A 55,055-nucleotide genomic window follows, 5' to 3' on the forward strand; every position below is an offset into this window, starting at 1 on the left:
AGCATGTTCCTCGAATCTGCGGTCCTGTAAGAGCTGCTTTATGATAGCCTCGCCATCGTATTCAAATTGCATTTTTGATGAGCCAAGTGGTTTCTTTAGTTCCACTTCGTAATACTTGTATATTGCTAATGAACTGGAAATAATGGGTAAGGCCTGTACTTCGATGCTATCGTTGTGAATTGTTAAACTAGAACTTTTATGGAAGAAAATCTTGATATGATTTTGAAAAAGTGGTTTTTGTAAAACTACTTTCCCGATACTAAATGTTGGATATTCGTCTACGATGAATTGAAAACAATTTTTCACCATTGTCTCAACTGCTTTGTGTATATCTATTTTTTCTATGGCTGGACTTGACCCCTTCTCCCAAAAAATGATTTCATCCTGGGTATAGGAGATCAACTTTTCTCCAAAATAGGCGGTAGCTATGTTATAGATTGCACATTCGTAATCGAGAGTTTCAGCGTTTAGACTTTCCAGCCAGTTAGTGTAAACTGGTGTACCATTTTCAAGTTTCAAGGTCGTAAATAGAAATTCTGAACCTGTACTTATTATTGGCACTTTAGGTTTTTCCACGAAATAATAAGTTGATGCGAAATCATGACCCACATAGCTGATCCACTTTGGTTCCGTAGGGTCTTTAATATCATAAACCGATCTGCTCACCATATAATGGTCAATAAATTCTACGTGCATACTTTCGGGCGTAGAATCTTCTTGTATCATCGATAAACAAACAGGATTTTTTTTGTCTGAAATGTCAACCAAAAATAAGAAACCTGAACCAGCTCCGACAACAAGCAGGTTATGGCGCACTAGCAAATGGTAGCTATTTCTGATATACAATGAATCGGAGACCACTGCTGCGTCTGGTTTATTTAATTCAAAGATCTCCAGATATTCATTATTGCTGGCAAATAAATATCCATCTGAAATCGTAAAGGTTTCGTATTTCGCTTTAGATTTTTTGTTTTTGTAAACAATATTATCTAACTCAATTGATTTTTCTGATATCTTATACCTTGTAATCCCATTTTCCGCATCTGCCATGTACACAATACCATCTAAGTATAGGCACGATCTTACTTTACTGGTTTCCGGGAGGGATATTTGCTGAACTATTTCCACCAAATTATCAGAGGAAATTTTTGCCAGGACCAGTTCGTAGCCATTTTCCTCACGAACAGCAACAAACGACTCCGCACTGAGTGGATAGACCCACACGTTATCCTTAAACTCGATTTTATGGTTTACATAATAGCTATGATCGTATGTAGATTTCTCTCTTGTAACCTTCTTCTTTTGGGATGTGTCCAGCGAATGGTTTTCTACATGTTTGTCGAATGCGATTTTTAGTTCGTTTTTTTGCTGTAACTCCTCATATGCTTGCATGATGTAATCAACATGCTTTAGTTCCTGCTCCAAAATTGCTTTCTCAAATGTATCACGGGTAGGTACCGATTGCAGGTGTAGCAAGGCTTTTTCTCTCTCGTTCAGAAGCGAATAAACTTTGGTGCAAACAACAGATACTAAATAAGTATCGCTGCGATTGTTGGCATTTAATTGTGGTGTGATTTTTTCTTCAATGCTTTTTAATGCATCAACGTCCAGAGGTTTGCGAAGCAACCATAGAGTGTCTAGTAGCTCAAGGGTAATTTGTTCAGATTTAGAGTCAATACTGGAGTGAAGTATACCATATTTTTCTTTTTGATGAAGAAACAACATCGCACAAAGGCATTTGATCTTTTCATAATTGGCGAGTTTTAACGCATTTTCATAGATATCCAGGGACTCTTGAAATCGCCCGGAATAAAAAAGTTTACTTGCCAGGAAACGTGATGCACGTTCAGATTGATCACTGGTTTTTGGGATTTGTTGAAGATAATATCTATAAGCAGCTTCTCCAAAGTTGTAAATTTTTTCGAAGTGTACGGGGTAAATCTCCAGGTTATATTCCAAAACTTTATCAAGCCACTCTTGAAATTGTTCATTCTCAGTTATCGGGTGAGGAATATTTTTAGGACTGAATATTTTATCTGGAAATTTGCTGAGAAATTGCCCGAGGGCTTGTAAAAAATCCTCATCAGATTTATCCCCTTTTTCAACTTTGGTGATGCCAGGTGCCAGCGTCCAGTTATGGAACTCATCATTTAGCCTGAAATGTATTTTTTTATCCTCAAAATAAACAAAGGCTATATCAGAAATGTCATAGCTGTAAACTTCTGATTTCTCACTATACTTTTCTAGTTGTGTGCCCTCTACACAAAATAGCCGGATGCCGCTTTCAAGAAAACGTAAGTAGTGATCAGAGTTCGTGTAATTAGGCAAACCAAGTTCTACTTTATAGAAATCACCTTTTCCACCCTCTGGGTTGTTGAAGGCATGCAGCAATAAATCATCCTCCAGATTGTAGGTTAATTTGTGTGTGAAAAAGCCAACAATATTCTTAAAGTCGGCATGTGAAAAAGAAATGGCAACATTTGATAGAGCAGTTTCAATCTGGGAAAGAAGCTCTTCCCTCAAGCAAACTAAAAATGCTAAATAAGCTTCCTCAAGAATTTCCAGGTGCTTGAAATCAATAGCAGGAGGCGTTAAGAGATATTTTTTGTCAATCCCTTTCGCGATTTCTATATAAGATGTGTCCAGGTCAAGCTGCCTTTCCAATGCTTCATCTGCTACATCCAGCCATTTCGAGATGTTGATTTCACCAATAATAGGAGTGTCATCTTCATAAAAATAATCCCTCCATTCGTCTAAGATGTATACCCGCAATTTTTCATAGGAACTATCCGGCGAGAGTATAAGCATTCGCAACGAGTCAGGATTTATACTTCCCGAAAGAATAGCTTCCTGAATAATATGCTTTAGTTCACTTTCTATTTCTGATTCAAGATTTAGCTGCATTTTTTTTGAATTATATGTTTTTTAATTTAATTTAATAGAAAATAAAAGCGTGGCGGACGCTAAAACCCTCTATTGACCATTTCTTTTCTAATACATTACTAAAAAGAAGAAAGATGTTTAATTTATGATCGCAATATTTTTATTTTATCATTCTATCAGTAGTTTGCTAAAAAATTTAATTTCTTATACTCCTCGCTAATTGAACTTTCTTTATTATCAGGACAATCAATGAGTATCTTATCTCTGTTAAAAAGTTTTATACCGCCATTTGGGTAAAAATGAAGCTGTAACGTTTTTGTTTGTTTTACTCTGACCTTTAAATTATTTACCAAATATTTTTCCTCTTCAACACTAAGTTTCTCAAATAGAAAAGGAATTTCTACCGTATAATATTTACCCTCTGCAAACGAAAACCAGGATAGTAACAGCAAATTTGCATTCAGGGGAATCTGCACCAACTCTCTAAATCCTTTTTTGTCATAATATTCTCTGTTTTTTGTTTTCAGTGCAAGAAATTCTTTTTGGGAGTAGTACTTTATATTATTTTTGATTTTTATATCCGAAGACTTTCTATTTAGGGTATTTACAAACTGAATGTTATCTATGGATACAAACAATTTTAAATCAAAATCGATTGTCAGGATAACGTTTACAAAATCAATTTCCTGTGAACTTTTTACATAGTAGTAATAACTTAATCTCTGAATATAATACAACAGCGGTAACCCAAACAAAATCAGGAGCCAGGAATAAAAATGAAATATATTGAATTCATTATTTTTCTGATATACAACCAATAAATAAAATCCAAAATTGGCGATCAGTAAAACAACTAATATGATTAAGAAAGAAACAAACCGGAATAAAACCGAACTAAATCTTAAATCATCCATATTGTTATTTAAGATTGTTATGAATCTTTTTAAGCCTTTATAAAAATAAGTGGCAACAAAAGCAAGAATGATATTAAAAATAACTGTTGCTTTTGTTCCTAAAAAATACAAAATCGGATAGGAAATATAGGAAGCTATCCCCAGGGGTAAAATAATATAACTCAGTAATGCCTCAAAATTAAAACAAACAGGCTCTACTTTTTTATATCGTTTATATGTTTTCATATGATGATATCATTCAATTTGAAACCAAATTTATAGCAATTGGTTTTCTCAGACATCACTATTTGTAATGATTTTTCTACGAATAATGCAGCCCGCCGCTTTTTAAAATAGCCGCTACTATTGCTGATTCATAACCAATTTCTTTTGCTTTGCGTGCAAACTTTACGGCACTTTTGGGATCTTTTAGCTTACAATGCATTTCTGCCCTATTCGATAAATATATTCCTTCTTTTTTATTGGTAAGAATGGCTTTGTCAAAAAAAGAGGCCGCCTCCTCAAAACGAAGTTCCTGATCTAAAATGCAGCCGTAGCTGTTATAAATATGAGCCAGGGCTGCCGGTTCATGTTGGGTTTTAGCAATAAAATAATCTTTTTTGGCATAACACGCTTCAAAACCTTCTTTGTACCATACCAGTCTAGCTTCTAGAAAATAGGCAAAACCAAACCTCGGATCTATTGCTTTAATTTTGTCGCATTTTTCCTGAGCCAGATCATATTGTTTACTGGCAACCAAATCCCACGCTTCTTTATACAAGGTTCTTTTTTGTTCATCTTCATTTCTATCCAGAAGATGGTCTGTCATGTCTTGGTGGCGATCCTTTTTAATTTTAATTTTCCAATCATTAAATACCACTGTTTTATCATTGGATGCAATACTGAATTTTAAACTTGTTTCTGGCGAGTTTTCAAAAATAAGATCAAACACAACAGGAATTTCTTCATTTCCTTCAGTTATTTCTAATATGGCGTGATAGAGTTTTTGATAATCGATGAATAAGATCAGCCAATCGCATAAATGATGTCCTCTGTACACAATTTCAATTTTTCGCGGCAAAAATCTTAATGCTGCAGTTTCAATCTCGTTTATTTCTATTTTGTATTTATGAAATAAAACATCATATATTTCCAGATAATTTTCCCCTTTAAGCCCCGTAACATTGAAACTCCAGGGAATCTGCTTGTTATTTATTAAAAAACGTTCCTCTATTCCGTTAGAAGCTCTTATTTTTTGAATTAAATCCGAAAATGCTTTTGGATCTTTGTAATATTCATGCGAATCGCGGTGGAACTCTATTTTTTTATTCCGTTCTTCATCACTAATAGCAGCCGGAGCACTCTCGGGAAGATCAATTAATATCGTATCCTCATTGAAAAGCCGAATTCCTCCATTGACATGAATGTGTAACTTTAACGGTTTGGTTTTCTTACCTCTCAGAACTGCCGATACATTGGTAGGATATTTTTCCTGTTCAATAACCAGTTTTTCAAAAGGAAATGGCACTTCTATATCATAACATTTGTCTTCTATAACGGAATACCAGGACATAAAAAGCACATCTGCTCCAAAAGGCATCTGAACCCTGCCGCTAAAAACATTTTTTTCTAAATAATTTTCAATGGACATATCATTTCTCAATTTGAACAATTCCTCTTCCGAATAAAAAGTGAGAGGCTTTTCTAATTTAATATCTGACATGGTACGATTTGAGGTGTTTACAAACTGTACGTGATCAATAACCGTAAGTAATTCCCTGTCATGATGCACAGTCAGATATACCTTAAGATAAGTTACTGCCATAGACCGTTCCCTAAAATAATAGCGGCTATATTGAAAAACATAATATAAAATTGGAGCTCCAAATAAAATAGCTAACCATATTTGGAAGTAATGCTCATTAAAAACACCCGTATCTTGATAGACTACCAGCGCATAAACTCCGTAATTCACAAATAATAATAAAGCGGAAGTAAGTATAGTGCTAATTAATAAGCTAAAAGGTACTTTTGAGTATGAACTACCTAAAGCATAAATATAAAGGTTAGCACAAAAAGAAATAAATACATTAAACAGAATAGCGACTGTAGTATTAAAAAAATAAAGCAAACAATAGGTAATAGCAGAAGCGATTAGTATAGGTATAATTAGAAAAGCTAATTCTGTACTAAAATAAACTTCTTCTGTTTTTTTATAAAAGCTGCAATTTTTTTTCATTTTTAATTATTTAATTTCAGTAAGAACATCTAAATCTTCAATCAAATTAGGTTTTGTCGGCGGATCCCAAGATCCCTGGATTTCAGGCTTTGCTATACCTGTTTTTTTGTTTACTACATATTTTCCGAAAGAATACTGATTTTGTAAGTCTATAAAATAATCTTCTTCTCCCTCATAAATTATATTTTCGGAATCAGAAAAAAATCCACCGAAATTTTTATTTACAAATTCAATTGCCTTTTTGTCTTCTTTGGTTTCAATATAAAATTCAGTTTTAAAAGTATCATCAAATGGTAAAATTTCATTGGTATTTAAATTCACTGTTATATCGTATGAAGAACGTTTTTCAGGATCAGTACCTAACGGAACATATCGTATAATTCTTTTAAATTCGACCAGTGTATTTTTACTGTCACCTAATACCGAAATTGCATAATCATCAAAATTCAAAACCAATAGAGGGTGCTTTTTTTTAAGTGCAGCAATTGCCATTTGAATAATTTCTTTTTTTGTTTTTTGCGAAATTTCATCTTCGTCAGAAAGTTTTATTGTTTCTTCCCGATCATAAATTGATTCCAGTACAGGTTTGACTCGATTCACTGAATAGGAACCTTCTATTACACCTGATTTTAAGCCTGTTTTTTTATTGATAAAAAACTTACTGAAAGAAGTTTTACTAGTATTGCTTATCCAGTAATGATCTTCATTTTCAGTAATGGTAATATCAAAATCGGACTGCCTGGGGAAATTCGCTTTTTCTTTTATGAAATTCAGCTTCTTTTTATCCTCTTCTGAAGGAATATAAAATGTAAAATTATATCCCGATTCGAATGGCAGAATTTGCTTTGTAACCAGGTTTACGGATATGTCATAATATTGATATGGCTCAGTATTTAGCGGAATAAAGCGGATGTATCTTCTAAATTTTACTAGTATTTCTTTACTGTTTCCCCAAGCTGTACCTTCAAATTCATCGAAATTGATTATTAAGGAGGGTTGTTTCTCTTTCAGGATTTTTATTGCAATTTCTATAAGTTCCTGTTTGCTCTTCGATTTCAAATATTCCATATTATATGTTTTTGTATGTTGGGCAAATGAAATACAGGTATTAAAAATCAAAATCAGCTTTAGGAAGAAATCAATTTTCATTCTGTTGCTTTTCCCAAAAAAAGTATCGTATTTTGACATTTATCCTTCTTTGATCACTTCTAAAAATTCCTCATCCTCCCAATATTTTTCAAAATCCGTGTCATCCAAAAATTGCTGTTTTGTTTTTCCTAATTTAATCGCTTCCTTAATGTACAGCAACAAGTCATCCCTTCTGCCAAAATGAGCAAGTCCACAGGCTAAATTAAAAGCAAGCAGGACTTCGGTTATTTTTTTTAACTGCTGAACTTCATTAAAAAGCAAATTAAAATAAGGTTCATCATTTAATTTTATGGACGCAATAATGTTGTAAAATAAAACGCTTTCTTCTGTTGTTTCTTTAACTTTAGGATACAAAGCTTCAAAAATCTGTTTCACTTTTTCATATTTTCCAGAATCTACCAATCCATAAGTATTAATCCTCAAATCGACATAACTGATTTTTCCTTTCATTTTTAAAGCGACTGCTTTTACGGTTTCGAGCGTCCAGCTGATAGCTTCATAATCCCAAGGGAATTTTGCATCTTTAAAAAAATAATAATTTAATAAACTGGTTATTTGTATATTATAAATTTGGTCAAAACTCATATTACAATGTTTTGCCATAAAATTTTCATATATCTCAAGTTCTGGCAAGGGGGAATTTGACTCTGATAATTGTTTAATAATACGTCTTACTGTATTTGTCACATCATAAGTATCAAGATTATTTTCCTCTAATTGGGCTTTCAGAAAATCAATAATTTTTTCAGGCGTTTTTTTATTTTTATGATACTGAAAAATAAGAACATCTGGTAAATCGTTTTCTTTTACCATGAAATTCAGTAAAGTTATCAGACTTGATTCAGGCAAAACTGTTTCTTGGGCAGCGCGTATAATCTTCTCAAAATCATCCTCATTAATATCTTCCGATGTTTTTTGGTTTATAAATTGGTCAATAACAGCAGGGAAATTGTCTTCGTTTAAATTTTCTAACAACGTAAGCCATTCTTCCTGTTCTTTGCCTTCCTCTTTTTTTGCTAAAATCAAATTTTTAAGTTCAGGCGAAGCGACATCTTTTATTTGTTGCAATAATGCATCAAAATATTTTTTCCCAAAATAAGTCCTTGCTTCCTTTTCATATTCAAAAAAAACATTCAATAGTTTTTCTTGTAATTTTATGTCTGTTGTATTTTTAAACGCTGGAACAAATAGCTCATCCATAGCATCTCCACCTTCGCTATTTAGCATATCAGTCGATGCTTTTTTGAGAAGTTTGTAAAGCGCTTCAGAAGTAAATTGCGCAAATAACGTATCAATCAACTGATCATGGACAGTACAACTCCAATAGCGGTGTCCTGCATCATAATATTTACAGGCTTTATTGAATTTCTTAATGATTTTAAGTTGCGTATCTATATTTTTTCGATTTATCACTTCTTCCAAAACAAGTAACGCTGCATTATAATTATCATCCCCAACGGATTTAAAAGTCATTCCAAAAATAGTAACAAGTGATTTTTCAGAAAGGCTTTTAATATGTTTTTGAATAGCACTGTCTAAAACTTCAATATCCGTAATTTCTTCTTCCTCGGCTTCATCATCAAAGTAACCAGCCAAAGGATTGTTCTCATCACTATAATTGGCATCTACATGTTTGGATAAATGAAAAATGCTTTCTTCAAATTGCAGAAGATCGTCTGTATCAATCTGATTAAGAATTACATTAATTGGAAGTAATTTATTAAATTTCTCCCTTTTTTTCCAATTTTTAATTATTTCTTCATCCGCTTTCAGTTCTTTAATCCCTGTGTGATTATAAAGTGGAGAAAAATCTTTGATGTAACTGCATCCTCTTATATTTAAATTTTCTAATAATTCTAAAGAAGAAATTATACTGATTGATTTATTATAATTTGATGAAATACTGAGTTTTTTTAATGGTAATCCTTTTAATCCTTCTAAATCTTTTAAATCATAGCTAGTTTCCAGATCCAGTTCTTCCAGCATTGAAAAATTTGAAAAACCATCACAATTCTTTAAAGCCGAATATTGTAAATTCAGTTTCTTTAATTTTTTTAGGGGTAAAATAGGTGTAATATCAAAAACGCCGCAAACACCTAAATTTAAATCTTCCAGGTTTTCCAGTTTTCCTATAACATCGGGTATCGGTTTTAAATATATTTTTTTTGCCTTAAAGTAACCAGAAACATCCATACTAGCTCCGTTTAAGGCACTATTTAGATTCAGTTTCTTTAGTTTTTTTAAATTACTTAAAGTATCAGGTAATTTCGTTAGAGGCTGCTGAACTTCTAAAATTTCTAAATTTTCTAATTGGGCTATCTCTTCAGGAAAAGTATCCATACTAAGGCCTCTTAGATTTAATTCTTTCAGCTGTTTTAAATTGCTAAAAGAATTGGGCAGGTCGTTTAATCCGCAGGAAACCAGATGCATCGATTCTAAAGAGGTTAAATTTCCTATTTCATCTGGTAAATTTTGATTTTCTGAATGACTGCCCCAAACCTCCATTCGCTTTAAATTCGGAAAAAGTGCGACAATATTTCTTGTATCGGCTTCTGTATTTTTTACAACAATATTCAATTTTTCCAAATGGTGCATTGGCTGCATTTTAGTAAAATCACAATAACTCCAAAGCGTTAATTTTTTAATATGAACAAACTTTTCAAGATTATCGGGCGTTTCATATAGTTGTTCCCTGGATTTTCCTGAAAAGTACAATTCAGTAATATTCGGATAGTCATTTATAGCAAGTGGAATTTCTATTTTATCGGTATAATTATCAAATCTGATTTCTGTAATTTCATTCAAATTGGGAAGTTCAGAAAAATTAAATTTTTCCTGGGCTAAATCTATGGTTAATTCGTTTTGTTTCATTTTTATAATTAATTGTTATCAGTTTCATAGACATTGTCATCAATAGCAAATTTTTGCTTGGCACGTTGTACAAAAACATTGTCATTTTCTGCGCCAAGTGCCCTTTGTGTTGGGGTTAAGTTTCCGTTTAGCCAGATCATTCTTTCTGTTTGATCTACAGGAATAAAATCTGATTCAAGCCTTTGAATCGCTTCGTTGTAGATTTCCCATATTACAGGATCTTTTTCTTCTTTTTGCTTTTCAACAAGTAGTGGCAGTGCCTCTTTACAACCTAAATCGGTTAAAGCAAAAACAGCGAATATGAGATTTTCATTCTCGTTATTTTGTAAATAAAGAAGCGGTTCCTTTGTATTTTTTTCCAAAAACCATTTAGTGTACAACGTTTGATGTACAAAAACACTGTCTTCATAATGTTTTCCTGTTTCTGTAATTGCCTTATGCAGTACAGCAGTATAAAATACCGTTTGAAAATACGTTAACTGGATAGCAATAAAGCCGGAAGCCTGATTCATTGAATAACTTCTTTTCTCATCACTGCTGAACGTGTAAATTTCAAAAACTATATCAGCAAATTGTTCCCTGTCTTCTTCCTTAAAAGAGGAGATTGCCTGTGCTAATTCCAATAATGTCTCTGCATCAGGATCTGCATTTGCTTGTTTGCCGTATTCAATTTTTTCTTTGGCATACACTTTAGCATATTCAAAAGCCGTTTTAAAAAACACATCTACTTCTTTCTTAAACTTTGGATTGTAATACGCTTCAACCAATGCGTAAAAAGATTGGCTGTTTACATATAGTTGTTGGTCAAATAGAAAATCCCCACCTTTCAAAAAATCAGTGGCATATCCTAAAACTTTTTGAAATGCTTCTTCATCATCAAGAGCAATCATTACATCATAGCGCCTGTCCAGATAATAATCTGCAATTTCTATAATTTCTGTACACAGACTTCTGCTTCTGGAAATATTGTATGCTTCTAAAGCCTGATTAAAGTAGGTGTCTATTAGCTCATTAATAAATGATGACAAATGACCCCAATATTCTACATCTGGGAAATTACGACTGAAGTAAGTTCTGATTTTATCTATGATTAATTTATACTCTTGGGGATGCTCTTTTGCAAAATCTGTTACCTCCCGATTAATTATTGTTTTAAAATTTTCCATTTTAATGTTGTTGTGCTTTTAAAATTTTAGTTCTTTCAATGTTTCTAATTTCAATGCCTCCTTTTGGGATATTATTTTAGAATCTTCATATTGGATGTAGTTGTAATAACCTGATTCTTTTGCTTTTTCTATTAAAAATCCTGTAATGGCGCTGCCTTTTTCATCTCTATATAATGGTATAGTTGTTATACGTTTGTCTAATCCAATAATCAGAGAATAATCATTATTTCCTGCATTAGAAAAGTAAGGCAATAACTGGCTGTACATCCTTTCAAAAATGCTGCTGATTATATTGGGATTATTGCCATAAGCTTCTTCATATAATTCTTTATTAGATTCCTGAGAAGTATATTGTCCCACAATAATTTTATCATTTGTTAAAAAATAAAACAGCAATCCGGGAGATGTTTTTGTAATTTTAGATAGGTCTGTATAACTAAAGTCGTATTTTAATATTAGTTGGTTTTCAACCTCGAACAGAATACTTCCATTTTCCGGGTTTTTAAACTCGACTGTAATGCTCCTGTATTTATTATCAATAACAGGATCTTCAACGTTTGGCATGACTTCTTTATAAATTTTATAACCGTTTGGTAAAAACTTAAGCTTGATAAGCTCTGCATAATGCATCGCCATAATCCAGATATCAACATCTGTAATTTTTCCATCTTTATAATATTCAGACGCTACAAGATGCGAACTTCCTAACTTAGTCTCATCACTATGAACCAATCCATCCTGAGGTTTGTTGTCTTTAAAGGTTGTCTTAGTAAATTTTAAATTAAATTCCTGTCCTTCAGAACTTATCAAGTCCAGCAATGAGCAAGTATATTGAAAGGTGAAAGTTCCCTTTTCGTAATAATCTATAATTGGAATTTCTAATTCATTTTTATAAACAAAGTAACCATCAAAAGGATTTCCGCCTTTGTACTTCCCAACTAATGGCCTGATTCCTTCTACAGAATAGCGGTAGTGTGTTGCCCAAATTAGTTTTCCTTCCTTATACAAATGCCTGTAGTCAACAATACCATCATAAGATGTGTGAATTAATTCGCCTTCGCGTTGCCCTGCACTATTTAATTTTTCCTGATCATACTTGTATTCCGTTTCCATATTTTTATTTTGAGAGTTGATAATTGTGCTGTTAAAAAGCAAAAAGAGTAAAAGGAGCTTTTTCATTTTAAAAAAGAGTTAAAACAATTACTTTTTATATGGAGTGACCAGACATTTCCATTATCCCGGTTGCGAAGATGACTGGCATTTCCAAAAATTATGATTTCCTTCAAATCTTCGAGTCGTTCACTTTGAGGGTCTATTTTTTTTATATCCAGATAGCAATTATAAAATTCCGGTGTATCCTGAATGGTTAATTTTAAACCTGTTTTACTAAAATTGATATACTGTTATGTCTTGCTGCCAGCTTCCTTCTGAAAAATGATTATAAAACAAACACAAACCACTTCCTTCTCCAATAATTAGGGTTTCTACTATCAGTAGACAATTATTATCCATGCCCGGGATTATAGTGTAGATTTTATAAATCTCCGGAAAATTGAATAGTAGGTCTTTAAAAGATTGAATAGTCCCGCCTGCTGTTATTCTGCCAAATAAAGGTTCTGATAAACTTCTGTCAGAATTGGTGTGATCTGCTCCGGAAAACCAAACACCATCCTGAATTGTTTCTCCATTTTGAGTTTTAAAAAACGGAACAATTGTATGAATTGGCTGTAAACTTTCAGAACCAATGTGACCAAGACCCTGATTCCACATTAATTGATCATCATTATTATATTTTGAAATACCAAAATCCTCTAACACATAATAATTTTCCGGATTTAGATCTGAATCAGGAATAGAATGCCTGATTGAGTTTTGATAGGAATTATATAAGTCATCCTCAATAAAACCAGAACTTTCAATCGTTATTTTTCTTTGCCATGGTTCCGGAAAGTAATCATCATGGCCTCCACAAGGAACACATTTATACCAGCTTCCTTTAATTAAAAGAGAACCATCATTATCCGCTTGTATTGTGCTTATTTCAGTAGCATATCCGGTATCAAATTTCTTAGACATTACAATTGTCTTATCTTTAAATAAGGCTAATGCAGCTCCTGAATACAAGCTCGAAAATTTACTTCCTAAGAGATAGGAGCCATCATTAAGACTATAAATACAATTCCATTTTAAGTTTTTTGATAATCTGTATTTGTTGATAATCTGTAGTTTATCAAATACAACAATCTGTTGGAATAGGGATTTATATTCTTCGGTATCCCAAATAGTTAAAAGAGCAGCATATTCATTGTCGAAAGAACTAATTCCTGTAATTTCTACATGATGGATGTCCTTAAATTTTTCTTTTAAATTTATTGACCTGATTGATATGTTTAATTTCTTAATCAATTCTAATTAATGATGATTTTTCGTTTGGCAATTGTTTTTCCACTCTCCAGAACTATAAAATAAACGCCTTTTGATAGCTGCGTTAAATCCATTACATGGTCTTCTCCATTCGTCAAAATCACAAATGTTTTTTGCAATCTTCCTGAATTATCATAAACAGTTATTTTGTCTAAAACTGCATTTTTAATATTTACAAAACCTTTTACACTATTTGGGTTAATAAGGATGTTAGCAAACAGACAATCATCTTTTGAATGTAAACCGATTTCCTTATAATCTGCTGTTATGTCTTTATTAAACTTTAAAGTTGTCTCTGTTATAGTTGTATATTGACCATAATTGGATACACAGAAACAAAGAAATAAAGGGAGTAAAAGATTTTTCATTAAGTAAATTATAAATTAGTTGCAATCCGTTGGGTGTAATTGTTTTTTGGTGATGTTTTTTTAATAAATACCAAATGAGTTAGTTATATTAAAGTTTTATCATAACAATTTCTAATTTCCTAAGAAAAACAGATTACTAACTTTAATATGTCTGAGCAAATTTAATTTTTACCAAAACGAAAGGAATCACTATAAATAATGATTTTATATCTAATCTGACAGATACGTGGCATCAGACACAATATTATATACAGAAAATGGGCTATCTAAATAATTATTAGGTAGCCCATTTTACAGTATAAACCTGAATGTTTAATTTTTAATCAATTTCGATGCATACGTATTTTTATCGCTTATCACTTTTACAAAATAAAGTCCCTGAGCTAAGCCTGATACATTGATTTTTTCAATAGCATTTTGAGATAAGAAAGATTGCGTTTTAACAACCTTACCTGCTGAATCTGAAATTACCACTTCTGAAATTAGCTCGTTCAAAACTGCAACAGTCAATTCATTGGCTACAGGATTTGGATACAGTTCAACATTACTTTGTATTTCTGCCTTGACATCATTTGTAGTTGACGAATCTATTTTTTCCTGTGATAATCCATTTAGGATAGCATCAATAATTGCTGCCTTTTGTTGTTCTGTAATGCTACCGGTATTTGCATTTTTCGCTGTGGTATTAAAAGTTAATTGGTAGGTAAAATCACTATCATAACAATCACATTCCGGTGTGTACATTCCAATTATATACAATTTGTTATTTACAAAAGTATAACCCGGAAAAGTAGTGGTAAGATCCCAGGCTGTAGCCGATGAAGTTCCTGCAAATGGAGGCAGGTTACTTCCGGTATTATTTCCGTGGGCAAAAGTACTCCAGTCAATCACAATAGAAGGATATGAAGTTACTTCAGCTACATACCAATGGTATTTTCGACAATCTCCTTTAATACTGTCATCTGTTGTCGCTATACTATTAACCGATGCAATAATTGCATTATTCGTTCCATTATGCTGCACGGTAATGGCCAGCCCCGGATCGCTTAAAGCACCTACATAAATATCATCAATTGCCAGGTCATTTCCATCACCATTTCCTGTTTCGTCAAGATAAATTCGAACGGTTTCGCTGGCTCCTGTTGCTGTAAAAACTACATCTATATTTTGCCAGGCACAAGCATTAGTTGTAGGCATATTTACTGTAAACACAGCTGAGCTGCTAGTTCCCGCTTCTATTCTAACTTGTGGGAGAATATCAAAAGTACATTGTTTCATATTCTTGAAATTGGCACAAAAACGATAGTTCACTCCTCTTCTTAATCCTGTTATTGTTTGCTCCCAAACCACAGAAGAACCGGATTGTTGTGTTTTTCCGTTAACTGTCAAATATTTAGTATTTGAAGCATACGCTACTGGATCTGCACAATACGAATGATCTGTTACTGTTGCCCCAAAAGCTGCTGCGGAATTAGTAACATTGTATTGTCCGGGATAAGTAGATGCATCTAAAGTATAAGTACTGGAGAAACCTGTATTTCCAGCCTCAAAATTACCATTAACGACCAAATTTTCTGAATCACAGCAATAGGAACCTAAATTATTGACACAAAAACAGATGTCATTATTAAAACCTGGCGTTTGCCCGTATTGTATCCCCAAAACAGGATTTGCAGAATACTGAACAACTGTTTGTACATTTCCGTTTAGGTCAGTTAAATTAAAAGTCAGTTTTGCCACTACATCATAACAAGTACCCGGCATTTGATTTGGAAAATCAGTTGAGGCTACATCAACAGTATAATTGGAACCTGCAACTGTGGTAGCGGCTATGGTATTCAATAATGTTCCGTTTTGGTAAATCTCAAAACTAATCTGAACATTGGTAGCCTGAGCAGGAACAGTAAATGTCCCATTAAAAGTCTGCTTCGGCTCAATACAATCCCGTCCTTTTAAATCTAAATCAATAACTCCCTCTGAAGTATTTTTACAAGTCGTACACGTATCATCAATATAGGTATATCCATTATGGGCACCCGCGGAACAATCCGAGTTAATAAACATTATCACCACTTCTCTCCCAATATGGCTTGATAAGTCTAAATACGTACAACGCCAGTCTCTGTAGTACTTCACTCCTTCGGTAGGAGAATTAGTTGCACTGATAAAAGGATTAGACGGAGCTGCAATATCTACCATTTTATCAACAGTCACTCCAGTCATATCTACCGCTTCAGCAACAAAAAAAACTTCAGAACCGTTTGCGCTTCCATTTGCGTTAGAGTGACTCTTGTCCATCACCATAGCATATTGAAAATAGTATTTTGCATTTGCTGCTGTCACAACAAAACGTTTCGCAATACCTTCTGCTCCGTAGCCTGGCTGGTCATTTCCTAAACGAAGTGATTGAGTTCCGGAGGATCCCGGGGCTGTTTTAGACATCGAAAAAGAAGGGCTGGAAGCCAATAAAAGGGCATCTGTGCCTGTTGTTTCGATTGAAGTAAAATTCTGTCCGTATCCTGTACCAGTAAAAGGCAATGCCGAAACACCGGGGTTTAATGTTAAGCCATTTTCTATCGGAAGGGTTTGAATTCCGTGTTTCAGGCTCAAACCCGTCCATCCGCTATAACCGCTTTCAAATCCCGAGTTGACACAAGGATCTTTAGACACTTTTATATTTTGTAAAATTGATTGGATTTGTGTAGAAGATTTAATAGAAAACTCTGATTGATTTTTGATAAATTGTTCAATATTCCTCGCTTTAACTTCTTTAGTCCAGCTTACATCATATTCATAATGCAGTTTAACATTTTTGACAGTTATTAATGTGTCCTGATATTTCTGTGCCGAAACAGAACAACACATTAAAATGAATAATCCCGTAATTAGATGTACAATTGTTTTCATAATAAAATATTTTGAGGTTAATAAAAATGTATAAACACACACCTCTATATCAGATTTCATTTACAATTGTTACCCCTAAACTTGAAAATAAAAAAAATGCCTCTCCAAAACCGGAAAGGCATTTAAATAGTACAGTAACTATTTTATTTCGTGAGCAGCAACTCCCTGTATTTAGTTAAAGTCCAGGTTTCATCATCTACTAATAATTCTAATTTATCGCAGTGATTACGAATATCTTCAAAATAGGGTATTACTTTATTGCAGTATGCTTCGGCCATTAGCTGAGCATCGGTTAAATGATTTGCATTTCTTCTTTCGTTGGTCATGGCCAATACTTTTGAATTGATTCCTTCAATATGGCCTGAAATTTCCTTAATCAGAACAATTTGCTCTTTGGCAATGGTTTCAAATTCTTTTCCAAAAATTTCTTTTAGCCCCTTTACATTTTCAATTAGGGTATTTTGATAACGAATGGCAGTTGGAATAACATGATTTCTGGCAATATCCCCTAAAACCCTTCCTTCAATCTGGATTTTTTTAGTGTATTCTTCTAATTCAATTTCATAACGTGCTTCAGCTTCCACATGGTTCAAAATTCCCATTTCGCTAAATAAATCCAATGCCTGTTTAGAAACTTTGGCTTTTATCGCTTCCGGAGTAGTTTTAAAATTACTCAATCCTCTTTTGGCAGCTTCTTTTTCCCAGGCCTCACTGTAACCATCACCTTCAAAAAGAATTTTTTTGGATTGTTTGATGTATTCTCTTAAAACATTAAAGATAGCATCATCTTTTTTCATGTCTTTCGACTCGATTAAAGAATCAACTTCAATTTTAAAATCTTTTAATTGTTTCGCTACAATTGTATTCAGGGTGGTCATGGCATTTGAACAGTTGGCACTTGAACCAACAGCCCTGAACTCAAATTTATTACCTGTAAAGGCAAAAGGCGATGTTCTGTTTCTGTCTGTGTTATCCAAAAGCACATCCGGAATTTTACCTACTACATTCAGTTTCAGATCTGTTTTTTCTTCGGGAGATAATTTTCCTGTAGTAACGCTTTCCAATTCAGACAAAACTTTCGTTAATTGCTCACCAATAAAAACCGAAATAATTGCAGGAGGAGCTTCATTAGCACCTAACCTGTGATCATTACTTGCCGTGGCAATAGAAGCTCGCAATAAAGTTTCATATTCATTAACCGCTTTAATTGTATTGATGAAAAAGGTTAAAAACTGCAAATTACTCATGGGTGTTTTGCTCGGACTCAATAAATTAACTCCGGTATCAGTTGCCAGAGACCAGTTGTTATGTTTTCCTGAACCATTAACACCCTTAAACGGTTTTTCATGGAATAAAATTTTAAAATCATGACGTTCGCCTACTTTTTGCATCACATCCATCAATAATGAATTATGGTCTACTGCCAGATTGGTTTCCTCAAAAATTGGGGCCAGCTCAAACTGGTTGGGCGCTACTTCATTATGACGTGTCTTTACCGGAATTCCCAACAACATACATTCCTGCTCTAAATCACGCATATAGGTTAAGGCACGGGTTGGAATAGAACCAAAATAATGATCGTCCAATTGTTGCCCTTTTGCAGATGTATGTCCTAATAATGTTCTTCCTGTCATCATTAAGTCCGGACGGGAATTAGCCAGTGCTTTATCGATTAGGAAATACTCCTGCTCCCACCCTAAAGTTGCCGTTACTTTTTTGACATTTTTATCGAAATATTTACATACTTCCGTTGCTGCTTCATCCATTGCAGAAAGGGCTCTCAATAACGGAATTTTATTATCCAGGGCTTCACCCGTGTAAGCAATAAAAACAGTTGGGATACATAAAGTAGTTCCATAAATAAAAGCCGGCGATGTTGGGTCCCATGCGGTATATCCTCTGGCTTCAAAAGTATTTCTGATACCGCCATTCGGAAAACTGGACGCATCAGGTTCCTGCTGTACCAATTGTGCACCACCAAATTTTTCTACCGGATCGCTTCCGTCATAAGAAGTCTCAAAAAATGCATCATGTTTTTCTGCAGTAGTACCGGTAAGAGGCTGAAACCAGTGTGTATAATGCGTAACTCCTTTTGCCAATGCCCACTCTTTCATTCCCATAGCAATGTAATCCGCCAGCTTTCTGTCTATTTTAGTTCCGTGCTGAATAGCATCCCTCACTCCTTTTAATGCATCAGAAGTTAAATATTGCTTCATTGCTTTTTCATTAAAAACATTAGAGCCAAAAAGGGTAGATTTCCTGTCTATTTCTTCAAAATGTATTGGCTTTCTTGCAGAAGCTTCTTTCAAAGCTTGAAAACGTAATGTTGACATGTATATATTTTTTAAATTGTACTTATTTTTCAAATTTGTAAAAACAAATATAAACAATTAAAAAGCCTGTTTAAAAGATCTTTTTGAGAATTTTGAACGATGAGGTTTTCAATAGATCAGACATTTTTCGAAGAATAATGAATTAGTTTTAGAGAAATATAACAAATTCCTACAGTATTATTCAGGAAATAAACAATTCTTAATAATTTAGTAACAAATAAAATCGGAAAACGTATAAAATAATTACGAATTTATTTTTTAAACGTGTTAAAAATTGCCTTTTTACAAATATACCCCTGTCAAAATTGCGCTTATGCAAAAAATAAACGTTCCATAAACAAAATGCCCCCCTAATTTTTACGACTAAAAAAATAAATCTATATTTGGCACAACGAAAAAAACAAAAAAAATTAATTTATATTATTATGGCTAAAATTAAGTTAGAGTACATTTGGTTAGATGGATATGAACCGACTCAAAATCTTAGAAGTAAAACTAAAGTTGAAGAACACGAAAATTTCAAAGGAACGATAGAAGAACTTGGAAACTGGTCATTTGATGGTTCATCAACAAAACAAGCCGAAGGAGGTTCTTCAGATTGTTTATTAGTTCCTGTTGCAATTTATCCTGATCCAACCCGTATCAATGGATATTTAGTAATGTCAGAGGTTATGTATGCTGACGGAACACCACACCCTTCTAACGGTAGAGCTACAATTGATGATGATAATGATGATTTTTGGTTTGGTTTCGAACAAGAATATTTCATCATGGATACTAAAACTTTATTGCCTTTAGGTTTCCCTGTTGGAGGATATCCTGCTCCACAAGGTATGTACTACTGCTCTGTAGGCGGAAAAAACACGCACGGAAGAAAATTAGTTGAAGAGCATGCTGATTTATGTATTGCTGCAGGACTAAATTTTGAAGGTATTAACCAGGAGGTTGCCTGCGGACAATGGGAATTCCAATTATTTGCTAAAGGTGCCAAAAAAGCAGGTGATGAAATCTGGATCGCAAGATACTTACTGGATCGTCTGACTGAAAAATATGGTTACTATATCGAATATCACCCAAAACCACTTGGAGATACAGACTGGAACGGTTCTGGTATGCACGCCAACTTCTCTAACAATGTATTAAGAACATGTGGGGATCAGGCTACTTACGAAAGAATCTGTGAGGCTTTCAGACCTGTAACTGCTGAACATATCGCTGTTTATGGTGCTTACAATGACTTACGTTTAACTGGTAAACACGAAACTGCATCTATCCATGATTTCTCTTACGGAATTTCAGATAGAGGAGCTTCAATCAGAATCCCGCTAATTACTGTTCAAAAAGGATGGAAAGGCTGGTTAGAAGACAGAAGACCAGCATCAAACGGTGATCCATACAAAATTGCTGCAAGAATTATCAAAACTGTAAAATCAGCATTATAATTCAAATTTCAAATTATATATACAAAAGTGCCCTCTTAATTGATGGCACTTTTTTTATTTTCTAACTGTACCTTCTTTGCTAAAAGTAATACCTCATGGTCTGTCGTTCCTCGTTTCCCGGATGACAAAATTTGCGGTAAATTTGTAAATCTTTTAGTATTTCGGCTTCGCCCAATGTAACATGCAAAACTTAAACGTTATCTAAATTTTAAAAACAAGTTTCTTATAATTAATTTTTAAATTAGGCTTCAAAACCTATCTTTGCAAATCATTTAAAAAAACCATCATGATAGTCTGGATTTTCTTTTTATTGGCCGTAGTTTTTATTCTTGCTTTAGATTTAGGTGTCTTTAATAAAACCCCTCATATTATTAGCACAAAAGAAGCCAGCAAATGGACATTGATTTGGGTAACATTATCGTTTCTTTTTTCTGGCGTTATTTATTGGCTTTACACCACAGATTATATTGACAATCCTGACAATCTAAAACCTGCTGTAGCTTCTATGAAATTCATTACAGGCTACTTAATAGAATTATCTTTAAGTATTGACAACATCTTTGTGATTGCCATTATTTTTACTTCTTTCAAAATACCACAAAAATACCAGCATCGTGTTTTGTTCTGGGGAATTCTTGGGGCCATTGTTTTCCGGGGTTTAATGATTTTCTTCGGGGTAATGCTTATCAATAAATTTACCTGGACTACTTATTTGTTTGGCGCTTTCCTGATTTTTACTGCCCTAAAAATGTTATTCTCTTCAGAAGAAGAAGATTTTCAGCCTAAAAATTCATTAGTATATAAAGCTCTTGGAAAAATTATTCCGATTACATCACACATGGACCATGAAAAGTTTTTTATTTTAAACGAAAAAGGAAAAAAAGCCGCTACTCCATTATTCGTAGCTTTAATTGTAATTGAAGTAATGGATGTTTTATTTGCTGTAGATAGTGTTCCTGCAATCTTAGCAATTACATCCGACCCCTTTTTAGTATTCAGCTCGAATATTTTTGCCATTCTGGGATTACGTTCCATGTACTTTTTCCTTGCTAATATGCTGGCTAAATTCAGTTATTTAGAGTATAGCCTGATCGCTATTTTAAGCTTTGTTGGACTAAAAATGCTTCTTCATGATTTTATTCATCTTCCTGAATGGGCTTCTTTAGGATTTATTGCCCTTTCGCTTTTGATAGGAATTTTAGTTTCCTTAAAATTTGGAGAGGAAAAAGAACTTACTGATACAAATGAAGAATAATTTTTTCTAAAAGTATATTCATAAAAAAAGGAAATCGCAAGATTTCCTTTTTTTTGTTTTACCATCTCAATAAGCAAATAAAATCTTATAATTTACATTAAAAAAACAAACTATACACTGATTTTGTATTACTTTTACCTCATTAATTAAAAATATTTTTATTATGAGAAAAAATTACAGTTATCTTCTTATTCTGCTCTTCTTAACTATTTCAATGTTAGGGCAGAAAGTTACATTGACCCCTACACTTGTTAACGGAGTAAGCTTTAGTAGTGGTTCTATTAATTTAGCATCCGTACCTAATTCTACTATTTCATTATCTGTAAAAGTAGAAGTTCCATCTACAACCGTGGGAGATCAAGGTACTATAAAAATTTACTTTTCAAAAGGTACAGCATTGGGATCAAATATTGCTATTGGTGGTGATGGCGGTGCATTGTATTTTGGAGGAGGGAAAACCGCAACGCGAAATTTTACTATAAACTTAAATTGGGGAGATTTTTCAACCTCTGGCGGTTACATTTATGCAGAATATAAAAATAGTACTACAGTAGTTTATAAAAGTTCAAACATTTCTGTAATAAAAAATTCGACAATGACTTCAGGAACAAACTTAAATCCTCCTGCAGATGCTCCTAACCCAAAAAATATTGTTAACACGTTATGCTGTAATCAAACCATTAGATTAGGGGACAAACCCGCTCCAATAATTGGTTCACAACATTTAAATCCTTACGAAGGCAAACCATATGGTATCAATCAACGATGGAGCGTAAATGCTAATAATATTGTTTTGAGCTTAGATTACATAAATAAAATCTTAGATTTAGATTACATCACAGAGTTAAAAGACCTGACAATTACTAGAGAGCTTGGATATTTATATGGGGGTGAGTTTCCCAATAAAAGTAACACTGTTACAATTAAAGTAGTTCCTTCTCCAATACTTAAAAATGAAATCTCTATTGATACACCAATAAATTCTGAAGGTTATTACGAAATAACAGACACGAATCCTAAACAAATTTCTGGAACAATGTATGACTCACAAGTAAATTTAAATATCCTACAAGATCCTTTCCATATTCCAAAAAGAGGTGATAGTAGTGCAAATATTGAAAAATTTGAATGGGAATATACTAAAACAAATGCTGGATTAGGAGGAATAAAAAACTGGACAACGATTAGTGGAGAAAATGATTATTTCCTAAAATCTTTTAACCCGTCAGAAATTTCAAATACAGAAGATAATTATTACTTATTAAGAAGAATTGCTATTTATCAAAACATAAAAAGAGTAAGTAATACTTTAAAAATAGTATTGCGAACTATTCGTCTTAACAATACTATTTGTTGCGATCAAAAACTTAACATATTATCCTCAGAAGAAATAGAAAAGCCTTCAATAATTATTGGCTCAACAGCTGTTTCAGATAAAAATAATATCTTATTATATCAATGGCAACAGAAGCGTATTAACAATAGAGAAAGTATTGACACCTGGTCAGATATACAAGGAGCAAGTTCTAAAGATTATTTACCTTCTGCCTTAAAATATGTTTTAAACTCTAGAGGAAGTTCAATTCAAGATTATAGCTATAGACGAATAGCTCGGGCAAGTCACTATGGTGGAGAAACATCTTATAGTAATGAAATAAGCGTAAGTCCTTCATATGACAGACCTTCATCATCATCCATTATTGTTTATCCAAATCCAGCAACGTCAATTATAAATATAGAAAACAAGGAAAATGTTTTTAGTGCAATAGATACTAAAATAAGCATTGTGAATATAAGCGGAATCGAAGTGAATTCTAATAACTTTACATTCACAAATCCAAATTTAATAAGCATCAATATTTCAAATTTAATTTCTGGAACTTATTTTATTAACATTCAAACTCTTGTAAATGGAAGAAGAAAACTTCTACAATTTACGTTCATAAAGAGTTAATTTTAGTTCATAAAAAAAGGAAATCGTAAGATTTCCTTTTTTTATGAACTATTAATTAAACTAAGTTAGAATCAAAATTTAATATCTTGTATTTGATTTTCTTTAAAATTCATCTTAGTCATTACATCTAAATAGTTGTTTTTATTAACAGAAGCAGCAAAATCCGCCGGTACCACAACTATTCTAAAAATCTGATTTAATCGATACGAATTTAACACACTTCCAAGATCATTACCATTCAAATAAATATCAACGTATGATTTAGTAAAAGTATAGTCAAAAGAAAAATTTCTTGTACCATTATCAAAATAATAAGTCTCTGGTAAGAATTCCCAAACATCTCTGCCATTTTCTACTCCTCCTAAACGGTAAACTAAAACAACATCAGATTCAACTAATGTTACTGGGAAAGTAAATCTAACTCTATAATTATTAGCTGGATTAGAACTAGCAACAAAATTATAATAATTTGGTTCAACGTTTTCATAAACTGTACCTACTATATTATATCCTGGTTCTCCCGGAGGCCCTTCTGGTCCTTCGCAGCTTGAAAACACTGTTAATCCAACAACTGCGAAAAGTATCAATATCTTTTTCATAATTTTTTTATATTTAAAGTTTATACATAAAGGTATTCCAAAAATTAAACCAAAAAAAATAATTGAAGTCCTTTTAATTGATTTTTTTATTATTTTCCTACAACTGCCTGATTTTTAAATAGAATTTTACTAAAAAATAATACATGATATGGTAATGCATTTTCCCAATACTCCCAGGTATGTGCACCCGGTCTTTCTGTATAATCGTGTTCTACCTTATTATATACCAATCGTCTGTGCAATTCTTTATTAGGTTCAATTAAAAAGTCATCAATGCCGCAATCAATAATCAACGGGAGTTTATTGGCTTTTATTTTGTCTACCATATTTAAAACGGCATATTGCTCATACATTTTTACATCATTGCTTTTGTCCCCAAAAACCGGCTCCATCAATTTTATAACCTGAGCAGATGAATCTCTGTTTAACATAACACTCATATCGACTGCACCGCTCATGCTTCCGGCCGCACAAAATAAATCAGGATGTTTGGCTGACAAGTATAAGGCTCCATGACCACCCATTGAAAGTCCTGTTATCACACGCCCGTTTTTACTATTGATGGTTCTGTAAGTCTTATCTACTTTCTGAATCACTTCCCGGGTTATAAAAGTCTCAAACTGACTTTCTTTATTTACAGGACTGTCCAAATAAAAACTAAACGTCTCCCCTTCCGGCATTACTATAATTATATTGTATTGATCTGCTAAATTTTTCACTACCTCCTTATTAGGTGTGTTTTTTAGCCAATCCCCAAAATGCCCATAAGCACCATGCAATAAATAAAGAACCGGAAACGAAGTCTTGCTTTTTGAATATGAATTGGGCAAAACAACCGCAGCCTTATACGTCTTGTTCATTGCAGTGCTGGCAACTTCTAAAGAATCGACTTTGGCAGCATAAGACATTGCCGAAGAACACAGAATAAATACGAATACTAAAATTTTAAAACTTTTCATTATTGAGTTTATTGAGTTAGGAATGTAAATATACTTTTTTCAAACTAAAATAAATAATAAACCCGACAAGCCTCAGCAACGTGTCGGGTTATAAAAGAGGTACAAAAAGTTTTACATAATAGTTGTTTTATGCTCAAGACGGTATTGCGAAGCACTTTTGCCTGTATATTGTTTAAAAGATTTACTAAAATGGCTAAAATTATTAAAACCGCTTTCGTAGCAGACATCATTAATACTTATTGGTTTTTCTGCCAAAAGTTTAGAAGCGTGAACCAAGCGGTATTCGTTTACAAATTCTGTAAAGGTTTTATTAGTGATTTTTTTAAAATAGCGACAAAACGACGGTGTTGTCATGCTGACCAAACTCGAAATTTCATCAATTGAGATAGGTTCCTGAAAATGATCCTTCACATAATTAAATACAACATTAATCCGGTCATTATCCTGCACCTGTAATTCGAGCGAAAATCCATCAGCATTTAATATCGTATATTCTTCAGAAGATTCTAATTCATCCAATATGCTTAAAAGTGTTAATAAACGCTCAAATGGCGATTTATTTTCCATCAATTCCATTTTCGTCCCGATTCGCTTTTTCGTTTCCCCTCCAAATGCGATTCCTGCTTTTGCCTGATGAAGAAGATTCTGGATTTTTTTCATTTCCGGGGCACCAAAAAAATCAGCTCCCAAAAATTCGGGTTTAAAATGAATGACAATTTCATCCTTATTGCCTGTTTTTTCATTTGTAAACCCACAATGTGGCAAGTTAGAGCCTATCAAAATCAAAGAACCGTTAGTATAATACGAAATATGGCTTCCTATTTGTCTTTTACCTGCTCCGCCATTTACAAAAACAATTTCAATTTCAGGATGGTAATGCAATAAATGCGATTTACTATTCGTCCTCTGGGCATATTTAGTATAAGTAAAAGAGCTTCCGTACGAGTTTGACATTACTTCAAGAGCTGGGGCTATTGTTTTCATTTCAAAAGTTTAAAAAATAATAGCAAATTTAACAAAAACACCTAAAATAATTCAAATTTTAACCTACAACGCTTTCGTAAATGAGAATACAGCATAGAAATCAGCAAACAGGGTTGCTTAAAATCATCTATTCCATAAGTAATTTAGCATCAGAGAATTAGAACTATTAATTTAAAAACTAATGACATGAAAAAGATTTTAAAATTAAGTTTAGTATGCGCAGTACTTTTTGCGGGAACAAGTACCTATGCAATTGACGGTAATGAAGACTTTAATCTTCATGTACTAAAAGGAAGAAACGGAAAGCTAATTACTTTTGCTTTAAACAAAGTAACTAAAGCAAGCTTATCAATTTATGATAAAGACGGCACTCTAATTTATTCTGAAAATGCTTCAGGTAAAGAGGGAATTTTGAGAGCGTACAATCTGGAAGAATTTCCGGAAGGAACCTACTTTTTAGAAATAGAGGATAAAATTAAAAAAGTAAGACATGAAATTATAATTTCTGATGATTTAAGTACATTATCCCGAAATGCCGTTTCATCAGTTTACAAAACAAATATTGCTGCTAAAAATACAAATGTAGCAGTACGTTAGAAAATTATACTTTACTATAATAAATATAAAAATGAGGTAAAATAGCATTAAAATACAAAACTTCTTGTTTTTAAAACAGCTCTTTGTGGTTATTGAGCTGTTTTTTTATTCTGAATTTTCAGATAAATTATTGGATATATTTTTTTTTACACCTAAAATTATAACAAATAAACAAAACTGCCTGTTGCATTATCACATTCTCAATTCATGTGGTTTTATTGAAAAATTATAATCAAATTAACTAAATCACCTACTATAATTTAAATTTTAACCTATAACGGTTTCGTAAATGAGAATATAGCATATAAATTAGCCAATAGAGTTGTGCCCATCATTACATTATCGAAGTAATTTAGCAGTATAAAATTGGAACAAACAATTTAAAAATATATAATCATGAAAAAGATGTTAAAATTAAGTTTAGTATGTGCAGTGCTTTTCACAGGAATGAGTACTTACGCGATTGACGGAAATGGAGATTTTGCTCTTCATGTTTTAAAAGGAAATGGTAAGCTGGTTAGTTTTGCATTAAATAATGTAAAAAAAGCAAGCTTAACAATATATGATAAAGAAGGAAATCTAATTTATTCTGAAAATGCTTCAGGACAAAATGGAATTTTAAGAACTTTCAGCTTTGAGGAATTTCCTGAAGGAACTTATTTCTTAGAGGTAGAAGATAAAGTAAAAAAAGTAAAACACGAAATTGTAATAACCAACAATACTTCTGTATTATCATCAAAAGCAGTTTCATCAGTTTACAAAGCAGATTCTTCTGCAAACAATACAAGCGTAGCAGTACGCTAAAAAAGTTTATACTCGCATACAGTATAAAATGAGGTTAGATAGTTAGTAAAGTTTAAAACTTAACGGTTTTTGAAACAGCTCCTGGTGGTTCTCGAGCTGTTTTTTTATGTCTTTTTTTTAATGAAAATTTCTCATGAAATATAAATATGTCTTACCTGTAATTTACCTAAATGCTTTATTAAATAATAATCAAATTAACATAAACAATATTAATAATTCAAATTTTAACCTATAACGGTTTCGTAAATGAGAATATAGCACATATATTAGCAAATAGGGTTGTGCAATTTACTCCTCTGTTGAAGTAATTTAGCAGTATAAAATTGGAACAAACAATTTAAAAAAATATAATCATGAAAAAGATGTTAAAATTAAGTTTAGTATGTGCAGTGCTTTTCACAGGAATGAGTACTTACGCGATTGACGGAAATGGAGATTTTGCTCTTCATGTTTTAAAAGGAAATGGTAAGTTGGTTAGTTTTGCATTAAATAATGTAAAAAAAGCAAGCTTAGCAATATATGATAAAGAAGGAAATTTAATTTATTCTGAAAATGCTTCAGGACAAAATGGAATTTTAAGAACTTTCAGCTTTGAGGAATTTCCTGAAGGAACTTATTTCTTAGAGGTAGAAGATAAAGTAAAAAAAGTAAAACACGAAATTGTAATAACCAACAATACTTCTGTATTATCATCAAAAGCAGTTTCATCAGTTTACAAAGCAGATTCTTCTGCAAACAATACAAGCGTAGCAGTACGCTAAAAAAGTTTATACTCGCATACAGTATAAAATGAGGTTAGATAGTTAGTAAAGTTTAAAACTTAATGGTTTTTGAAACAGCTCCTGGTGGTTCTTGAGCTGTTTTTTTGTTTTAAATCTTCGACATAAATATTGAAAAAATATAAAAAACTGTTTTTTAATAATCAAATACTTAACAAAATATAAACAGCTGATTGTTAAAACTTTAAAAATATTTCAAAAAAACAAATCCAATTACTCAATAAACCCTTATCTACACTAACAAAACAACCGAATTGCCTTTAATTCAACAACTTAGTGTTAATAATTTATATCAGAAAAATTTTGATTTTAGAGAAGTATTTGTAGTTTTGCCGTACCACGAATCAGAAATTAAAAATTAAAATTAAAAACATGAAACAAATTTTTAAATTAAGCTTAGTTGTAGCTGTATTTTTAACAACACTTAGTACTTATGCAATTGATGGAAAAGGGAATTATATCTTGTATATAAAAACCGGAAATGGAAAAGTAGTTAGTTTTACTTTAGACACCCTTACAAAATCAAATTTCACTATTTATGATGGAAGCCATAATTTGTTATACACAGGAGAACATTCTGCAAACGAATTAGAAATTTCAAAAACTATAAGTTTAGAGGCATATCCTGCCGGAACTTATTATTTAGAAGTACAGGAAAACAACAAAGTTGTAAAACATGAAATTATTGTTTCAAACAAGAAATCAAAAACCGTTAAAATTGATAATTCAGTAAACGAAAGCCCCGCGTTTCGTCGTTAATTATTGATTTTTTTGTCCCAATATAAAAAGCAGCTCTTAATTGAGCTGCTTTTTTTGTTATACCCAAAATGAAGATTATAATTTATCGTAATGAATTGTTGTTTCGCAACCCGCTTCCGTAATTTACCAATTTCCAAAAAACAGAAGAATCAGATGTAATTGGAATCCTGGCAGCATTAATTTCTGAAAACTTATTGAATGCCGAATACAAAAGAGCATTGCAATAATCCAGCAAATCTATACTTGTAAAACTTTGCCTGAATTCAGGACGTAATTCTGTACTATTGATAAAACAAATATTTCCTTCTGTTTCTTTTTCATTTATAAGTAGTAAACCCAGACAATCTGTAAATTGATTTATAATCTCTGGGTTTAATATAATTTCCTCGTTGCACTCTTTTTTATCATTTCTAAATTCCAAATCAAAAAGATTAAAATAGGATTTATTGTTATCTGCTAAAATTTCAATGACAGTATCTTCCAAATCTGCATAATCTGAATGCTTACCTATGCTTCCTGAAATAGATAAGGTTTTTATTTTGTCAAGATATTGTTGGATTGTCATATATTCTAAAAATCAGAAAAGCAGCCCGTACCAGGAGCTGCTTTTTTTTATTTCTATTTTGCTTATTATTTTCCTTTAAGCAATTTTTCTAAATAATCAATTTTGTCTTTTTCTGCCTGAAGCAAACGTTCGTAAAGCTTTTTATTTTCTTCTACTGTTTCCATTAATTTATCTAATGGATTGAAAGTACAGTAATTATTATTTCCAAAATGGCTATTATTTACAACTTCATTAAAGCTATTAAAATAATTAATCACACCTTCTTCCGAAAAATTCTTAATGGCTTCAACAGTTACACCAAGTGCTTTTGCTATCTCAATCAGTTTTTCTTCATCTATGGTTTCGCTATTTTCAATAGCAGATACCGCTTGTTGGTTTGTTCCTAAAGCTTGTGCCAAAGCTTCCTGCTTCATATCCCGAAGTTCACGAATACGGCTGATTTTTCGCCCTATATGATTTGGTTTTGTTAGTGTGCTCATAATTCAAAGATAATAATTAAGTTCTTATAACAAAAAATATGTAAAAAACATATTTAACGATGTACCATACGTCTAAAAATGATTTGATACCGTGTAATCAATTTCTTTCTTGCAGTGAGTAAAACAAAAATACAGTTTTTCTGATAATAATAAATTGTAAAAATTAAATTGTAAGACATTATAACTGCGAAAATTAAAAAACATCCTATTATGGAAACAACTGAAATTAAAAATTTAGACACTCTCAAAAAATTAGCTGCCCGATCTTTCCATACCCTAAAACCGACCGAAGATCCATCAAAGACCTATATCGCTCAAATTAAGGTTTCAAATTATGCTGAGCTGGGCTGCATTATTACCGACCTGCTTAAATTATGCATTTTGGCGCTGGATCCGGAAACACCTAAAGTTTCTGAGAAAAATAAAAATGAACCAATAAATGTAAGTGTCATTTTAGAAACTGTGCTTCAGCTGTTTCCTTTGGAGGAAATGGAGTTTTTAAGTGATGTTGGGGAGGTTGTTGGTGGGGATTGAATATTATTCTTAAATGTATTTGCTTTTAGATTCGATAGCGCAGAATTGCATTCTGTGCCCGCAAAGTAAAGAAAAAATATTGTGTCTTTTAATTTCTGAAAATATCAAAACAAATCTAACAATACCACATCTAAATCATTTTCTAAACCGGCATAATTTCGAGCAGAACTAAAATAATAATCTTCAGATGAAGTCACAATTTTATCTTTCACAGGATTGTTGTGGATGTAATCTATTTTTTGTTTGATAAAAGTATTGCTATAAATGTGTTCTGCATGATAACCGTTTTGCCAAACCTTGTAAGTCTGTTTCTTTTTTAAATGCTCACAGGCTTTTTGAAAATAATCCAGCATCCATTCTCTTCTGCTCTCCGGTTCATCAATTATTGTCTGAACTATTTTCTTTGATGTGAATTTTTTGAAATCCCTAATAATATCAGACAATATAAAACCTTCTGTTCCTTTGCACAATAAATGTATATGACTGCTCATTATACAATAGCCATAAATTTCTAAGCCTTTGTTTTCCTGACAGTATTGCAATGTATTAATTAGAATATTTTTTTGATTGAGTCTTGTAAAAACATCAATCCAGCCGACTGTTGTAATGGTAATAAAATAAGCTTCTTCTATAGTTGTTGCCTTGTATTTTGTTGACATATTGTTTTTTTATTCTTACAAATATAAGAAGTACAACATTGGTATAGCCCAATTTTATATGCTTTGTCTGCCTTACTTACTTTGCGGGCACAGAATGAAATTCTGCGCTAACGTTGAGTAGATATGCGCGATCGGGTAATTTTCGTTACTTTCTTATTAGATAGGTAATTCTGTAATTAAGTATTCCATTTCACTTTTTCTAACACCTAAGTATAAATAATTAAAGTTAATAATAGACAAATCTAAAGAGAAAACAAATTGATTATCTTGTAGCACTTTTCTATTCATAACATCTAATTTATCCCCATCTATATTAAACAAACAAAATAAATCTTCATTTAAAACAACACTTGTTTCCACAACTTTGGTTATATGTATTTCAATAATTGGATTTTTGTTGTTAAATTCAATTTCTAATCCAAGTACATTATGAACCTGACTTTTATTAAATTCAAACCAAAACAAATCAAATTGATTTAAATTAAGCAATTTAAATACCAACTTATCTGTATCTGTGTAAGGATTTTTATCATAAATTGGATTTATGTTTGCAATTGTTTTTCTTAATTGAATTGCATTCTGAATTGCATATTTAACATTGTGATGAAAACTTTTAAAACTAAAACTTTTTTTATCATTTTCATAGGCTAAATATCCCTGTGTAGCTATCCTACCACAAACACAAAGATCTCCTTTGCAGTTATCCTCATTATTTAAACTGGATCCACAATATAAAGGTTCCTTTCCCTTTCGACACATTGATTTTGAAAAATTTTTAGTGCTATTCTCAAAATGCAACAATATCCAATATTCAAAAGCAATACTATTAAAAGCTATATTTACCTTTTTTCCTCTTATAATTACTTTAGCTAATTCAAAAGCTTCTTCGTGATTTGGATGACCATCTTTATCAAAAACTGCCCACACTTCGTCATATTGATCTTCTTCTAGCCCAATTTGAGCTTCCCTTACATATCTAGTAGGCTGTGCTTTATAAATATCTTCAATTTCACTGATGGGTAATACTATTTCTGGTTTTTTTATTTTACGCTTTTTCCCTCCTATTCTGACTTTAAATTCTTCCTCTTTGGCTTCTGCTTTTGGGCGTGGTTTAATTTCTATAAAAACATCAACATTCTCACTTAATAAAATGTTTCTAATTTCATTAAAATAATCTGGTTCGGTCCCCTCTCCTTCGCAAATAATTAAAATGTTTTTACGATATGATTTGCTCATCTTCTTCGAATAAGGATTCAATTGATTTTATTTGTGGTAAACCGCCGAATTTTCCAGCCAAATACCATTTCTCAAAAGGTGTATCTTCACGTAATCCTTCAAAATCTTGTAAAGAAAATAATTCTGACATTCCCTGATCATTTTTTTCAGCAATCCATATCTGATCCCTACGAATTAGATCTCTATCAAGTAAAGTAACATCATGAGTAGTGAAAATTAATTGTGCATTTTTAGGATTTGTTTTTTCTGATTGAAATAGCATTACAAACATTTTTGTCAAGTAAGGATGAAGACTAGTGTCCAGTTCGTCAACCAACATTACTCCGCCTTTATCTAAAACTTTTAGAATTTCTGCTCCAAGAGTATATAATGACTGAGTTCCTACAGATTCTTCTTTTAAAGATAATTCATAAAAACCTTCAATTTTTGTATCATCATAAACATCATGTTTAGCAGTTATATTATAATTATTTCTCGAATTATCTTCTTTATTTTTTTTTATAATAATACCATTAATTTTAGTATCTGCGCCTTTTATTAATTTAGACAATCTTTCTTTTATATTATCATTATTATATAAATAATCCGTTATTTCTCTTTCTATTAATTGACGATGATTTCTATTAGTCGCATTTATTATATTATAATTTCTAAAATATAAAAAAACTTTTGTCAATGTTTCATGAGGTTCATCATCTCCAAATTTTGACAAAATTAACTGGTTCTCAAAAACATTAATTTCTTTTTTTCCATAAGAATCCCCTAAAACACCTTTTTGTATGGGAGAGTTGGGATCAAAATCTTTTCTTGAAAAAGCATTAGTAATTTTCCCTTTAGGATAAAAATTTAAATTTTCTTCTAAAACTATATTTCCGTGAATACAAACTTTATATTCATATTTAATATCATTAGGTCCAATAAAAATTAGCTCAAACTCAGTAGGCATGTTGCTTGACAGACTATTAAATAAAAAAGGTTCATGGATTCTAATTCGTTCGTCTATAATTGGTTTATTTATAATTAAATGAATTAATTCAAATAAAGCTCTGATAATATTCGATTTACCTGATGCATTCGCTCCATAAATTACTGCTAATTTCAATAACCGGAAATCTTGTTTTCCATTTGTTAATTCAAAAACATTATTTTGCTTATGAGATGAAGAATTTGCTTCTAATGAAAAAACCGTTTCTTCTCTGTAAGATCTAAAGTTTTTTATCTTAAGTCGAATAATCATTATCTTTTTATTTAGTTTTACGCGCAAATTTAACCAAAAATACCTTTTAAAAGTAAATTAACGGGATTAATTCACTTTTTTTGATGATTTTAAACAACATCTCTTCAAGCCATAATAAAAAAACTCCCATTTCTGAGAGGTTTTTCCATAAATATAAAATAGTAAAAATTACATATTCCTTCTATACTGCCCACCAACCTCAAACAAAGCCGAAGTAATCTGCCCCAGAGAACAAACCTTTGTAGCTTCCATCAAATGTTCGAATAAGTTTTCGTTTTTAATGGCAGCTTCTTGCAGTTTACTTAAATGCTCGTTTACTTTTTCTTCGTGGAATTGATGTAAATTATCGAGCATCGTAATCTGGTATTGCTTTTCTTCTTCGGTGGCACGAATAACTTCTGCCGGAATTACGGTTGGAGAACCTTTTGAACTTAGGAAAGTGTTGACACCCACAATTGGAAAATCTCCGTTATGTTTTAAAGTTTCATAATACAAACTTTCTTCCTGGATTTTAGAACGCTGGTACATCGTTTCCATCGCACCCAAAACTCCGCCACGTTCTGTGATTCGGTCAAATTCCTGTAAAACGGCAGCTTCTACCAAATCGGTTAATTCTTCGATGATAAATGATCCCTGAATTGGGTTTTCGTTTTTCGCCAAGCCTAATTCCTTATTAATAATCAACTGAATCGCCATGGCACGACGAACCGATTCTTCTGTTGGTGTTGTAATGGCTTCATCATACGCATTCGTGTGCAATGAATTACAGTTGTCATAAATCGCATACAAAGCCTGCAACGTTGTACGGATATCATTAAAATCAATTTCCTGTGCGTGTAAAGAACGCCCAGATGTCTGAATATGATATTTCAACATTTGCGCTCTTTCGTTGGCTCCGTATTTATTTTTCATGGCTTTCGCCCAGATTTTACGTGCCACACGGCCAATTACCGAATATTCAGGATCAACTCCGTTTGAGAAGAAGAAAGATAAATTAGGTCCAAAATCGTTGATGCTCATTCCACGGCTCAGGTAATATTCCACGTAAGTGAAACCATTAGAAAGCGTAAAGGCCAATTGTGTAATTGGGTTCGCCCCTGCCTCTGCAATATGATATCCCGAAATCGAAACCGAATAAAAATTACGAACGTTTTTAGTAATAAAATATTCCTGAACGTCGCCCATTAATCGCAACGCAAATTCGGTAGAGAAAATACAAGTGTTTTGCGCCTGATCTTCTTTTAAAATATCGGCCTGAACCGTTCCGCGAACCTGCGACAATGTTTTGGCTTTTATATCATTATAAACTTCTAAAGGTAAAACTTCATCACCGGTAACGCCCAAAAGCATTAACCCAAGACCGTTATTTCCTTCGGGTAAATCACCTTGGTATTTAGGATGTTCGGTTCCTTTTTCCTTATATATTTTATTGATTTTTGCTTCAACTTCTTTTTCTAAATCATTAGCTTTGATGTAATATTCGCATTGCTGATCGATTGCGGCATTCATGAAAAAGCCTAATAACATTGGCGCTGGCCCATTGATGGTCATACTTACCGAAGTCATGGCATGAACCAGATCAAAACCCGAATACAGCTTTTTAGCATCATCCAGACAACAAATCGAAACTCCGGCATTTCCAATTTTTCCGTAAATATCCGGACGCAAATCGGGATCATTTCCGTATAAAGTTACACTATCAAAAGCCGTCGAAAGTCGTTTTGCCGGCAATCCTGCGCTTACATAATGAAAACGTTTGTTCGTTCTTTCCGGTCCGCCCTCGCCCGCAAACATTCTCGACGGATCTTCGCCTTCACGTTTAAACGGATACAATCCGGAAGCAAACGGAAATTCCCCAGGAACATTTTCTTGTAAATTCCAACGTAAAATATCGCCCCACGCTTCATATTTAGGCAAAGCAATTTTCGGAATCTGAAGATGTGATAAACTTTCGGTATGTGTCGCAATTTTAATTTCCTTATCACGAACTTTAAACGTGTAAACCGGATTTTTGTATTTGTTTACTTTTTCGTCCCAATTCAGGATAATTTCCCAATTGTATGGATCTAAGTCCATTTTTACTTTATCAAACTGATTCAGTAAAAGGTTTAAGAAGATTCTGTTTTCGTCATGTTCGGCAATTCCGCCTGGCAAAAAAGTTGAATCATCAATTCCCGCTTTTGTAATTTGTGGAATTTTACCTGAAACCGATTCGATGGTTTTGAAAATTCCGTATAATTTCTGAGCTACTTTTTGTTGTGAAAGTGCGCTTTCATCATAACTTCTGTTATTTTCTGCAATTTCAGATAAATAACGTGTTCTGTGTGGCGGAATCACGAAGATTTTCTCGCTCATTTCACGCGTGATTTCAAAAGTCGAATGCAGATCTGAATCTGTTTTTTCGACAATTTTATCCATAATCGCTTTGTAAAGCGTGTTCATTCCCGGATCGTTAAACTGCGAAGCGATAGTGCCGAAAACAGGCATTTCGTCAGGATTTTTATCCCATAAATTATGATTTCTTTGATATTGTTTCTTAACGTCGCGAATTGCGTCTAAAGCACCTCTTTTATCAAACTTATTCAACGCTACCAAATCAGCGAAATCAAGCATGTCGATTTTCTCTAATTGCGTTGCAGCTCCAAATTCGGGTGTCATTACATATAAGGATACATCCGAATGATCCATAATCTCGGTATCTGATTGTCCGATTCCTGAAGTTTCCAAAATAATCAGATCGTATTTTGCGGCTTTTAAAACCTGAATAGCCTCTGCTACATATTTAGATAATGCCAAATTTGACTGACGTGTAGCCAGTGAACGCATATAAACACGAGGATTATTGATAGCATTCATTCGGATTCTGTCACCCAAAAGTGCTCCTCCGGTTTTTCTTTTCGAAGGATCGACAGAAATTAATCCTATAGTTTTTTCAGGAAAATCAATTAAAAAGCGACGAACCAATTCATCAACCAAAGATGATTTTCCGGCACCGCCCGTTCCTGTAATTCCTAAAACCGGAATTTTAGAATCAGCATTGTTTTTATGAATCTGATCGAAAACGGGTTTTGCAATTTCAGGAAAATTCTCAGCTGCCGAAATCAAACGTGCAATTGCCGTTGGAATTTTATTTTCAATATGGTCGATTTCTCCGTTAAGTTGATCTCCAATTGGGTAATCTGATTGTTCCACCAAATCATTTATCATTCCCTGCAAACCTAAAGAACGGCCATCATCCGGCGAATAAATACGGGTAATACCATATTCCTGCAATTCTGAAATTTCGCCTGGCAGAATTACGCCTCCACCTCCGCCAAAAATCTTGATATGCCCCGCTCCTTTTTCATGAAGCAAATCGTGCATATATTTAAAGTATTCATTGTGGCCACCCTGATAGGATGTCATCGCAATGGCATTTGCATCTTCCTGAATAGCAGTATTAACCACCTCTTCAACACTGCGGTCATGACCTAAGTGAATTACTTCGACTCCAGTTGACTGGATAATACGGCGCATAATATTAATAGCCGCATCATGCCCGTCAAAAAGAGATGCTGCTGTGACAATTCTTACTTTATTTTTAGGATTATATGGTTTTTGTTGCTCCATTTTATGAATATGATAATTTTATAGGCGCAATTTACAAAATATTTTAATATTTGTTTACTACAATAGCTTTATGTTAACAAAAAAGAATTTAGTATTATTTACACTTCTAATCGATTATTTTTTGAAATTTTGAAAAATTATTAATAATGACATTTACGAGAAAATAGTATCTTTCAGGAATTAAAAAAAAGAAAATTGTATGGAAGAAAATTACAATGAAGTTAAGAAGAATTGGTGGGACAGAAACTGGAAATGGTTGGTTCCAACCGGGTGCTTAAGTCTTTTGATCCTTTTTGGTTTGTTTATAGCAGGGATCTTTTTCGGGGTTACCTCGATGATAAAAGAATCTGATGCCTATAAAGGTGCCATGACTGAGGTACAGCATAATAAAGTAGTTATCGAAAAACTCGGAAGTCCGATTGAACCTGACGGAATTACTTCTGGCAGTATTAATGTCAGTGGCAGTAAAGGAAACTGTGATCTTCAAATTCCGATAAAAGGTTCAAAGGGAACCGGAGTTTTATTTGTTGTTGCAGAAAAGAGAGGCGATTGGAAATACAATGAAATGTCTGTCTATATTGATGCAACAAAAGAAGAAATCGATTTACTGAAGAAATAAACCACTCCTATGGACGGGAAAGTCCTTGGTTAACAAACTGAATGTCTGCAAGATTGTAGCACTATTTATTAGCCACAAATTACACATTTGGTGTCCAGTGAACCTCGTTTGAAACGGATAGCGGGACCAGTGTTAATTATGAAACAAATTGTTTCTTCTCCTGAAATAAAATTGTGGCTTTGTTTTTGAATAAATAGTATTTTTGAAACTTATAAAACCCAATATGAAAAAGATTTTATTATTAGTCGTTGCATTTTCACTTACATCTTGTGCCCAGGTACAACAAACACTAAATCAATTACCACAATTGTCTTCACAGATTCCCGGAACTGGCGGCGTTGATATCGCAGGAGGCCTAAAAGAAGCCCTGAATAAAGGAATTACACAACAAGTCAGCAAATTGACCGCCGTTGATGGCTTTTATAAAAATGAGGCCGTAAAAATTTTGATGCCTGCCGAATTACAAAAGGTAGATGCTACTCTAAGAAAAATAGGCCTTAGTTCTCTTGCTGATGAAGGAATAAAAGTGCTGAACCGTGCTGCTGAGGATGCAGTTAAGGAAGCCACTCCTATATTTGTTTCGGCTGTTAAAAATATGTCTTTTACCGATGCTAAAAATATTTTATTAGGCAATGACATAGCTGCAACCAGCTATCTGCAAAGCAGTACCACAACGGCTTTGTACGGAAAATTTAATCCGGTAATTAAAAGTTCGTTTGAAAAAGTAGGTGCAGATGTTGTCTGGACGCAAATCATTAATAAATACAATACGATTCCGTTAGTTAAAAAAGTAAATCCTGATCTGACTGATTATACAACAAATCAGGCTTTGGCAGGAGTTTTTAAAATGATTGCCGTAGAAGAAAAAGAGATTCGTAATAATATTAGTGCCAGAACCAGTCCGTTATTAAAAAGTGTTTTTGCTATGCAGGACGGAAAATAATTTCGTCGTTTAATTCTTTTCGTTTTGCTGTGTAATCGAAATTACCGGACAAAACGTATAAACGATTAAACAAACGATTAACCAATAAATTAAAATGCAAAAAATAACCATTCTTATTCACTGCAAAGACAAAAAAGGAATTATTGCCGCAGTGACCACTTTTATCGCTAAAGTTGAAGGAAATATTACATACATTGACCAGCATGTTGAAGTGGAACAAAATGTATTTTTTATGCGATTGGAATGTGAATTATCCAATCACCGCACTACCATTGAAGACCTGAAATCTGATTTTGACCAAACTATTGCCATTGATTTTAACATGTCATGGGATTTATATAATCAGGAACAAAAACCAAAAATGGCGTTATTTGTATCTAAATACGATCATTGCCTGTTTGATATTTTAGGACGTTACAGTGCTGGGGAATTAAATGTTGAGATTCCGGTGATTATCAGTAATCATAATGATTTAAGGTCGATTGCTGAACGTTTTGATATTCCGTTTCACTGTGTTCCTTTTACAAAAGACAATAAAGATGAAGGAGAAGCCAAACAAATTGAGCTGCTAAAAAGGTTTCAAATCAATTTTATAGTTTTGGCGCGTTATATGCAAATTATTACACCTGGTTTAATTTCACTGTATGAAAATAAAATCATCAATATCCACCACTCTTTTTTACCTGCTTTTCCCGGTGCAAAACCGTACCATTCAGCTTTTAAAAGAGGTGTAAAGATTATTGGCGCAACCAGTCATTATGTTACGGAAGGATTAGATGAAGGCCCAATTATTGAACAGGATATTGCACGTGTTTCCCATATTCACTCCGTTGATGATTTTATCATGAAAGGACGTGATCTGGAACGTATAGTGCTGGCAAGGGCAATAAAATTGCATGCAGAACGTAAGACGATGGTTTACAGTAATAAAACAGTAGTTTTCTCTTAAATACAAAAGGCAGTTCGTTTGAACTGCCTTTTGTATTTAAGAGAATTTATTTTCCTTTTCTTCTTTTACGTTCTGCTTTAATCATTGATAACTCCCGGCTGGTTTGTCCGGCAACCGAAGTATTTTCTTCGGCACGGCGAATCAGGTAGGGCATCACATCTTTTACAGGTCCAAATGGTAAATATTTGGCAACATTATATCCGTTTTCGGCTAAGTTATAACTGATATTATCACTCATTCCATATAATTGTCCGAACCAAATCTTGTTATCATTTTTTGCAATTCCTCTTTCCTGCATCAATTCCATCAGTTTATATGAACTCAATTCGTTGTGAGTTCCTGCAAAAATTGACATGGCGTCCAGATGCTCTAACATATAAAGTACAGCCGCATCGTAATTTTCATCTGTTGCTTCTTTAGAAACACAAATTGGTGAAACATAGTTTTTCTCTTCTGCCCTTTTATTCTCTTTTTCCATATAAGCACCACGAACCAATTTCATTCCGATGAAAAAGTTTTCTTTCTTAGCAATTTCGTGCAATTTTTTAAGATAATCCAAACGATCCCAACGGTACATTTGCAACGTATTGAAAACAATTGTTTTTTCTTTATTGTATTTGCGCATCATATCCGTTACTAAATCATCGGCAGCATCCTGCATCCAGCTTTCTTCACCATCAATTAACAGAGCAACATCTTTTTTATGGGCTTCATTACAAACATGATCAAAACGGGCAACTACTCTGTCCCACTCTTCTTGCTCTGCAGGAGATAATGTATGTTTCTCTCCTAATTTTTCATACAATTCAAAACGGCCAAAACCTGTTGGTTTAAAAACTGCAAACGGAATTGCCAGACGTTCTTTGGCAAACTCTATTGTCTTTAAAGTCATTTCCAGGGCAGCATCAAACTGCTCTTCTTCTTCTTTTCCTTCAACTGAATAGTCCAAAACAGATGAAACACCTTTAGTAAACATTTTGTCAACCACCGTAATACAGTCGTCTTCGTTTACACCACCGCAAAAATGATCAAAAACCGTTGCACGAATTAATCCTTCAACAGGAAGATTTGCTTTTAAGGCAAAATTGGTAACAGCTGTACCTATCCTCACTAAAGGTTGGCTGTCAATCATTTTAAAAAGAAAATAAGCTCTGTCAAGTTCTGTATCGCTTTTTAACGAAAATGCAACCTGAGTGTTATCGAATATTTTTTCCATTAAGTTTAGTTTTTAGGCAAAGATAAAGAGTGTTTTGAATATTATTCAACAAAAAGAGTCCAATTTTTAAATATCTTTAACAAAAGAGCTTTAATTAAAATTTAACAAAACAGTTTGAACCAATTACAAATCGATTTTAAATAAGAAAATTTATTTTTAAATAAACTTAATTACTATTCCGATAATCAATTGAGATTTATTTTGAAATTTTAAGCTAATTTTTAAACAAATTTGAATCAGGATTTGAATATTATTTAGTTAAAAATGCCTTATTTTGCGGATTCAATTAACTGAAGAATTATGCAATCTATTCAAGCCAATAATTATCTTGTACATTTTAACCAAAGTGCATACGAAGCCTTAAACAATCATTTAAAAGAAAACAAATACTCCAATTTATTTATTATAGTTGATGATAAAACAAATGAGCATTGTTTACCTAAGTTTTTGCCTTTACTTGAAACCGATTTAACGATCGAAATTATAGAGTTTGAATCAGGAGAAGTCAATAAAAATATAGAAACCTGCATTCAAATCTGGAACGTGCTTACTGAATTGGGTGCTGACAGAAAATCGCTGGTTATTAACCTTGGCGGTGGCGTTGTAACCGATTTAGGCGGATTTGTTGCCTCAACTTTTAAAAGAGGCGTAGATTTTATTCATATTCCAACTACCTTATTATCGATGGTGGATGCTTCCGTTGGAGGAAAAACAGGTGTGGATTTAGGAAATCTTAAAAACCAGATTGGTGTTATTAATGTGCCACAAATGGTTTTGATTGACACACAATATCTTGAAACTTTACCTCAAAGTGAAATGCGTTCCGGTCTTGCCGAAATGTTAAAACACGGCTTAATTTATGATGCACCTTATTGGAAGCAGTTTTTAAATTTACAATCCATTGATTATGCTGATTTTGATGAATTAATATATCGTTCGGTTGAAATCAAAAATGAAATTGTAATTCAGGATCCAACCGAAAAAAATATCCGTAAAGCATTAAACTTCGGACACACATTAGGGCACGCTATCGAAAGTTACTTTCTGGAAAGTGAAACCAAAAAAACATTGCTACATGGAGAAGCCATTGCAATAGGAATGATTTTGGAAAGTTATATTTCACTCCATAAAAATTTAATTACAAATGAAGAGTATGCTGAAATTAAAACGGCTATAAAAAGCATTTATGATGATGTCAGGGTTGATGAAAATGACATAGAACCTATCCTGGAATTACTGGTTCACGACAAGAAAAATGAATACGGTTTGATTCAATTTGCATTGATTGAAGGAATCGGAAAAATAAAAATCAACCAATTGGTTGAAAATAAATTAATTCTGGATGCGTTTCAGGATTATAAATCTTAAACTTTTTTAATAAAAAGCATTGCTTTTGGTATATATTATTTTTTACATTTGCCCAGATGAAAACAAACAACAAACAAAGACATTTTAGTTCTTATAAAAACCGTCTCAATAGTTCTTTATTAAGGATATTGAAACGTTTTTATTATAATAAAAGTCAATTTTGTTCTGATGTTTTTTTATGCTCAAAGGCAGAAAATGAAAAACTGGAAATTGTATTTGCCAATATTAGGGTTTGAATTGATGATTTAGCCACGTTTACTAAATTAAGCTCACAACCCTAAATATTGAAACTAAATGAATACAAAATATTCTGACCTGATTAATCAAACATACTATTTCCCACAAGAAGAATTTAAATTAAATAAAGACAATCTTTTATTTCACAATATCGATTTGATGAAATTGGTTGAACAATACGGTACACCATTAAAATTTACCTATTTACCACAGATCTCTGAAAACATCAACAAGGCAAAAGCCTGGTTCAGAAAATCGATGGAAAAAAACAAATACGAAGCAAAATATTACTATTGTTATTGTACAAAAAGCTCTCATTTTGAATACATTATGAATGAAGCTTTCAAGAATAACATTCATGTTGAAACATCATCTGCTTTTGACATTAATATTGTAGAAAATCTGCTTGAAAATGGCAAAATCAACAAAAGCACTTATGTTATCTGCAATGGATTCAAAAGAGATGAATACATTACCAATATTGCAAGATTAATCAATAACGGACATAAAAATACTATTCCGATTATTGACAATTATGAAGAGCTGGATTTACTTCAGGCAGAAATCAAAGGAAAATTCAAAATTGGAATCCGTATTGCTGCTGAGGAAGAACCTAAATTTGAGTTTTATACCTCAAGACTAGGTATAGGATACAAAAACATAGTCTCTTTTTACAAAAAACAAATTCAGGAAAATGATAAATTAGAATTGAAAATGCTTCACTTCTTTATCAATACCGGAATAAATGATACAGCTTACTATTGGAATGAGTTGGTAAAATGTATCAAAGTATATATTGCGCTTAAAAAAGAATGCCCTACCCTTGATGGCCTCAACATTGGAGGAGGTTTCCCGATAAAAAACTCATTAGCTTTTGAGTATGATTACCAATATATGATTGATGAAATTATCAATCAGATAAAAATTGCATGTGATGAAGCCGAAGTTGATGTTCCGAATATTTTTACTGAATTTGGATCCTTTACTGTAGGTGAAAGCGGTGGTGCCATTTACCAAATTTTGTATCAAAAGCAACAAAATGACAGGGAAAAATGGAATATGATAGACTCATCGTTCATTACCACTTTGCCGGATACCTGGGCGATAAACAAACGTTTTATCATGTTAGCAGTGAACCGCTGGAATGACACTTATGAACGGGTTTTATTAGGAGGATTGACTTGTGACAGTGATGATTATTACAATTCAGAGCAGAACATGAACGCCATTTATCTGCCTAAATATAATAAAGAAAAGCCTTTATATATTGGTTTCTTCAATACAGGAGCCTATCAGGAAACTATTGGAGGTTACGGAGGCTTGCACCACTGTTTGATTCCACAGCCAAAACACATTCTAATAGATCGCGATGAAAACGGAATTTTGGCAACTGGGGTTTTCTCAGAACAACAAACTTCTGATGATGTATTAAAGATTTTAGGTTACACAAAAAAAATATAAAAAAAATGCAAATTAAAAAAATTGATATTTATAAAATCATTAATTTGCAGTAACATCTAAAAGGTTAAACTTTTAATTCAAAAAAAAAACAAAAAACAAAAACAAAAAAATGAAAGGACCAATCAGTCAGTTTATTGAAAAACATTATTTACACTTTAATTCTGCCTCCCTTGTTGATGCAGCAAAAGCATACGAACAGCAATTGGCAAATGGTGCTAAAATGATGGTGAGTATGGCTGGCGCAATGAGTACAGCAGAAATTGGAAAAATTTTTGCTGAAATTATCAGACAGGATAAAGTGCAAATTATTTCATGTACCGGAGCTAATTTAGAAGAGGATATCATGAATTTAGTAGCACACTCTCATTACGAAAGAGTGCCAAACTATCGTGATTTAACCCCTGAAGATGAATGGGCTTTGCTTGAAAGAGGATTAAATCGTGTTACTGATACCTGTATTCCTGAACATGAAGCATTTCGTCGTTTACAAAAACACATTTATAAAATCTGGAAAGATGCAGATGACAAGGGAGAACGTTATTTTCCTCATGAATTCATGTATAAAATGTTACTATCAGGTGTTTTGGAAGAATATTATGAAATTGATTTAAAAGACAGTTGGATGTATGCAGCTGCTGAGAAAAATTTACCTATTATTGTACCGGGATGGGAAGACAGTACTATGGGGAATATTTTTGCTTCATACGTTATTAAAGGTGAATTAAAAGCATCTACCATGAAATCAGGAATTGAATACATGACATTTCTTGCAGACTGGTATCCTAAAAACAGTACTAAAGGAGTTGGATTTTTTCAAATTGGTGGTGGTATTGCAGGAGATTTTCCTATTTGTGTGGTACCAATGCTGTATCAGGATATGGAAATGCATGATATTCCGTTTTGGAGTTATTTCTGTCAGATTTCTGATTCAACAACCAGTTATGGTTCTTATTCAGGAGCAGTTCCTAACGAAAAAATTACATGGGGTAAATTAGATATAAAAACTCCAAAATTTATTATTGAGTCGGATGCAACAATTGTGGCTCCGTTAATTTTTGCCTATTTATTAGATTTATAGAATATTTATGAAAAGAGTTATAGTAGACTACGCTAAACTTACCCACGAAATTTTAAACCTTTTGGTGGAAAAATTTCCTGATGGATATGATGATTCGGATGTTATCCGTTTTAGAAATGCTAAAAACGAATTAATCGAAGCTGTTGAAGTTAAAACTGAAGACACTATTTATTTAGTTAAAATTAGTACCAAACTTGCTGACAGAATTGAAAATTACGATGAAGATGATGATATCGACGTTGATGTTGATACAATCGAACCAGTAAAAGGTCTTGATCTTGATGATGATATTGATGATGAAGATGAAGATGAAAATCTTGATAAACCGGATATTGACGGGGGGGATGATGACGACGATGAAGATAAAAATGATATTACTGACGAAGATGATGATGAAGACGATGAAGACTAATTCATATTTTTAAATATACAAAAGGAACTCTATTCGGGTTCCTTTTTTGTTGATAAAAACAAAATTAATTCTATTTATTTTTTTTTAAATATTATAAGAAAAATATTATATTTACAAATTCTTATTTATAAAAATAAACTTAATTATCTGCCAAATGACTTCAGAAATATTACACGCCAAACTAAAAGAAAATTTTGGGTTTGAAAAATTCAGACCAAATCAGGAAACTATAATAAACACTATCCTTTCCGGTCAGGATACTTTGGCAATTATGCCAACTGGCGGAGGAAAATCAATATGTTTTCAGCTGCCTGCATTAGTTTTACCCGGAATAACCATTGTTATTTCCCCTTTGATTGCCTTGATGAAAGACCAGGTAGACAGTTTGAAAACCAACGGAATTTCAGCTTGTTATATTAATAGCAGCCAGTCCAGTGAAGAACAACAATTTTATATCGAAAATTTAAAATCAAATACATTTAAACTCGTTTATATTGCGCCGGAAAGTTTATCTTATCTGGATGTCATTTTTAATGAGTTAACAATTAGCCTGATTGCAATTGATGAAGCACATTGCATTTCATCATGGGGACACGATTTTCGTCCGGCTTACACTAATTTAGGATATTTAAAAAACCGCTTCCCTTCTACTCCAATTCTGGCTTTGACTGCCACAGCAGATAAAGCAACGCGAACCGATATTACAAAACAACTAAATTTAAACAATTCAAAAACTTTTATTTCTTCATTTGACAGAAAAAATTTAAGCCTGGAAGTCCGTCCGGCGCTGGATCGTGTAAAACAAATTATAGATTTCATTGAAAACAAACCCAACGAGTCCGGCATTATTTATTGCTTAAGCAGAAAAACTACTGAAGAACTAGCTGAAAAACTACAGAAAAATGGTGTAACTGCAAAAGCATATCACGCTGGCTTAGACAATAAAATTCGTGCAAAAACACAGGATGAATTTATAAATGATGATTGTCAGGTAGTTTGTGCCACAATTGCTTTTGGAATGGGAATTGACAAGTCGAATGTACGTTGGGTAATTCATTATAATTTGCCCAAAAATATTGAAGGTTATTATCAGGAAATTGGTCGTGCTGGTCGTGACGGATTACCTGCAGAAACGGTTTTATTCGAAAGTTATGCAGATGTGATTCAGCTTCAGAAATTTGCTTCGGAAGGTTTGAACTCAGATGTTCAGCTTGCAAAATTAGACCGAATGAAACAATATGCCGATGCATTGAGTTGCAGACGAAAAATTCTGCTTTCTTATTTTGGAGAACTCGTTACCGAAAATTGTGGCAATTGTGACATCTGTAAAAAGCCACCAGTATTTTTTGACGGCACTATTTTAGCACAAAAAGCATTGTCAGCAATCACCCGTTTACAAGAATCGGAACCATTGGCTGTAATTGTTGATTTTTTAAGAGGCTCAAAAAACGCCTATATCTACGAAAAAAAATATCAGGATCTGAAAACTTACGGAATTGGGGCTGACATATCGTGGTACGATTGGAATCAATATCTTATTCAATTAATAAATTTGGGATATTGCGAAATTGCCTTTCATCAGCATAATAAAATTTTATTAACTCCTTTTGCAAAAAAAGTTTTGTTTGAAGGCGAAAAAGTAAAATTAACAACTGTCATTAAAAAAGTAATTGACAAAAACGAAATCAAAGAGGCAAAAGTGAAGCCAGTTGCAAACTCTCTTTTTGAAACCCTTCGAAAATTACGTTACGAAATTGCAAAGGAAGATGAAGTTCCTGCGTATGTCATTTTTAGTGATGCCGCTTTGAGGCAAATGGAAACATTACGACCAATGAGCGATGAAGAATTTCTGGCAATTGATGGTGTTGGAAAAACAAAACTAGAAAAGTATGGTTCTGAATTCATCAACGCTATTATCGAATTTCAGAAAAGTAAAATTTCAAATACTAAGGTAAAGAAGGAAAGTACTACCTATAAAACTACATTAGAAATGTTTGAAACCGGAATTTCTGTAGAACAAATAGCTAAAAAAAGAAAACTCGGACTTTCAACAGTCATTTCGCATTTGGCAAAATTATATTTGGACGGAGTTGATATTGATGTCAGCCAATTTGTTTCTGATGAAGAAATCAAACAATTACAAAAGGCCCAAATTAAACTTGAAAATCCAAGTGCTTTAAAACCATATTTTGACCATTTTGAAGAAAAAATGGGGTACGATAAAATTCGCTTCGGACTTGCTGTACTTGAGAAAAATAAGCAATAAAAAAAATCCAAATTCCAAAACTGAAGAATATCAGATTGGAATTTGGATTTTATATTTTTTAGAATGTAAACTTTAAAGCTTTATTTCAATTGCTTCGCATTCTTTACATTCTGATCAGTCAGGGCTAAAGTCAAAACTTCGCTCATTTCTTTCACATAATGAAAAGTCAGACCCTCTAAATATTCTGCTTTAATTTCATCAATATCACTTTTGTTTTCGTGACATAAAATAATTTCTTTGATATTGGCTCTTTTGGCTGCAAGGATTTTTTCTTTAATTCCGCCCACCGGTAATACTTTTCCACGAAGTGTAATTTCACCCGTCATAGCCAGGCTTTTCTTTACTTTCTTTTGTGTCAATAATGATACTAATGAGGTCAGCATCGCAATACCGGCACTTGGTCCGTCTTTTGGTGTTGCTCCTTCCGGAACGTGCAGATGAATGTTGTACTTTTGAAACAATCCTATATCAAGCCCAAGTTTTTTAGCATTTGCTTTTATGTATTCCAGAGCAATCGTAGCTGATTCTTTCATTACAGTTCCTAAATTTCCTGTAATAGTCATTGTTCCTTTTCCTTCAGAAATCAAAGATTCAATAAATAAGATATCTCCGCCAACACTCGTCCAGGCTAAACCTGTAACCACTCCGGCAACATCATTGTTTTCGTATTTATCACGCTCTAATCTTGGAACACCTAAAACGGTTACGATATCTTCGTCTGTCACTTTTTTATTGTACTCCTCCTCCATTGCAACTGCTTTGGCGGCATTACGAATTACCTGAGCTATTTTAGTTTCCAGATTACGAACTCCGGATTCACGTGTATATCCTTCAACAATTTTCTCCAGTTGTTTTTTTCCAATTGTTAAATCTTTAGAGGTTAATCCGTGGGCTTCTAATTGTTTTGGAAAAAGGTGGCGTTTTGCAATTTCAACTTTTTCTTCAATTGTATAACCTGACATTTTAATTACTTCCATTCTGTCACGTAATGCTGGCTGAATTGCTGACATATTATTCGAAGTTGCAATAAACATCACTTTAGATAAATCATAACCCATTTCAAGGAAATTATCATAAAAAGAATTGTTTTGTTCCGGATCTAAGACTTCTAACAAAGCTGAAGACGGATCACCACTATTACCACTTGATAATTTATCAATTTCATCTAAAATAAAAACAGGGTTCGAAGTTCCGGCTTTTTTCAAACTCTGAATAATTCGGCCCGGCATTGCTCCAATATAGGTTTTTCTGTGACCACGGATTTCTGCTTCGTCACGCAAACCACCTAACGAAATACGTACATACTCACGTCCCAAAGCTTCAGCAACTGAACGCCCGATAGATGTTTTACCAACTCCGGGAGGCCCTGTTAAACAGATAATTGGAGACTTCATATCGTTACGAAGTTTTAGTACAGCCAAATGTTCTATCATTCTTTTCTTCACTTCTTCAAGTCCAAAATGATCTTTATCTAATATCTTTTGAGCAAATTTCAGGTCAAATTTATCTTTAGAAAATTCACCCCAGGGCAATTCTAAAAACAACTCTAAATAATTACGCTGAATTCCAAAATCTGGGGATTGCGGATTCATTCTTCGCATTTTAGACAATTCTTTTTCGAAATGTTTCTGTGTTTTCTCGTCCCATTTTTTGGTCTTTGCCTTCTGCCCTATTTCGTCGATTTCTTCCTCTTGCGAAACACCACCCAATTCTTCCTGGATGGTTTTCATTTGTTGATGAAGGAAATACTCACGCTGCTGCTGGTCTAAATCAAAACGAACTTTTGACTGAATGTCATTTTTCAATTCTAATTTTTGCAACTCTACATTCATGTAACGTAAAGTTTCCAGCGCACGGTCTTTTAATCCGTTTATCGATAATAAACCTTGTTTTTCTTTTACCGATAAATTCATATTAGAAGAAACAAAATTGATCAAAAACGACTGACTTTCAATGTTTTTTATCGCAAAAGTTGCTTCTGATGGGATGTTTGGACTTTCTTTTATAATTTGAATAGCCAATTCCTTTACAGAATCTAAAATAGCTGTAAACTCACTGTCATTCTCGTCAGGACGTGTTTCCGACACTTCTTTGATATGAGCTGTCATATAAGGATCTTCCGAAACGACTTCATCAATTTCAAAACGTTTTTTTCCTTGCAAAATAACCGTAACATTTCCGTCAGGCATTTTTAAAACACGAAGAATTCTGGCAACAGTCCCTATTTTATGAATGTCATCTTTAGACGGATCTTCATCTTCTTCATTAATTTGAGAAACTACACCAATAATTTTTCCACCGGCATTAGCATCATTAATTAATTTTATCGATTTATCTCTTCCTGCTGAAATCGGAATAACAACACCCGGAAATAAAACAGTATTACGTAAAGGTAAAATTGGCAACGAAAGCGGAAGCTCTTCATTGTTCATTTCCTCTTCGTCTTCAGGAGTTAATAATGGAATTAATTCTGCTTCGGAATCAAATTCCTGAAGTGACAGATTGTCAATAGTAAGTATTTTATGGTTTGACATAATAATATATAAGTCGTTTTGTCATTAAAAGATTTATTCTAATCTCAAATACAAACAAAAAAAGCGGTATTTTAAATAAAATGCGGCTAATAATTGTCTTTGAAAGTCAGGCCATAAAAATAGACAATCATTATGCCAAAAACAAAGACATTTCTTTTGAAATTTGATTTCAAAAACTACTTCATAAAAGAATGACGGGCATTTATTAAAATTTACAATTAATTTTATCAAAACTGTAACAAACCAAAAAAATCCAAGTCATTATAATAAACCAGCAATTATTAGTTGAATACAACCAATCAAAATATCGAAGAGTTAATCAAACTTTGTAAAGAAAACAATCAAAAAGCACAATTTGAAGTTTACAATCGTTATTGTAAAGCCATGTATAATGTGGCGTACCGAATTGTAAAAGACGAACATTTTGCACAAGACGTCATGCAGGAAGGATTTTTGAAAGCTTTTACAAAAATTAACGATTACAGACAGGAAGTAGCATTTGGAGCCTGGCTTAAAAAAATCATTATTAATTACAGTATTGATTTTTATAAAAAGAATAATGCTTTTCAGATGGAAGACCTGAACAAAACGCTTTATAAAATTGAGGAGAACGATGCCGTTTTACCTGAAAGTATCGATTTGAACTCACTTAAAGTGAAGCAGGTTTTAGATACAATTTCAGGTTTAAAAGATAACTACCGAATGGTTTTGACTCTTTTTTATATTGAAGGCTATGACCAGGAAGAAATTAGTGAAATCTTAAATATCAGTTATGCCAATTGCAGAACAACATTAAGCAGAGCTAAAGAAAGTTTACGAAAAAAATTAGAGGAAATATGAAATCACCACCAGAAAAAGTTTGTGCCAACAAACAATGGGTAAAAAGGTGAGGCCATATATTACCACTAAAAATAAAATTCAGATATATGAAAAAGGAAAATGACGATTTAGACCAATTATTTAAAAAATTTAAGAATCAATGGGATTTTCAGGAAATGAATACTGATCATCAGGTTGATTTCTTAAATAAATTAAACAGAAAGCAGCCAAAGAAAAATTATTGGTTTGTAACTGCAATTGCAGCTTCAATTATAGTAATGTTAGGAATATCTTTTTTTTACCATAATGAGAAACCAAAAGAATTCAAGTTTGCATCAAAAGAAACCAAAAGAACCGATTCCATTTTTAGCATTTTAATTGATAATGAATTAGTTAAATTAAAAGAAAAAAGCTCTCCTGAAAACGAACAAATAATAAATGATGCACTCAAACAAATGAAAGTTTTTGATGCCGATTATGAAAAAATTATAAAAGAGGTTCAAAAAAATGGAGAAAATAAGCAAATTATTTATGCCATGATAAGCAATTTACAAACCCGGATTTCTTTTTTACAAACAGTTTTACAACGCATAGAAGAAAATGAAAAATTTAAAAACACCACTGATGAAAAAACATTATAACATACTCCTTTTATTTATTTTAATTCCTTTTTTAGGATTTTCAAATGATGATAATTTTGTATCAAAACAAAAAAACATCAAAAAAACTTACATCGTAAACTCTAACGCCGGGATTAATATCAACAACAAATACGGAAATATTACAGTATCAACCTGGGATGAAGATAAAATTGATCTTGATATTACAATAAAAGTAACTGGTGGAAATGAAAATTGGGTAAACGAAAAATTAAACAGCATTGATGTTGATATTACGGCATTAAAATCAATGGTTACAGCAATAACCAACATTGCAAATTCTCCATTAAAAAGCAAGGGCAGCAGCAATAGTTTTGAGATAAATTATGTTATTAAAATTCCTAAAAACGGAACCGTAAAAATCATTAATAAATACGGAAATATCAACGCAGTAAGTTTAGAATCTACAACAGATATTTCCTGTAAATATGGAAAAGTAATATTGGGCAAACTCAATGGTCCTAATAACAGAATTGAAATTGGATACTGCCAGAACTCCAGTATTGATTACATTAAAAATGGAAAAATTGAAGCACGTTATTCTGGCTTAAAAATAAATGACTGCGGAAATCTGCATCTGGATGCCAATTATACTGATGTGACTATTGAAGAAGGACAAAATATAAAATATGATGGTAATTACGGGACTTTTAAATTTCAAAAAATAAACTCCCTAACCGGCTCGGGAAATTACTTAACAATTTCTATTAATGAAATCTCAAATAATCTGAATATTGATGGTAATTATTCTAAAATAAATGTTGCTGTTTTGAATGATAAATCTAAAGATGTCAACATAAATACCGGATACACTAATATTTCACTAGGATATAATATCAATTATGCTTTTGACTTTGATATTAATACTAAATACGGAAACATTAAAAGCGATGGCAATTTAGAAATTTCGTTAAGCGAAAATAAAAGCAACTCCAAAAGAATAAGCGGCTATTATAAGAAAAAAGGCCAGAATAAAGTTGCTGTCAGCTCTAATTATGGGAATGTTATATTAGTGAGAAAACAATAAATATCAATTTACTGCTTTTTAATAGTTAAACACCAGTTTTGTAGATCTGGTGTTTTTTTTGTTCTTTCATCAAATGTTATACTTCTACTTACCAGTCCTTTACCATTTTCAAAAAACATTTAACATTTTAACAAAGCAACTATAACGATATAACTCCATCTTCATAATAATTAACAATAAATATTTTTTTATGAAAACATTAAAATTAAAATCGGTTTTAGTTGTATTATTTTTAGCAACAGCATTTATTTCATGTGATAATGATGATGACAAGGCAACAACGAAACCTGTTATAAAAGTTGCTTTTGCGACAGAGGTCAAAGGTCCGGAAAAAGGCAAAGTAAATGAGGATGTAAACATTGAGGTTTCCTATAATTTAGAAAATCCTTGTGGAAAGTTTGACAAATTTACGGAAACTACTATCGGTACAGAAAAAGGATTTCAAATTCTAACCAAATATGAATCTGAAGTTTGTATTTTAATGGTTCCTGAATTACAAACGGCTATTTACAAATTTAAATCGGCAGAAAAAGGAACTTTTAATATAAAGTTTAAAAAATCAGAAACGGAGTTTATTACTAAAACAGTTATAATAGAATAACATATTTATTTTTTTAAGAGTCTGTTTAAAATTTAAATATTTTAGATTTTAAACAGGCTCTAGTAGATTAAGTTCAGGGCTTATATATTTTAAACCGTTTTATAAATATTTCTTTCAGCTGGAAAATTAGTTAAGAAATATTTATAAAACGGTTTTCTGCTTCTAAGTGGAAAATCACTATTTTTGCACACTAAATTTTATGTCATGCCGAAAAGAAAATATAAAATAGCCGTTGTTCAGTTAAACCTTAACGATGTTGCAGAAAATAATCTTAAAAAATGTATCAGTTGGGTAAAAGATGCTGCCAACAAAGGCGCTGAAGTTATCTTATTGCCTGAATTATACAGTAGTCATTATTTTTGCCAAAGTGAAGATGTAGACAATTTTGCATTAGCAGAACCTCTTTATAGTACTTCATTTATTGCTTTCAGCGAATTGGCAAAAGAATTAGGGGTTGTAATTATTGTACCTTTCTTCGAAAAAAGAATGGCTGGAATTTACCATAACAGCGCTTATATTATCGATACTGATGGAACAGAAGCAGGTTTATATCGTAAAATGCATATTCCGGACGATCCTCATTTCTATGAAAAATTTTATTTCACTCCGGGTGATTTAGGTTTTCAGGCAATTGAAACTAAAAAAGGAAAAATAGGAACGCTTATTTGCTGGGACCAATGGTATCCTGAAGCTGCCCGTATTACTGCTTTAAAAGGTGCAGAAGTATTGTTTTATCCAACAGCAATTGGTTGGCATCCAAAAGAAAAAGAACAATATGGGGAAAATCAATATGGCGCCTGGATGAATGTAATGAAAGGTCATGCCGTTGCCAATGGTGTTTTTGTTGCCGCTGCCAACCGAATTGGTTTAGAACAATATATTGATGGAACAGACGGTATCCAGTTTTGGGGAGCTTCTTTCATTGCAGGCCCGCAGGGTGAAATTCTGGCACAGGCTTCTCACGATCAGGAAGAAATTTTGATTGCCGAAGTAGATTTAGATTTACAGGAAAATGTTCGTCAGAACTGGCCATTTTTCAGGGACAGGAGAATTGATGCATTTGGTGATATTACAAAAAGAGCAATTGAATGAATTACCCCGAGGCAGAGCCTCGAGGTATCGCGTTACTCGAAAGATAACCGCAATTGATTTTTGTTAAACGATTTATAAACTATTTTTTCT

43 protein-coding genes (1 of these 43 only partly in view) are annotated in these 55,055 nt (G+C 32.7%); 21 read left to right on the top strand and 22 right to left on the bottom strand.

Features of this window, described 5'->3' with window-relative positions; genetic code table 11:
* The 11 genes from J2W48_RS19730 to J2W48_RS19780 all read right to left on the bottom strand — a co-directional run.
* On the bottom strand, window positions 1-2,904 hold the 5' portion of the coding sequence (locus J2W48_RS19730) for a hypothetical protein (RefSeq protein WP_310283513.1). Its footprint begins 1,983 nt before the window's first position; only the first 2,904 of its 4,887 coding nucleotides appear in the window; the start codon lies at window positions 2,902-2,904; the stop codon falls past the left edge of the window.
* Between the two features lie 155 nt (window positions 2,905-3,059).
* On the bottom strand, window positions 3,060-4,022 hold the full coding sequence (locus J2W48_RS19735; protein WP_310283514.1) for a hypothetical protein: 963 nt from the start codon (window positions 4,020-4,022) through the stop codon (window positions 3,060-3,062).
* A 76-nt stretch (window positions 4,023-4,098) separates the two neighbouring features.
* On the bottom strand, window positions 4,099-6,015 hold the full coding sequence (locus J2W48_RS19740; RefSeq protein ID WP_310283515.1) for a hypothetical protein: 1,917 nt from the start codon (window positions 6,013-6,015) through the stop codon (window positions 4,099-4,101).
* 6 nt (window positions 6,016-6,021) lie between these two features.
* Window positions 6,022-7,203, bottom strand: a complete 1,182-nt coding sequence (locus tag J2W48_RS19745) for a hypothetical protein (RefSeq protein ID WP_310283516.1) — start codon at window positions 7,201-7,203, stop codon at window positions 6,022-6,024.
* A complete protein-coding gene (locus J2W48_RS19750; protein ID WP_310283517.1) occupies window positions 7,204-10,035 on the bottom strand; it encodes a leucine-rich repeat domain-containing protein in 2,832 nt (943 codons plus the stop codon).
* A gap of 8 nt (window positions 10,036-10,043) precedes the next feature.
* The gene (locus J2W48_RS19755) at window positions 10,044-11,201 is read right to left on the bottom strand and encodes a hypothetical protein (RefSeq protein WP_310283518.1); all 1,158 of its coding nucleotides are present in this window, start codon (window positions 11,199-11,201) and stop codon (window positions 10,044-10,046) included.
* 18 nt (window positions 11,202-11,219) lie between these two features.
* Window positions 11,220-12,380 (bottom strand): hypothetical protein, encoded by a 1,161-nt coding sequence (locus J2W48_RS19760; protein WP_310283519.1) that lies wholly within the window; start codon window positions 12,378-12,380, stop codon window positions 11,220-11,222.
* A gap of 207 nt (window positions 12,381-12,587) precedes the next feature.
* Complete coding sequence (locus J2W48_RS19765) at window positions 12,588-13,607, bottom strand: hypothetical protein (RefSeq protein ID WP_310283520.1); 1,020 nt, start codon at window positions 13,605-13,607, stop codon at window positions 12,588-12,590.
* 2 nt (window positions 13,608-13,609) lie between these two features.
* A complete protein-coding gene (locus tag J2W48_RS19770) occupies window positions 13,610-13,993 on the bottom strand; it encodes a T9SS type A sorting domain-containing protein (protein ID WP_310283521.1) in 384 nt (127 codons plus the stop codon).
* A gap of 312 nt (window positions 13,994-14,305) precedes the next feature.
* Window positions 14,306-16,900 carry a T9SS type A sorting domain-containing protein gene (locus J2W48_RS19775; protein ID WP_310283522.1) on the bottom strand — a complete coding sequence of 865 codons (2,595 nt, stop codon included), beginning with the start codon at window positions 16,898-16,900 and terminating at the stop codon, window positions 14,306-14,308.
* A gap of 143 nt (window positions 16,901-17,043) precedes the next feature.
* Window positions 17,044-19,233, bottom strand: coding sequence for a glutamine synthetase III family protein (locus J2W48_RS19780; RefSeq protein WP_310283523.1), 2,190 nt, complete (start codon window positions 19,231-19,233; stop codon window positions 17,044-17,046).
* Between the two features lie 425 nt (window positions 19,234-19,658).
* Between J2W48_RS19780 and J2W48_RS19785 the strand changes: the two genes are divergently transcribed.
* The 3 genes from J2W48_RS19785 (at window position 19,659) to J2W48_RS19795 (ending at window position 23,884) form a co-directional block, all read left to right on the top strand.
* Window positions 19,659-20,675 (top strand): glutamine synthetase beta-grasp domain-containing protein, encoded by a 1,017-nt coding sequence (locus J2W48_RS19785; RefSeq protein ID WP_310283524.1) that lies wholly within the window; start codon window positions 19,659-19,661, stop codon window positions 20,673-20,675.
* A gap of 286 nt (window positions 20,676-20,961) precedes the next feature.
* Entirely contained in the window at window positions 20,962-21,930 is a 969-nt protein-coding gene (locus tag J2W48_RS19790; protein ID WP_310283525.1) for a TerC family protein, read from the top strand.
* 163 nt (window positions 21,931-22,093) lie between these two features.
* On the top strand, window positions 22,094-23,884 hold the full coding sequence (locus J2W48_RS19795) for a T9SS type A sorting domain-containing protein (protein ID WP_310283526.1): 1,791 nt from the start codon (window positions 22,094-22,096) through the stop codon (window positions 23,882-23,884).
* Window positions 23,885-23,955: 71 nt separating this feature from the next.
* Here J2W48_RS19795 and J2W48_RS19800 read toward each other — a convergent pair whose 3' ends face one another.
* From J2W48_RS19800 to J2W48_RS19810, 3 genes are all read right to left on the bottom strand, one after another.
* Entirely contained in the window at window positions 23,956-24,483 is a 528-nt protein-coding gene (locus J2W48_RS19800) for a hypothetical protein (RefSeq protein ID WP_310283527.1), read from the bottom strand.
* A gap of 89 nt (window positions 24,484-24,572) precedes the next feature.
* Complete coding sequence (locus J2W48_RS19805) at window positions 24,573-25,442, bottom strand: alpha/beta hydrolase (RefSeq protein WP_310283528.1); 870 nt, start codon at window positions 25,440-25,442, stop codon at window positions 24,573-24,575.
* Between the two features lie 111 nt (window positions 25,443-25,553).
* On the bottom strand, window positions 25,554-26,426 hold the full coding sequence (locus J2W48_RS19810) for an AraC family transcriptional regulator (protein ID WP_310283529.1): 873 nt from the start codon (window positions 26,424-26,426) through the stop codon (window positions 25,554-25,556).
* 186 nt (window positions 26,427-26,612) lie between these two features.
* Between J2W48_RS19810 and J2W48_RS19815 the strand changes: the two genes are divergently transcribed.
* From J2W48_RS19815 to J2W48_RS19830, 4 genes are all read left to right on the top strand, one after another.
* Complete coding sequence (locus J2W48_RS19815) at window positions 26,613-27,023, top strand: T9SS type A sorting domain-containing protein (RefSeq protein ID WP_310283530.1); 411 nt, start codon at window positions 26,613-26,615, stop codon at window positions 27,021-27,023.
* A gap of 396 nt (window positions 27,024-27,419) precedes the next feature.
* On the top strand, window positions 27,420-27,827 hold the full coding sequence (locus tag J2W48_RS19820) for a T9SS type A sorting domain-containing protein (RefSeq protein ID WP_310283531.1): 408 nt from the start codon (window positions 27,420-27,422) through the stop codon (window positions 27,825-27,827).
* A 353-nt stretch (window positions 27,828-28,180) separates the two neighbouring features.
* Window positions 28,181-28,588, top strand: coding sequence for a secretion protein (locus tag J2W48_RS19825; RefSeq protein ID WP_310283532.1), 408 nt, complete (start codon window positions 28,181-28,183; stop codon window positions 28,586-28,588).
* A 390-nt stretch (window positions 28,589-28,978) separates the two neighbouring features.
* Entirely contained in the window at window positions 28,979-29,365 is a 387-nt protein-coding gene (locus J2W48_RS19830) for a secretion protein (RefSeq protein ID WP_310283533.1), read from the top strand.
* Window positions 29,366-29,447: 82 nt separating this feature from the next.
* Here J2W48_RS19830 and J2W48_RS19835 read toward each other — a convergent pair whose 3' ends face one another.
* Window positions 29,448-29,930 carry a hypothetical protein gene (locus J2W48_RS19835; protein WP_310283534.1) on the bottom strand — a complete coding sequence of 161 codons (483 nt, stop codon included), beginning with the start codon at window positions 29,928-29,930 and terminating at the stop codon, window positions 29,448-29,450.
* A gap of 65 nt (window positions 29,931-29,995) precedes the next feature.
* Entirely contained in the window at window positions 29,996-30,409 is a 414-nt protein-coding gene (locus tag J2W48_RS19840; protein ID WP_310283535.1) for a helix-turn-helix domain-containing protein, read from the bottom strand.
* Window positions 30,410-30,619: 210 nt separating this feature from the next.
* Here J2W48_RS19840 and J2W48_RS19845 point away from each other — a divergent pair, with 210 nt between their 5' ends.
* Window positions 30,620-30,943, top strand: a complete 324-nt coding sequence (locus tag J2W48_RS19845) for a hypothetical protein (protein ID WP_310283536.1) — start codon at window positions 30,620-30,622, stop codon at window positions 30,941-30,943.
* Between the two features lie 104 nt (window positions 30,944-31,047).
* Here J2W48_RS19845 and J2W48_RS19850 read toward each other — a convergent pair whose 3' ends face one another.
* The 4 genes from J2W48_RS19850 to J2W48_RS19865 all read right to left on the bottom strand — a co-directional run bounded on the left by J2W48_RS19850 (window position 31,048) and on the right by J2W48_RS19865 (window position 37,684).
* Complete coding sequence (locus tag J2W48_RS19850) at window positions 31,048-31,602, bottom strand: REP-associated tyrosine transposase (protein ID WP_310283537.1); 555 nt, start codon at window positions 31,600-31,602, stop codon at window positions 31,048-31,050.
* A 156-nt stretch (window positions 31,603-31,758) separates the two neighbouring features.
* Complete coding sequence (locus tag J2W48_RS19855) at window positions 31,759-32,838, bottom strand: RloB family protein (RefSeq protein WP_310283538.1); 1,080 nt, start codon at window positions 32,836-32,838, stop codon at window positions 31,759-31,761.
* Window positions 32,819-34,075: an AAA family ATPase gene (locus J2W48_RS19860; RefSeq protein ID WP_310283539.1), complete on the bottom strand. Its 1,257-nt coding sequence runs from the start codon at window positions 34,073-34,075 to the stop codon at window positions 32,819-32,821. Before J2W48_RS19860 ends, J2W48_RS19855 begins: the two co-directional genes overlap by 20 nt.
* 168 nt (window positions 34,076-34,243) lie before the next feature.
* Window positions 34,244-37,684 (bottom strand): methylmalonyl-CoA mutase family protein, encoded by a 3,441-nt coding sequence (locus J2W48_RS19865; RefSeq protein ID WP_310283540.1) that lies wholly within the window; start codon window positions 37,682-37,684, stop codon window positions 34,244-34,246.
* A 199-nt stretch (window positions 37,685-37,883) separates the two neighbouring features.
* On the opposite strand from J2W48_RS19865, the gene J2W48_RS19870 reads away from it, so the two are divergent.
* From J2W48_RS19870 to purU, 3 genes are all read left to right on the top strand, one after another.
* Entirely contained in the window at window positions 37,884-38,303 is a 420-nt protein-coding gene (locus J2W48_RS19870) for a cytochrome c oxidase assembly factor Coa1 family protein (protein ID WP_310283541.1), read from the top strand.
* A 223-nt stretch (window positions 38,304-38,526) separates the two neighbouring features.
* Window positions 38,527-39,246: a DUF4197 domain-containing protein gene (locus tag J2W48_RS19875; RefSeq protein ID WP_310283542.1), complete on the top strand. Its 720-nt coding sequence runs from the start codon at window positions 38,527-38,529 to the stop codon at window positions 39,244-39,246.
* A gap of 94 nt (window positions 39,247-39,340) precedes the next feature.
* Window positions 39,341-40,195 carry a formyltetrahydrofolate deformylase gene (gene purU, locus J2W48_RS19880; protein WP_310283543.1) on the top strand — a complete coding sequence of 285 codons (855 nt, stop codon included), beginning with the start codon at window positions 39,341-39,343 and terminating at the stop codon, window positions 40,193-40,195.
* 46 nt (window positions 40,196-40,241) lie between these two features.
* Here the strand turns inward: purU and J2W48_RS19885 are convergent, their stop codons facing one another.
* Window positions 40,242-41,411 carry a proline dehydrogenase family protein gene (locus J2W48_RS19885; RefSeq protein ID WP_310283544.1) on the bottom strand — a complete coding sequence of 390 codons (1,170 nt, stop codon included), beginning with the start codon at window positions 41,409-41,411 and terminating at the stop codon, window positions 40,242-40,244.
* Between the two features lie 300 nt (window positions 41,412-41,711).
* On the opposite strand from J2W48_RS19885, the gene aroB reads away from it, so the two are divergent.
* From aroB to recQ, 5 genes are all read left to right on the top strand, one after another.
* A complete protein-coding gene (gene aroB / locus J2W48_RS19890; protein ID WP_310283545.1) occupies window positions 41,712-42,779 on the top strand; it encodes a 3-dehydroquinate synthase in 1,068 nt (355 codons plus the stop codon).
* Between the two features lie 294 nt (window positions 42,780-43,073).
* On the top strand, window positions 43,074-44,477 hold the full coding sequence (locus tag J2W48_RS19895) for a type III PLP-dependent enzyme domain-containing protein (RefSeq protein WP_310283546.1): 1,404 nt from the start codon (window positions 43,074-43,076) through the stop codon (window positions 44,475-44,477).
* A gap of 109 nt (window positions 44,478-44,586) precedes the next feature.
* Entirely contained in the window at window positions 44,587-45,555 is a 969-nt protein-coding gene (locus J2W48_RS19900) for a deoxyhypusine synthase family protein (RefSeq protein ID WP_310283547.1), read from the top strand.
* Window positions 45,556-45,562: 7 nt separating this feature from the next.
* Window positions 45,563-45,967 carry a DNA primase gene (locus tag J2W48_RS19905; RefSeq protein ID WP_310283548.1) on the top strand — a complete coding sequence of 135 codons (405 nt, stop codon included), beginning with the start codon at window positions 45,563-45,565 and terminating at the stop codon, window positions 45,965-45,967.
* 154 nt (window positions 45,968-46,121) lie between these two features.
* Window positions 46,122-48,233 (top strand): DNA helicase RecQ, encoded by a 2,112-nt coding sequence (gene recQ / locus J2W48_RS19910; RefSeq protein ID WP_310283550.1) that lies wholly within the window; start codon window positions 46,122-46,124, stop codon window positions 48,231-48,233.
* An 80-nt stretch (window positions 48,234-48,313) separates the two neighbouring features.
* On the opposite strand, the gene lon is transcribed toward recQ, so the two are convergent.
* Window positions 48,314-50,767: an endopeptidase La gene (lon, locus tag J2W48_RS19915; RefSeq protein WP_310283551.1), complete on the bottom strand. Its 2,454-nt coding sequence runs from the start codon at window positions 50,765-50,767 to the stop codon at window positions 48,314-48,316.
* Between the two features lie 285 nt (window positions 50,768-51,052).
* On the opposite strand from lon, the gene J2W48_RS19920 reads away from it, so the two are divergent.
* The 5 genes from J2W48_RS19920 (at window position 51,053) to J2W48_RS19940 (ending at window position 54,965) form a co-directional block, all read left to right on the top strand.
* Window positions 51,053-51,607, top strand: coding sequence for an RNA polymerase sigma factor (locus J2W48_RS19920; RefSeq protein WP_310283552.1), 555 nt, complete (start codon window positions 51,053-51,055; stop codon window positions 51,605-51,607).
* Window positions 51,608-51,693: 86 nt separating this feature from the next.
* Window positions 51,694-52,227 (top strand): anti-sigma factor, encoded by a 534-nt coding sequence (locus J2W48_RS19925; RefSeq protein ID WP_310283553.1) that lies wholly within the window; start codon window positions 51,694-51,696, stop codon window positions 52,225-52,227.
* The gene (locus J2W48_RS19930; protein WP_310283554.1) at window positions 52,211-53,272 is read left to right on the top strand and encodes a DUF4097 family beta strand repeat-containing protein; all 1,062 of its coding nucleotides are present in this window, start codon (window positions 52,211-52,213) and stop codon (window positions 53,270-53,272) included. The genes J2W48_RS19925 and J2W48_RS19930 overlap by 17 nt, the downstream gene beginning before the upstream one ends.
* A 190-nt stretch (window positions 53,273-53,462) precedes the next feature.
* Window positions 53,463-53,873, top strand: a complete 411-nt coding sequence (locus J2W48_RS19935; RefSeq protein ID WP_310283555.1) for a hypothetical protein — start codon at window positions 53,463-53,465, stop codon at window positions 53,871-53,873.
* 204 nt (window positions 53,874-54,077) lie between these two features.
* Window positions 54,078-54,965, top strand: coding sequence for a carbon-nitrogen hydrolase (locus tag J2W48_RS19940; RefSeq protein ID WP_310283556.1), 888 nt, complete (start codon window positions 54,078-54,080; stop codon window positions 54,963-54,965).
* Window positions 54,966-55,055 lie beyond the last annotated feature (90 nt).

The sequence above is a fragment of the Flavobacterium piscis genome, from assembly GCF_031457575.1.
Classification (GTDB): Bacteria; Bacteroidota; Bacteroidia; order Flavobacteriales; family Flavobacteriaceae; genus Flavobacterium; species Flavobacterium piscis_A.

Coding starts and splice junctions, on each gene's coding strand:
- J2W48_RS19770 (WP_310283521.1), bottom strand. CDS start 13,993: ATGAAAAATCTTTTACTCCCTTTATTTCTTTGTTTCTGTGTATCCAAT.
- J2W48_RS19800 (WP_310283527.1), bottom strand. CDS start 24,483: ATGAAAAAGATATTGATACTTTTCGCAGTTGTTGGATTAACAGTGTTT.
- J2W48_RS19900 (WP_310283547.1), top strand. CDS start 44,587: ATGAAAGGACCAATCAGTCAGTTTATTGAAAAACATTATTTACACTTT.
- J2W48_RS19925 (WP_310283553.1), top strand. CDS start 51,694: ATGAAAAAGGAAAATGACGATTTAGACCAATTATTTAAAAAATTTAAG.
- J2W48_RS19940 (WP_310283556.1), top strand. CDS start 54,078: ATGCCGAAAAGAAAATATAAAATAGCCGTTGTTCAGTTAAACCTTAAC.
- J2W48_RS19930 (WP_310283554.1), top strand. CDS start 52,211: ATGAAAAAACATTATAACATACTCCTTTTATTTATTTTAATTCCTTTT.
- J2W48_RS19935 (WP_310283555.1), top strand. CDS start 53,463: ATGAAAACATTAAAATTAAAATCGGTTTTAGTTGTATTATTTTTAGCA.
- J2W48_RS19830 (WP_310283533.1), top strand. CDS start 28,979: ATGAAACAAATTTTTAAATTAAGCTTAGTTGTAGCTGTATTTTTAACA.
- J2W48_RS19735 (WP_310283514.1), bottom strand. CDS start 4,022: ATGAAAACATATAAACGATATAAAAAAGTAGAGCCTGTTTGTTTTAAT.
- J2W48_RS19875 (WP_310283542.1), top strand. CDS start 38,527: ATGAAAAAGATTTTATTATTAGTCGTTGCATTTTCACTTACATCTTGT.
- J2W48_RS19745 (WP_310283516.1), bottom strand. CDS start 7,203: ATGTCAAAATACGATACTTTTTTTGGGAAAAGCAACAGAATGAAAATT.
- J2W48_RS19835 (WP_310283534.1), bottom strand. CDS start 29,930: ATGACAATCCAACAATATCTTGACAAAATAAAAACCTTATCTATTTCA.
- J2W48_RS19815 (WP_310283530.1), top strand. CDS start 26,613: ATGAAAAAGATTTTAAAATTAAGTTTAGTATGCGCAGTACTTTTTGCG.
- J2W48_RS19820 (WP_310283531.1), top strand. CDS start 27,420: ATGAAAAAGATGTTAAAATTAAGTTTAGTATGTGCAGTGCTTTTCACA.
- J2W48_RS19785 (WP_310283524.1), top strand. CDS start 19,659: ATGGCTAAAATTAAGTTAGAGTACATTTGGTTAGATGGATATGAACCG.
- J2W48_RS19845 (WP_310283536.1), top strand. CDS start 30,620: ATGGAAACAACTGAAATTAAAAATTTAGACACTCTCAAAAAATTAGCT.
- J2W48_RS19825 (WP_310283532.1), top strand. CDS start 28,181: ATGAAAAAGATGTTAAAATTAAGTTTAGTATGTGCAGTGCTTTTCACA.
- recQ (WP_310283550.1), top strand. CDS start 46,122: ATGACTTCAGAAATATTACACGCCAAACTAAAAGAAAATTTTGGGTTT.
- J2W48_RS19860 (WP_310283539.1), bottom strand. CDS start 34,075: ATGATTATTCGACTTAAGATAAAAAACTTTAGATCTTACAGAGAAGAA.
- J2W48_RS19885 (WP_310283544.1), bottom strand. CDS start 41,411: ATGGAAAAAATATTCGATAACACTCAGGTTGCATTTTCGTTAAAAAGC.
- J2W48_RS19775 (WP_310283522.1), bottom strand. CDS start 16,900: ATGAAAACAATTGTACATCTAATTACGGGATTATTCATTTTAATGTGT.
- purU (WP_310283543.1), top strand. CDS start 39,341: ATGCAAAAAATAACCATTCTTATTCACTGCAAAGACAAAAAAGGAATT.
- J2W48_RS19870 (WP_310283541.1), top strand. CDS start 37,884: ATGGAAGAAAATTACAATGAAGTTAAGAAGAATTGGTGGGACAGAAAC.
- J2W48_RS19850 (WP_310283537.1), bottom strand. CDS start 31,602: ATGTCAACAAAATACAAGGCAACAACTATAGAAGAAGCTTATTTTATT.
- J2W48_RS19790 (WP_310283525.1), top strand. CDS start 20,962: ATGATAGTCTGGATTTTCTTTTTATTGGCCGTAGTTTTTATTCTTGCT.
- J2W48_RS19895 (WP_310283546.1), top strand. CDS start 43,074: ATGAATACAAAATATTCTGACCTGATTAATCAAACATACTATTTCCCA.
- J2W48_RS19840 (WP_310283535.1), bottom strand. CDS start 30,409: ATGAGCACACTAACAAAACCAAATCATATAGGGCGAAAAATCAGCCGT.
- J2W48_RS19905 (WP_310283548.1), top strand. CDS start 45,563: ATGAAAAGAGTTATAGTAGACTACGCTAAACTTACCCACGAAATTTTA.
- aroB (WP_310283545.1), top strand. CDS start 41,712: ATGCAATCTATTCAAGCCAATAATTATCTTGTACATTTTAACCAAAGT.
- J2W48_RS19760 (WP_310283519.1), bottom strand. CDS start 12,380: ATGAAAAAGCTCCTTTTACTCTTTTTGCTTTTTAACAGCACAATTATC.
- J2W48_RS19740 (WP_310283515.1), bottom strand. CDS start 6,015: ATGAAAAAAAATTGCAGCTTTTATAAAAAAACAGAAGAAGTTTATTTT.
- J2W48_RS19795 (WP_310283526.1), top strand. CDS start 22,094: ATGAGAAAAAATTACAGTTATCTTCTTATTCTGCTCTTCTTAACTATT.
- J2W48_RS19750 (WP_310283517.1), bottom strand. CDS start 10,035: ATGAAACAAAACGAATTAACCATAGATTTAGCCCAGGAAAAATTTAAT.
- J2W48_RS19755 (WP_310283518.1), bottom strand. CDS start 11,201: ATGGAAAATTTTAAAACAATAATTAATCGGGAGGTAACAGATTTTGCA.
- J2W48_RS19805 (WP_310283528.1), bottom strand. CDS start 25,442: ATGAAAAGTTTTAAAATTTTAGTATTCGTATTTATTCTGTGTTCTTCG.
- lon (WP_310283551.1), bottom strand. CDS start 50,767: ATGTCAAACCATAAAATACTTACTATTGACAATCTGTCACTTCAGGAA.
- J2W48_RS19810 (WP_310283529.1), bottom strand. CDS start 26,426: ATGAAAACAATAGCCCCAGCTCTTGAAGTAATGTCAAACTCGTACGGA.
- J2W48_RS19865 (WP_310283540.1), bottom strand. CDS start 37,684: ATGGAGCAACAAAAACCATATAATCCTAAAAATAAAGTAAGAATTGTC.
- J2W48_RS19855 (WP_310283538.1), bottom strand. CDS start 32,838: ATGAGCAAATCATATCGTAAAAACATTTTAATTATTTGCGAAGGAGAG.
- J2W48_RS19780 (WP_310283523.1), bottom strand. CDS start 19,233: ATGTCAACATTACGTTTTCAAGCTTTGAAAGAAGCTTCTGCAAGAAAG.